Origin of the sequence: Dyella terrae, assembly GCF_004322705.1 — a bacterium.
Taxonomy (GTDB): Bacteria; Pseudomonadota; Gammaproteobacteria; order Xanthomonadales; family Rhodanobacteraceae; genus Dyella_D; species Dyella_D terrae.
Genome location: NZ_SIZZ01000003.1, coordinates 228,875 through 286,545, shown reverse-complemented (window position 1 = coordinate 286,545; position 57,671 = coordinate 228,875). Strand labels below are relative to the sequence as shown.

Annotated in this window: 43 protein-coding genes and 1 riboswitch (2 of these 44 running past the window's edge); of the genes, 28 read left to right on the top strand and 15 right to left on the bottom strand. The window is 64.4% G+C overall.

The genetic code is table 11. The features are described from left to right. Positions 1-101: the 3' end of an alpha/beta hydrolase gene (locus EYV96_RS16675; protein ID WP_131152698.1), read on the top strand. Its footprint begins 664 nt before the window's first position; 101 of the gene's 765 nt are visible here — the last part of the coding sequence; the start codon falls outside the window, past its left edge; the stop codon is at positions 99-101. A 5-nt stretch (positions 102-106) separates the two neighbouring features. On the opposite strand, the gene EYV96_RS16670 is transcribed toward EYV96_RS16675, so the two are convergent. After that, on the bottom strand, positions 107-772 hold the full coding sequence (locus EYV96_RS16670) for a hypothetical protein (protein ID WP_131152697.1): 666 nt from the start codon (positions 770-772) through the stop codon (positions 107-109). Between the two features lie 170 nt (positions 773-942). On the opposite strand from EYV96_RS16670, the gene EYV96_RS16665 reads away from it, so the two are divergent. From EYV96_RS16665 to EYV96_RS16650, 4 genes are read left to right on the top strand one after another with little or no spacing between them, the layout of a single operon-like run. After that, a complete protein-coding gene (locus EYV96_RS16665; protein WP_131152696.1) occupies positions 943-1,446 on the top strand; it encodes a nuclear transport factor 2 family protein in 504 nt (167 codons plus the stop codon). Positions 1,447-1,504: 58 nt separating this feature from the next. Continuing rightward, positions 1,505-2,590: a sensor histidine kinase gene (locus EYV96_RS16660; RefSeq protein WP_165488711.1), complete on the top strand. Its 1,086-nt coding sequence runs from the start codon at positions 1,505-1,507 to the stop codon at positions 2,588-2,590. Beyond that, positions 2,590-3,312, top strand: coding sequence for a LytR/AlgR family response regulator transcription factor (locus tag EYV96_RS16655; RefSeq protein WP_131152694.1), 723 nt, complete (start codon positions 2,590-2,592; stop codon positions 3,310-3,312). Before EYV96_RS16660 ends, EYV96_RS16655 begins: the two co-directional genes overlap by 1 nt. An 18-nt stretch (positions 3,313-3,330) precedes the next feature. Then, entirely contained in the window at positions 3,331-4,458 is a 1,128-nt protein-coding gene (locus tag EYV96_RS16650) for an acyltransferase family protein (RefSeq protein ID WP_131152693.1), read from the top strand. 13 nt (positions 4,459-4,471) lie between these two features. Here the strand turns inward: EYV96_RS16650 and EYV96_RS16645 are convergent, their stop codons facing one another. The 5 genes from EYV96_RS16645 to EYV96_RS16625 all read right to left on the bottom strand — a co-directional run bounded on the left by EYV96_RS16645 (position 4,472) and on the right by EYV96_RS16625 (position 11,967). Next, positions 4,472-4,867, bottom strand: a complete 396-nt coding sequence (locus EYV96_RS16645) for a VOC family protein (protein WP_131152692.1) — start codon at positions 4,865-4,867, stop codon at positions 4,472-4,474. Continuing rightward, positions 4,864-6,267, bottom strand: a complete 1,404-nt coding sequence (locus EYV96_RS16640; RefSeq protein WP_240732636.1) for a serine hydrolase domain-containing protein — start codon at positions 6,265-6,267, stop codon at positions 4,864-4,866. Before EYV96_RS16640 ends, EYV96_RS16645 begins: the two co-directional genes overlap by 4 nt. Before the next feature lie 96 nt (positions 6,268-6,363). Then, positions 6,364-7,206, bottom strand: a complete 843-nt coding sequence (locus tag EYV96_RS16635) for a ribonuclease H-like domain-containing protein (protein WP_131152691.1) — start codon at positions 7,204-7,206, stop codon at positions 6,364-6,366. Further along, the gene (locus EYV96_RS16630) at positions 7,203-9,620 is read right to left on the bottom strand and encodes a DEAD/DEAH box helicase (protein ID WP_131152690.1); all 2,418 of its coding nucleotides are present in this window, start codon (positions 9,618-9,620) and stop codon (positions 7,203-7,205) included. The genes EYV96_RS16635 and EYV96_RS16630 overlap by 4 nt, the downstream gene beginning before the upstream one ends. A gap of 121 nt (positions 9,621-9,741) precedes the next feature. After that, positions 9,742-11,967, bottom strand: a complete 2,226-nt coding sequence (locus EYV96_RS16625) for an NADP-dependent isocitrate dehydrogenase (protein ID WP_131152689.1) — start codon at positions 11,965-11,967, stop codon at positions 9,742-9,744. A gap of 294 nt (positions 11,968-12,261) precedes the next feature. On the opposite strand from EYV96_RS16625, the gene EYV96_RS16620 reads away from it, so the two are divergent. Beyond that, a complete protein-coding gene (locus tag EYV96_RS16620) occupies positions 12,262-12,684 on the top strand; it encodes a cupin domain-containing protein (protein ID WP_131152688.1) in 423 nt (140 codons plus the stop codon). Positions 12,685-12,878: 194 nt separating this feature from the next. Here EYV96_RS16620 and EYV96_RS16615 read toward each other — a convergent pair whose 3' ends face one another. The 5 genes from EYV96_RS16615 to EYV96_RS16595 all read right to left on the bottom strand — a co-directional run bounded on the left by EYV96_RS16615 (position 12,879) and on the right by EYV96_RS16595 (position 21,864). Further along, on the bottom strand, positions 12,879-13,361 hold the full coding sequence (locus EYV96_RS16615) for a hypothetical protein (protein ID WP_131152687.1): 483 nt from the start codon (positions 13,359-13,361) through the stop codon (positions 12,879-12,881). Positions 13,362-13,374: 13 nt separating this feature from the next. Then, positions 13,375-13,680, bottom strand: a complete 306-nt coding sequence (locus EYV96_RS16610) for a LysM peptidoglycan-binding domain-containing protein (protein WP_131152686.1) — start codon at positions 13,678-13,680, stop codon at positions 13,375-13,377. A 155-nt stretch (positions 13,681-13,835) separates the two neighbouring features. Then, positions 13,836-16,964, bottom strand: coding sequence for an efflux RND transporter permease subunit (locus tag EYV96_RS16605; protein ID WP_131152685.1), 3,129 nt, complete (start codon positions 16,962-16,964; stop codon positions 13,836-13,838). 198 nt (positions 16,965-17,162) lie between these two features. Beyond that, entirely contained in the window at positions 17,163-20,408 is a 3,246-nt protein-coding gene (locus tag EYV96_RS16600; RefSeq protein ID WP_131152684.1) for an efflux RND transporter permease subunit, read from the bottom strand. A gap of 190 nt (positions 20,409-20,598) precedes the next feature. Beyond that, complete coding sequence (locus EYV96_RS16595) at positions 20,599-21,864, bottom strand: efflux RND transporter periplasmic adaptor subunit (RefSeq protein WP_131152683.1); 1,266 nt, start codon at positions 21,862-21,864, stop codon at positions 20,599-20,601. A gap of 407 nt (positions 21,865-22,271) precedes the next feature. Here EYV96_RS16595 and EYV96_RS16590 point away from each other — a divergent pair, with 407 nt between their 5' ends. Then, positions 22,272-22,793, top strand: coding sequence for a c-type cytochrome (locus EYV96_RS16590; RefSeq protein ID WP_131152682.1), 522 nt, complete (start codon positions 22,272-22,274; stop codon positions 22,791-22,793). Positions 22,794-24,109: 1,316 nt separating this feature from the next. On the opposite strand, the gene EYV96_RS16585 is transcribed toward EYV96_RS16590, so the two are convergent. Beyond that, positions 24,110-24,703 (bottom strand): acyl carrier protein phosphodiesterase, encoded by a 594-nt coding sequence (locus EYV96_RS16585; protein ID WP_131152681.1) that lies wholly within the window; start codon positions 24,701-24,703, stop codon positions 24,110-24,112. Positions 24,704-24,760: 57 nt separating this feature from the next. On the opposite strand from EYV96_RS16585, the gene EYV96_RS16580 reads away from it, so the two are divergent. The 3 genes from EYV96_RS16580 to EYV96_RS16570 all read left to right on the top strand — a co-directional run bounded on the left by EYV96_RS16580 (position 24,761) and on the right by EYV96_RS16570 (position 27,039). Continuing rightward, entirely contained in the window at positions 24,761-25,447 is a 687-nt protein-coding gene (locus EYV96_RS16580) for an alpha/beta hydrolase (RefSeq protein ID WP_131152680.1), read from the top strand. 19 nt (positions 25,448-25,466) lie between these two features. After that, positions 25,467-26,585, top strand: a complete 1,119-nt coding sequence (zapE, locus tag EYV96_RS16575) for a cell division protein ZapE (protein ID WP_131152679.1) — start codon at positions 25,467-25,469, stop codon at positions 26,583-26,585. Positions 26,586-26,646: 61 nt separating this feature from the next. Then, positions 26,647-27,039, top strand: a complete 393-nt coding sequence (locus EYV96_RS16570; protein WP_240732635.1) for a peptidase C13 — start codon at positions 26,647-26,649, stop codon at positions 27,037-27,039. Between the two features lie 132 nt (positions 27,040-27,171). Here the strand turns inward: EYV96_RS16570 and EYV96_RS16565 are convergent, their stop codons facing one another. Further along, positions 27,172-28,842, bottom strand: coding sequence for an AMP-binding protein (locus EYV96_RS16565; protein ID WP_131152678.1), 1,671 nt, complete (start codon positions 28,840-28,842; stop codon positions 27,172-27,174). A gap of 267 nt (positions 28,843-29,109) precedes the next feature. Then, positions 29,110-29,324: riboswitch (cobalamin riboswitch) on the top strand. A gap of 280 nt (positions 29,325-29,604) precedes the next feature. On the opposite strand from EYV96_RS16565, the gene EYV96_RS16560 reads away from it, so the two are divergent. From EYV96_RS16560 to EYV96_RS18975, 7 genes are all read left to right on the top strand, one after another. Further along, positions 29,605-32,010 carry a ribonucleoside-diphosphate reductase subunit alpha gene (locus EYV96_RS16560; RefSeq protein ID WP_131152858.1) on the top strand — a complete coding sequence of 802 codons (2,406 nt, stop codon included), beginning with the start codon at positions 29,605-29,607 and terminating at the stop codon, positions 32,008-32,010. Positions 32,011-32,056: 46 nt separating this feature from the next. Then, the gene (locus tag EYV96_RS16555) at positions 32,057-32,248 is read left to right on the top strand and encodes a hypothetical protein (protein WP_240732634.1); all 192 of its coding nucleotides are present in this window, start codon (positions 32,057-32,059) and stop codon (positions 32,246-32,248) included. Between the two features lie 23 nt (positions 32,249-32,271). After that, complete coding sequence (locus tag EYV96_RS16550; protein WP_131152676.1) at positions 32,272-33,276, top strand: ribonucleotide-diphosphate reductase subunit beta; 1,005 nt, start codon at positions 32,272-32,274, stop codon at positions 33,274-33,276. A 165-nt stretch (positions 33,277-33,441) separates the two neighbouring features. After that, positions 33,442-35,448 (top strand): CocE/NonD family hydrolase, encoded by a 2,007-nt coding sequence (locus EYV96_RS16545; RefSeq protein WP_131152675.1) that lies wholly within the window; start codon positions 33,442-33,444, stop codon positions 35,446-35,448. A 512-nt stretch (positions 35,449-35,960) separates the two neighbouring features. Beyond that, on the top strand, positions 35,961-36,698 hold the full coding sequence (locus EYV96_RS16540; RefSeq protein WP_131152674.1) for a hypothetical protein: 738 nt from the start codon (positions 35,961-35,963) through the stop codon (positions 36,696-36,698). A 192-nt stretch (positions 36,699-36,890) separates the two neighbouring features. Beyond that, positions 36,891-37,277: a BlaI/MecI/CopY family transcriptional regulator gene (locus EYV96_RS16535; protein ID WP_131152673.1), complete on the top strand. Its 387-nt coding sequence runs from the start codon at positions 36,891-36,893 to the stop codon at positions 37,275-37,277. A gap of 1 nt (position 37,278) precedes the next feature. Next, positions 37,279-39,465 carry a M56 family metallopeptidase gene (locus EYV96_RS18975; RefSeq protein WP_240732633.1) on the top strand — a complete coding sequence of 729 codons (2,187 nt, stop codon included), beginning with the start codon at positions 37,279-37,281 and terminating at the stop codon, positions 39,463-39,465. Between the two features lie 131 nt (positions 39,466-39,596). Here EYV96_RS18975 and EYV96_RS16525 read toward each other — a convergent pair whose 3' ends face one another. Continuing rightward, positions 39,597-41,954, bottom strand: a complete 2,358-nt coding sequence (locus EYV96_RS16525; protein ID WP_131152672.1) for a S9 family peptidase — start codon at positions 41,952-41,954, stop codon at positions 39,597-39,599. 625 nt (positions 41,955-42,579) lie between these two features. Here EYV96_RS16525 and EYV96_RS16520 point away from each other — a divergent pair. The 11 genes from EYV96_RS16520 to EYV96_RS16470 all read left to right on the top strand — a co-directional run bounded on the left by EYV96_RS16520 (position 42,580) and on the right by EYV96_RS16470 (position 54,892). Next, positions 42,580-43,263, top strand: a complete 684-nt coding sequence (locus EYV96_RS16520; protein WP_131152671.1) for a response regulator — start codon at positions 42,580-42,582, stop codon at positions 43,261-43,263. After that, the gene (locus EYV96_RS16515; protein ID WP_131152670.1) at positions 43,263-44,672 is read left to right on the top strand and encodes a sensor histidine kinase; all 1,410 of its coding nucleotides are present in this window, start codon (positions 43,263-43,265) and stop codon (positions 44,670-44,672) included. Before EYV96_RS16520 ends, EYV96_RS16515 begins: the two co-directional genes overlap by 1 nt. Beyond that, positions 44,669-45,496 carry an NADPH-dependent 7-cyano-7-deazaguanine reductase QueF gene (queF, locus tag EYV96_RS16510; RefSeq protein WP_131152669.1) on the top strand — a complete coding sequence of 276 codons (828 nt, stop codon included), beginning with the start codon at positions 44,669-44,671 and terminating at the stop codon, positions 45,494-45,496. The genes EYV96_RS16515 and queF overlap by 4 nt, the downstream gene beginning before the upstream one ends. Before the next feature lie 146 nt (positions 45,497-45,642). After that, on the top strand, positions 45,643-46,236 hold the full coding sequence (locus tag EYV96_RS16505) for a hypothetical protein (protein WP_131152668.1): 594 nt from the start codon (positions 45,643-45,645) through the stop codon (positions 46,234-46,236). A 233-nt stretch (positions 46,237-46,469) separates the two neighbouring features. Further along, the gene (gene tviB / locus EYV96_RS16500; protein WP_131152667.1) at positions 46,470-47,747 is read left to right on the top strand and encodes a Vi polysaccharide biosynthesis UDP-N-acetylglucosamine C-6 dehydrogenase TviB; all 1,278 of its coding nucleotides are present in this window, start codon (positions 46,470-46,472) and stop codon (positions 47,745-47,747) included. Positions 47,748-47,757: 10 nt separating this feature from the next. Beyond that, positions 47,758-48,768, top strand: a complete 1,011-nt coding sequence (locus tag EYV96_RS16495) for an NAD-dependent epimerase (protein WP_131152666.1) — start codon at positions 47,758-47,760, stop codon at positions 48,766-48,768. Between the two features lie 88 nt (positions 48,769-48,856). Then, positions 48,857-50,533 carry a GMC oxidoreductase gene (locus EYV96_RS16490; RefSeq protein ID WP_131152665.1) on the top strand — a complete coding sequence of 559 codons (1,677 nt, stop codon included), beginning with the start codon at positions 48,857-48,859 and terminating at the stop codon, positions 50,531-50,533. A gap of 8 nt (positions 50,534-50,541) precedes the next feature. Next, positions 50,542-51,360 (top strand): 4'-phosphopantetheinyl transferase family protein, encoded by an 819-nt coding sequence (locus EYV96_RS16485; protein WP_131152664.1) that lies wholly within the window; start codon positions 50,542-50,544, stop codon positions 51,358-51,360. Positions 51,361-51,532: 172 nt separating this feature from the next. After that, entirely contained in the window at positions 51,533-52,921 is a 1,389-nt protein-coding gene (locus tag EYV96_RS16480) for a TIGR03013 family XrtA/PEP-CTERM system glycosyltransferase (protein WP_240732632.1), read from the top strand. Between the two features lie 250 nt (positions 52,922-53,171). Beyond that, complete coding sequence (locus EYV96_RS16475) at positions 53,172-53,915, top strand: hypothetical protein (RefSeq protein ID WP_131152662.1); 744 nt, start codon at positions 53,172-53,174, stop codon at positions 53,913-53,915. A gap of 38 nt (positions 53,916-53,953) precedes the next feature. Then, positions 53,954-54,892 (top strand): cupin-like domain-containing protein, encoded by a 939-nt coding sequence (locus EYV96_RS16470; RefSeq protein WP_131152661.1) that lies wholly within the window; start codon positions 53,954-53,956, stop codon positions 54,890-54,892. A gap of 83 nt (positions 54,893-54,975) precedes the next feature. On the opposite strand, the gene EYV96_RS16465 is transcribed toward EYV96_RS16470, so the two are convergent. Then, a protein-coding gene (locus EYV96_RS16465; RefSeq protein WP_131152660.1) for a hypothetical protein crosses the window boundary here: on the bottom strand, positions 54,976-57,671 show its 3' portion. It continues 760 nt past the right edge of the window; only the last 2,696 of its 3,456 coding nucleotides appear in the window; its start codon lies beyond the right edge, outside the window — the gene reads right to left on this strand; it ends in the stop codon at positions 54,976-54,978.

Sequence of the window (57,671 nt, the reverse complement as noted above, 5' to 3'; positions counted from 1 at the left end):
GTCTCCCGCAGGCCCAGGTGCAGGTCATTCCCGAAGCGGGGCACAACTCGGTGCAGGAGTTCAGCGAGTATCGGGTCGGGCTGAAGCGATTCCTGAACTAAAGGCCTCAGGCCTCGTGTTCATGATGGTCGCCGGCGGCGAGACCCGCGCCCATCCCTAAGCCGGCACCGCCGGCGCCTCCGCCCATGCCGCCACCACGGCCGCCCTTGCCCGCTTCCTCGCGATGACCACCTTCGCCCTTGCCGCGGCTTGCCGTCGTCCGGGCCGGGCCCTGGCGAGGAATCGGCAGTTGCGCCGGCACCGCCTCCAGATCCAGCACCTGGCGGATGAAGTTCCGCAGTGAAATCACCAGCTCATCCGTAGGCACGGGGCGGCCCTGCACCAGTTCCTGGGCAACGCGGGCGGCCAGCGCGACCTGCTCTTCGGTGCCGAGCAGGATGATGTCCGACAGCGCGGCCTCCACGGCGTCACGCATGCGACGGGAACGATCGGAACCGGGACTGGCTTCGGTGCTTTCGTCCTGGCGACGGCGCAGATCGCCCAGATGCGTGGGATCGACGCTCAGATTGCCGGTGAACGATCCGCCCAGGGTCTTGTACGCGGCGATCAGGGTGCGCAGTCGCTCGTTGATCTGGCGATTTTCGCGTTCCCGCCGCTGCTGCACCGTATGCATGGCGAACAAGCGCACGCCGACCATGATCAGCGTGATCAGGACCAAACCCATCACCGTCGACAGCAGAGCGTGCCAGGAACTGAAATCGAGACTGCGCATGCGGATCGTCACCCAAGGGCCCATGACGGGTGTAGCGCAGGGGCGCTGAACGAAATGTCTAGGGAGGCCTGCCGAACGGCTCGCCGCAAACCGTGCACGGCCAACCGCTTTTCGCTCGTATCAGCGCGCGAGGCGGGGCTAAATCGGGGCACTTCCCCACGGACCGTGCCATGACACTCCACCGCATCTTCCTTGCTATCGCCCTGTCCGCAGGCTTTACCGGTACTGCGAATGCTGCCGAGCCCCCGAAACAGCCGCGCGAAGAAATTCAGCAGGTCGTTGACCGTTTCAGGACCGCCATCATCCAGCGCGATGGCGAAACCATGCGCTCGCTGTTCATTCCGGGCAGTTCGTGGTTCCAGGCCATGGACGACGCCTCGCTGAAGGCGGTGCTTGCCAAGGAACCCAAGGCCAGGCGCTTCAGCTCCGGCGACTACGAGAAATTCTCCCAATTCGTCGGCAGCGCCAAGAAGCCCATCGAGGAAACCTTCGACCACATCCGCATCGAAACCGACGGCATTATCGGCACGGTCTGGTTCGACTACACCTTTCTCGAAGCGGGCAAGGCCACCAACCACGGCGTGGAGACCTGGCAGATGATCCGCACCGATGACGGCTGGAAGATCAGCGCGATGCTGTATTCCGTCGTGCTGGATGACACCGGCCGTCGATGACGTTAGGGTGCGCTGGCGACCGGCAAAGGGGCCGGCGCACCTCTCCGGCTCGTATCCCATGCAGGCTCTGACACGTTCCCAGACCCCGGGCATGATGCCCCTGTGGGTCCCTCTGGCCGCAGGCCTTCCCATCACCCTGTGCATGGGTGTCATGGCCTTGCCCGAGCTGGTGCATCAGTACGCCGGGCTCTTCCGTGTGCTCTACGCGGTGGGTTACCTCTTCTGGATCGTCCCGCTGAGCCTGCTTCAGCGTGCGATGTGGCGACGCAACCTGCGGTGGCGCGTGACCGTGCCGGTGCTGCTGATCGCCACGTACATCCCGTCAGTGATCAACAACGGTATCGGCCAGGCCGCCGCCGTGCACTGGGGGCTGGTGAAGGCCTATGAATTTCGCCGCATCTTCGCCGGTCTCGACGGCTGCTGGCTGGCACTGATCGCGTTTTGCGCCATCCATGCCATGGTGCTGCACTACGACGCGCTCCAGCAGTCGCGCCGCCGCGAAGCAGAGTCGGCCGCCCTGGCCAGCGAAGCGCAGCTGCGCGCCTTGCAGTATCAGCTGCATCCGCATTTCCTGTTCAACACGCTCAACAGCATTTCGGCCCTCGTCGCTGACGACCGTCGGCATGAGGCCACCCGCATGATTGCGCGGCTGGGCGATCTGCTGCGCGCCACGCTGGAGCGCAGCGACTCGCGCGAAGTCACGCTGGCCGAAGAGCTGTCGCTCACCGAGCATTATCTCGACGTCGAGAAGGCGCGCCTGGGTTCGCGGCTGCGCATGCAGACACGCGTCGGCCCCGGCGTCTTGCATGCCTTGGTGCCACCGCTGCTGCTGCAACCGCTGGTGGAAAACGCCATCCGCCACGGCATCGCCATGCGCCCATCCGGCGGTGCCCTTGGGTTGGACATCCAGGCCCATGACGGCATGCTTGCCATCGAGCTGTCCAACGACGGTGTCGCCAGCAGCGCAAACGGCGCGGAGGCAGGCGGAACCTCGATCGGACTGGCCAACGTTCGCCAGCGCCTGCAGACACTCTACGGCGACGCGCAGGACCTGAGCATGCGCCTGGCTGAAGACGGCGCCTGTGTCGTTTGCATCCGGCTGCCGCTGCGCCTCGTGGCACTTCCCGAGGAGGTGTCGGCCTGATGCGCATCCTCATCGTGGATGACGAGCCGCTGGCGCGCCGTGGCGTTCATGCGCGGCTGGCCGAGCACACAGACCTGGCTGTTGTTGGCCACGCTGACAACGGCGAGGACGCCATCGCGGCCATCCACGCAGAGCGACCCGACCTGGTATTCATGGACGTGCAGATGCCGGGGCTCAGTGGGATTGACGCCTTGCGCCGCGTCCCGGCCATGGAACGGCCGCTGGCCATCCTGCTGACGGCTTACGAGCAGTACGCCGTGAGCGCCTTCGACGTGCATGCACTGGACTATCTGCTCAAGCCCATCGACGACGAACGCTTCGCCGAATCACTGGATCGCGCACGCGCAACGTTCCGGCAACGAAGCGCAGGAGAACCTGCCGCGGCCACCTGGCCCAGCCGCTTCTCGGTACGCGTAGGCAACCGCACGGCCATCGTCGACAGCCAGGATATCGACTGGATCGAAGCCTGCGATGACTACGCCGGCCTCCACGTCGGCACGCGCACCTATCTGCTGCGCGAACCCCTGCACCAACTGGCGCACAAGCTCGACCCGGCCCGCTTCGTCCGCATCCACCGCTCGACCATCGTGCGCGTGGATCGCATCGCCGAACTCGAAGCCTTGCCCAATCGCGACTGCCTGCTCCGCCTCCACGACGGCACGCCGTTGCGCGCCAGCCGTACGTACGTCGATCGACTCCATGCCGCACTCGCGGCCCGCTGACCTTTCCACCGAGACATCATGCGACTTCCCGGCCTCGACCTCCTCCGCGCCATCGCCATCGTCTGGGTGATGTTGTTCCACTCGTACATCGTCGGCGGCATCGGCGACCACCTGGGCGGTGCCCAGTGGTATGGCTGGATGGGCGTGGACCTGTTCTTCGTCCTTAGCGGCTATCTGATCGGAACGCAGTTGCTGCGTCCGCTGGCGAGGGGTGAGGGCCTGCGCTTCGGCGAGTTCTATCGCCGCCGCGCCTACCGCATCCTGCCGGCCTTTATCGTTGTGCTCGCGCTTTATGCGCTATGGCCGGCATGGCGCGAAGTGCCGGGCATGCAGCCGCTGTGGCAGTTTCCCACCTTTACCTTCAATCTCCTGTTCGCCAACGGCGAGAATGTGGCCTTCTCGCATGTCTGGTCGCTGTGCGTGGAGGAGCATTTCTACCTGGTGTTCCCGCTGGCGGCGTGGCTGGTGATGCGCCGCCCCAGCACTGCGCGATTCGCGGTGTTGTGTTCGCTGATCGTGCTGGGTGGCATGGCGCTTCGCGCCTGGATCTGGGTCAACGTCTTCCACCCGGCCCAGCTCGCCGACGATGGCACCTCCGGGCTGGCCTTTCTGCGCTACATCTATTACCCAACGTACTCGCGCCTCGATGGTCTGCTCGCCGGCGTGGTGCTTGCCGCGTGCGCCGTGTTCCGACCGACGTGGATGGCGCGCATCCAGCGTCATGGGCACGCCGTTCTCGTGCTCGGCCTGGTGCTCTTTGGCGTATCCGTGGCGATCTTTGCCGAGCGCGCGGGCTTCGCGGCCACCGTCGTGGGCTACCCGCTGATGTCGCTGGCACTGATGTGCATGGTGGCTGCGGCCAGTGGCGGCAACTCGGTGCTTGCACGCGTCCGCGTGCCGGGCGCGGGCTGGCTCGCTGCGATTTCCTACAGTCTGTACCTGTGCCACAAGGGCGTGTTCCACCTTGTGCAGGTGCACGCGGCCGACACCTTCCATGGCTGGACCTTGTTCGGCATCTACGCTCTGGCCACACTGGCTGGCGGCGCGCTACTTCATTACGCGATCGAACGCCCCTTCCTGCGCTGGCGCGACAGTCGGCGGCGCCCCGTCTTGCAGCCCGCCACGGCGGTGGGCGAGGCCGCCTGAGGCAGCCGTCGACTCAGCGACTCAGATTCAGCTGCCAGGTCACGCCAAAGCGATCACCCACCCATCCGAAGGCCTCGCTGAACCCGTAATCGCCCACAGGCATGTACACCTGACCGCCTTCGGACAATTGCGCGAACAACCGCTCCAGTTCCGCGCGATCTTCGCATTCGACGAACAGCGAGATGGACGGCGTGAACGAGAAGCCATGGCTGATCGTCGAATCGCTGCAACGCAGATGGTGGCCGCGCAGGTGAAACGAGGCCAACTTGATCGTGCCCGCGTGGGGGCCGCCCTCCGGATGACGTTCGACGGTCAGCACGGCGCCATCATCGAATAGCGAGACGTAGAAGTTCATCGCCTCTTCGGCCCGGCCTTCGAACATCAGGAAGGTGGAAACGGATTGGGTCATGATGAAGTCTCCGTCGCCGGATCGCGGTGCACGGCCTCGATGATCCTGGCCACCACGTTGGCGATGTCGGTGGATGCATTGACGCTGATGCCCATGCGTACGACGACGAGCTTTTCGGACGGCACGATCATCACGTACTGACCCAGCGCGCCGCGCGCGAAGTACGTATCACGTGGCAGCTGCGGCATGCCCCAGGGCGTATCCCAGACCGGCACGTTGCCTTCCTGGCGCAGATTGGTCCAGAAGCCGGCGCCGTAGCCCGTATCGAGGGTCTGCGAATGGCTGTAGGCGACCCATCCTTCGGGCAGGATGCGCTGGCCGTCAATCACACCGTCATCGAGATACAGCTGGCCGAAGCGGGCGAAGTCGCGCGCGGTGCCGAACGTGTGGCTCGAGCCCACCAGCGTGCCGGCTTCATCGGCCTCGACCAGCGTATGGCTCATGCCCAGCGGACGGAACAGGCGATCGCGCAGGAATTGTTCGGCAGCCGGTGCGTCATGCACATCGGCGGCGTCCATCAGGGAGCGCGCCAGCAGCACATAGGCAAGATTGCTGTAGGCCCAGGTCGAGCCCGGTGGATGCGTCAGCGGCATGCCGGCAGCGTAAGCACGCATGTCGCGCTCGAGGAAGAACTGGCGCGTCATCGGGCTGACCGGGCCATCGGTCTCATCGAACGGCAGCCCCGTAGTCATGCGCAGGAGCTGATCGATGGTGATGGCATGGCGAGAATCGTTGGCACCCGACCATTCGGGCACACCCGCTGCCTGCTCCACCTTGAGCTTGCCGTCCTGCACAAGAATGCCGGCGAAGGCATTCATGACGGACTTGGTCAGCGAATGCGCCCAGATCGGTGTCTGCGGTGTGTAGCCATCGGCGTAGCGCTCGGCGACCAGCTTGCCGTCGTGCAGGATGACCACGGCCTTCGTATGACGCGGCGCGGCGGGATCGGGTTCGGAGAAGGCGAGATCGAGGGCTGTGCGCAGAGCGTCGGTGTCCGGCGCGTGCACGGCATCGGGAAACGGCGAGACAATGGGCGCATCGACCAGGCGTTGATCACGCACACTTTCGTCGCGACCATGGATCAGGGTGCAACCGAGGCCCTCACGATACATGGCGCGTGCACCGAAAGCACCCAACACGGTCGCGCGTGCTTCGTGCATCTTCGGCTCGACGCGGTAGCGAATCGCCCAGGCGATGGGCTGCATCGACGGCAGCTGCTCCTCGCGCAGAACCATCGATGGATCGACGTGCGAGACGAAGGCCGCCGTGCACATGGCGTGGGCTACGGAGTTCGTCGCCACAAGCAATTTGTCTTTGGACACCCAGATGAAACCGACCAGGGCGACAACCACAAATACCAGCAATCCGAGAATCGATTTACCTATCGTGCGTAGCTTCACTGCAAGCGCTCCGGCGGCATCCCGTGGGATCCATCGCCGCCGAGCTTGCGGGCGATGGCATCACATACGCAAGAGCACGTCAGCGTGGAGCGCGCGTTATGCCACCACAGGCTCGACCATGTGGCGGAGCACACCCGCGAGGCTGCGCAGGTCCTGCGCGTTATGCGTACCCACCCGCGAGAGCTTGTCACTTTTGCCCAGACGTAAATAGTCCAGCCACGCTTGCGGCGCTTCGGAACCCGGAAGATCGTCTTCACGTACCACACCAAGCAGCTCGCGCTCGACCGTCGCCAGGCGGCAATTGGCCCAGATGCCACGCCAGCGTCGACGAACGGGGTGAAGCAGGTCGATATGCGGCCGGTCAGCAAAGGGATTGGACTGCCGTGCGAGGCGATAGCGCGTCGCCAGCAGCGGTGCGTCATAACACTTGCCGTTGTAGCTGACGAGCACGTGCCCGGGTTGAAGCTGCGCCGCGACAGCCTCGAGCATCGTCGTTTCGGCCTGCAAGGTGGTGATGAGCCATTGGCGCACACGGAAACCGCCCTCGTGCCAGTCGGCCATGCCGATCATGAAAGCCCGCGTGCCCGTGCCGCCGGCCAGCCCCGTCGTCTCCGTATCGAAAAAGACCAGACGTGCGGGATCGATGTGTTGCGGCACCTTGGCGAAGCTTGCATCAAAGGGGGCCGGAGGCTCGGGCCAGGGCGTGTGCAGCGTCGTCAGGCGCAATCCGGGTGCGATCTCGTCTCCGCCCAGGGGCTCATGCTTCACCCCCGGTGGTGCGCGACGTGCGGAGGGTTGGCGCACGCGAAGCAGGCGGGCGAAATCCGTGCTGCGCGCAGGAGACACGCTGGGAACCGATGCCAGCGCAGATTTCGGCGCCGCGGGCACAACGCCCGCCTGCTGCCTGAGCGCGCGAAGCTTGCCTGCCAGACCGCTCATAGCGCGGCAACGAGGTCGAGCACGCGCGTCGCCAGCTCCTTGATGCTGGTGCCCGCCTGCTCGTCGATAGCGAGCACCGGGCCGACGCAAGCAGGACAGCCCACGTGGCAGTCGCAGCGATCGACCAGCGTGCGCGCCAGCCGGACCAGGTCCTCGCGTCGCTCGAACAAGGGGGCACTAAGACCCACGCCGCCGGGAAAGGCATCGTAGAGGTACAAGGTGGGCGTGAACGGCCCGGTCGCGACACTGGCATCTTCGCCCCAGCTCGAGCGCACCTGGGCGCGACCGCTTTGGTCCGGCGTGGCAAACCAGGCGCCGTCACCGCTGCCGACGGCTTTCTGCAAGTCGCGCGCTTCGGCCATCACCGCCACGGTAGCCACGATATGCAGGGCGTGCGCGGCGGCAAGGAAGCCATCCAGCGCCTCCTGCCGATGATCGAAGGCCTGCTCGAGGGCGTACTGCGGGATCTGCCACCACACGGCCGTGGTGTGCAGCTCCAGATCGGGAAGATTCACCGGCCCATAGCCGATGTTTTCATGCGTGTAGTAGCGGATCTTCTTGTACCCCGCCACGCGTCGCGCCACGTGCACTTCGCCGTGATGTGCGCTGCCGCGTCCGGCCGATGAATCGCCGAAAGGCTCCAGCACCTTGAGCTTGGTGTAGTCGATGGCGTCGGTGTAGTAATCGACATGCGTGCGCTCGACGTAGGCTTTGCGACCTGTCCAGTCCAGACGCTCCACCTGGTAGGGCACCGACTGGATCATGTGGATGGCGCCTTCGTACAGCGTGAGCGCGGCGGCGCTGTAATCGACTTCGGCGACGATGGTCTGGCGCCCGTCGGTGCGATCGACGACGACGAAGTTGCCATCGGCCACCGAACGCAGCGACACCGCATTGGCCGGATAACTGTCGGCGATCCATTCGAAACGCCCGCCTTCCTGATGCAACACGCCCTCCTCCGCCAGCACCTCCAGCCACGGCGTGGCGTCCTGCGTGCCGAAGGCATCGCCGGGCGCGAAGGGGAGCTCGAACGCCGCACAACGAATGTGATCGAGCAGGATCAGCGGTTGGTCCTGGGCGATGCGCGCATGCTCCGGCGGTGCGGACTGGAAGAACTCAGGATGCCGCACCAGGTATTGATCGAGCGGATCGCTGCTGGCGACCATCACGCCCAGCGACGCTTGCTGGCGGCGCCCCGCGCGGCCGAAACGCTGCCATGTCGCCGCCACGCTGCCGGGATAGCCATTGAGGATCACCACGTCCAGCGCGCCGATATCAACGCCAAGCTCCAGGGCTGACGTGCTGACGATGCCGTCCACGGAACCGGCGCGCATCTCGCGCTCCGCCGCGCGACGTTCGGTGGGCAGGTAACCACCCCGATAAGCACGAATGCGCGCCGGCTTGCGCGGGTCGTGGTCGAAGACATCCTTGAGGTACTTGGTCAGCACCTCAACCATCAGGCGCGACTGCGCGAATACCAGCGTCTTGAGTCCGCCACGGATGGCCGTTCGCGCAATGCGATTGGACTGCGAACGCGCCGACGCGCGCAATCCCAGCTCACGATTGACGACAGGCGGGTTCCACAGCAGCACATGCTTTTCGCCCGTGGGCGCACCACTGTCGAGGATCGGCGTCACCGGTTGTTCGATCAACGCGCTCGCATGTTCGGCGGGATTGCCGATCGTCGCCGAGCAGAGAATGAATTGCGGTGACACGCCATAGAACGCACACACGCGCCGCAGGCGACGAATGACATTGGCCACGTGCGAACCGAACACGCCGCGATACGTGTGCACTTCGTCGATCACCACGTAACGCAGGTTCTCGAAGAACTGCGCCCACTTCGTGTGATGCGGCAGGATCGCCTGGTGCAGCATGTCCGGATTGCTGACCACGATATCGCCATGCAGCCGGATGGCCTGGCGCGCGTCGCCAGGCGTATCGCCATCGAAGGTGAAGGCCTTCACGCCCAGGTCGCCGGCCTGGTTGAGCTCAAGCAGCTCAGCGACCTGATCCTGCGCCAGCGCCTTGGTGGGAAACAGATACAGCGCCTTGGCGCGATCGCGCACGGCTGCGGCGACCACCGGCAGCGTGTAGCACATCGACTTGCCCGAGGCCGTTGGCGTGGCGATGACCAGATGCTCGCCGCGCTGGGCGGCGTCCCAGGCCTGCGCCTGATGGTGATACAGCTGGTCGAGCCCGCGCGAGCGCAGCGCCTGCACGAGGCCTGTCGGCAAGTCCGCGGGAAACGGCGCATACCGTCCCTCCCGCGCCGGGATCACGAACGTGCCGGTGATCCGGTCGCGATAGCGCTTCGCCAGACGCCCGGCCAGTTCACCGCCACCATCCATCCGCTGAAGCCCGCCTCCCTCATCGTCGGATTGAGCTTCGATGACGGAAGGCAAGGCGTTCATGACAGGCACTCCTGGGCGGGGTGCCATTGGAGGGGTTTACCGTCTCACAGGCTGAGACGGACGCAGCTCACCAACGAAAACGGGGCCCGCAGGCCCCGTCGTCGTCTAACCCGTCACCGCCTTACAGCGCCGCCAGCGCCTCGTTGAACGTGGCGCTCGGACGCATCGCCTGGCTCACCAGGGCGAGATCCGGGTGGTAGTAACCATGGGTGTCGACCGGCTTGCCCTGGGCGCCGTTGAGCTCGCCCACGATCTTCGCCTCGTTTTCGCTCAGCACGGTGGCCAGCGGGATGAAGCGTGCCTTGAGGTCGGCGTCGTCATTCTGTCCGGCCAGGGCCTGGGCCCAGTACATGGCGAGGTAGAAATGGCTGCCGCGGTTGTCCAGCTCACCGACCTTGCGGGCCGGCGACTTGTTGTTGTCGAGGATCTTGCCGTTGGCCTGGTCCAGCGTCTTGGCCAGCACGGCGGCCTTGGCGTTGTTGTAGCGGTTGGCCAGATGCTCCAGCGAAGCGGCCAGCGCGAGGAACTCACCCAGCGAATCCCAGCGCAGGTAGTTCTCTTCCAGGAACTGCTGCACATGCTTGGGTGCCGAACCACCCGCGCCCGTCTCGAACAGGCCGCCACCGGCCATCAGCGGCACGATCGACAGCATCTTGGCGCTGGTACCCAGCTCCATGATCGGGAACAGGTCGGTGAGGTAGTCGCGCAGCACGTTGCCGGTCACCGAGATGGTGTCCTGGCCCTTGCGGATGCGGTCGAGCGACAGGTGCGTGGCTTCCACCGGCGACAGGATCTGGATGTCCAGGCCGCTGGTGTCGTGATCCTTCAGGTAGCGCTGCACCTTGGTGATCATCTGCGCATCGTGCGCGCGCTTGGGATCGAGCCAGAACACGGCCGGCGTGCTGCTCAGGCGTGCGCGCGAGACAGCAAGCTTGACCCAGTCCTGGATCGGCGCGTCCTTGGTCTGGCACATGCGCCAGATATCGCCGGCTTCGACGTTGTGCTCCATCAGCACGTTGCCGTTCGCGTCGGTGACGCGCACCACGCCGTCGGCGGCGATCTGGAAGGTCTTGTCGTGCGAGCCGTATTCCTCGGCCTTCTGCGCCATCAGGCCGACGTTCGGCACGCTGCCCATGGTGGCCGGGTCGAAGGCGCCATGCTGCTTGCAGTCTTCGATCACCGCCTGGTACACGCCGGCGTAGCAGCGATCGGGGATCAGGGCCTTGGTGTCCTGCAGCTTGCCCTCGGCGTTCCACATCTTGCCCGAGTCGCGGATCATCGCCGGCATCGAGGCGTCGACGATCACGTCGCTCGGCACGTGCAGGTTAGTGATGCCCTTGTCGGAGTTGACCATCGCCACGGCCGGACGCCTGGCGTATTCGGCCTGCACGTCGGCGACGATTTCCGCCTGCTTGTCGGCCGGCAGCGCGCCAATACGCGCGTAGAGATCGCCGATGCCGTTGTTGGCATCGAAGCCGATGCTCTTGAGCGTATCGGCGTGCTTGGCCAGCACGTCCTTGTAGAACTCATGCACCACCACACCGAACATGATGGGGTCGGACACCTTCATCATGGTGGCCTTCAGGTGCAGCGAGAACAGCACACCCTTCGACTGGGCATCGGCAATCTGCGCATCGACGAACGATGCCAGCGCCTTCTTGCTCATCACGGCCGCATCGATGAGTTCACCGGCCTGCAGGGCGGTCTTTTCCTTCAACACGCTGGTGCTGCCGTCCTTGCCGACCCATTCGATCTTGACGCTGCCTGGCTGCTCGATCAGCACGGACTTTTCGCTGCCGTAGAAGTCGCCGGCGTCCATGTGGGCCACGTGCGTCTTCGAATCCGAGGCCCACGCGCCCATGCGATGCGGATGCTTGCGTGCGTAGCTCTTCACCGAAGCCGGGGCGCGACGATCGGAGTTGCCTTCGCGCAGCACCGGGTTCACCGCGCTGCCCTTGGTGCGGTCGTAGCGCGCCTTGGCGTCCTTCTCCTGATCGTTCTTCGGCTCGTCCGGGTAATCCGGCAGCGCGTAACCCTGCGACTGCAGTTCCTTGATGGCGGCCTTCAGCTGCGGCACCGACGCGCTGACGTTCGGCAGCTTGATGATGTTGGCCTCCGGCGTCGTGGCCAGCTGGCCCAGTTCGGTCAGGTGGTCGCCGATTTTCTGGTCGTCCTTCAGCACGTCGGGGAACTGCGCAATGATGCGGCCCGCCAGCGAGATGTCGCGCGTTTCCATGGCAATGCCGGCGGTGGCGCTGAACGCCTCCACGATCGGCAGCAGCGACTGCGTCGCCAGGTAGGGGGCTTCATCCGTCAGCGTGTAGATGATCTTCGGCGTGTTGGACATGGGGACTGTGGCCTCTTGCTTGCGACTGCTTTGGATAGGTCGGCCGGCGGGAACATCGCCGGCGTACGTACGGCCCGATCACTGACCCGGGCTACCGCGGCGGCCAGTGCCGGAAACTCCTTATTGTGGCGTTTTGGCCATGGCGGGAAAAGCCACGTTCGGCGTACGCGGACGTATGGGCAAGGAGCGCAGCGTATCGGGCAAGCGCTTGCGTGGCGGTCACGCCAGGGCTGCTAACGTGGTTCCGACCACGGACGGGGACAGGGAAAACCCAATGGCATCAAGGAGAAACTCATGCCGCGCCTGATACCCACCTGCCTCCCGCTGCTGTTCCTCGGTGCGACGATGCCACTCCTGGCGGGCGAAGCCGTCTCCGAAACCCTGCTCAGGTCGTCAGCGGCATGGGACGGCACGGCCTATGCGAGCTATCCGTCCGGATCACCGCAGGTCAGCGTCCTGAAGATCACCCTTCCCCCGCACACCATCCTCCCCTGGCATCGCCATCCGGTGATCAACGTGGCCTATGTCACCGACGGCAGCCTGCACGTGGAACGCCGGGATAACGGGCAGACGCGAGTCGTTCGCGCGGGCGACGTGCTGCCTGAGCTGGTTGACGTCGTGCACCGCGGCTACACGAAAGAGCAGCCGACATCGCTGATTGTGTTCTACGCCGGCGCCGAGGGCTGGCCCATCGCCGTACCCGACGCGCCGCCATGACTTCATGAAAACATGGGCGGCAATGCCGCTACGGCCTCATGGAAAAAGGGCGGCAAAGCCGCTACGGCCTCATAGAAAAAGGGCGGCAAAGCCGCTACGGCCTCATAGAAAAAGGGCGGCAAAGCCGCTACGGCCTCACAGAAAAAGGGCGGCAAAGCCGCCCTTTACCCCTTCGCGATGCATGGCGCGCTCGCTCACTTCACTTCAAAGTCCTTCGAACCGGCAGGCTGTCCGTTGAGCGTGACGTCGACCTTGTACTTGCCGACCGGCCAGCCATCGGGCTTGCTGATTTCAAACGACGTTGTCGCCGGCCCCACGGGCGCGATCGACTTGCTGTCTTCCTTTACCGTCTGGCCATCCTGGAACGTCCACTTCGCGGCCACCGTCGCGGTACCGCTACCGGTCGTGGAGACGGCTGCATAGATCGCATCCTTCGGCGCAAACGTCGTCGTCGCGGTTGTCACCTTCTGGTCGCCACCGACCGCATTGCCCAGGTCGATGGATGCCACGGCGACCGGTTCATTGGCCGGAGGCGTGGCGGCCGGTTGCTCAGCGGCAGGCGGTGTGCTCGGTGCCGTCGATTCGACGCTGGATTCTTCTTTCTTGCCGCAGGCGCTGAGCGCCAGCGCGAACGAAAGGGCGAGTGCGGTCGCGGATATCAGGCGAATGGGATTCATGCTTGCGTCTCCTTCAGGATTTGGCGGGGATCTTCAACACTTGTCCGGGCTTGATCACATCCGGATTGCTGAGCTGGTCGCGATTGGCGTCGAAGATCGGGTGCCACGCATTGGCATTGCCATAGAAGTGTTTGGCAATCTTCGACAGGTTGTCACCGGACTGAACCGTATAGGTTTGTTCGGTCGACGGTGCGTCGGGCGCGGTGGACGCGACGTGGCTTTCGACGTTGCTGAAATCAGCTTTCGGTGCGTCCGCAGCGGTGGACTTCACGCTGCTTTGCACATTGGAGAAATCGGGCTTGCCCGTTTCATTACCCATTGAACGCTACTCCTTCCCGTGGGGGGAGCAGTGTTAGTGGTTAGGCGGTTAATGTGATGTGAGGAGGTGCGCGTCGCCATGTGAGCGCGCGGTGCAGGACATGCACATCGAGGCAGTCATCGACTGCCTCGCACCTCCGTTCGCAGATACGCGCGTTACTCGACGTTCGCCGGTGCGAGGCCGCTCACGCGACGCGCGCGACGGCGCGCTCGCCACGCCTTCCAGTGATCAGACAGGCAACTGAAGATCACATAAAGGGCAGGCGTACTAAGCAGGGTGAGACTCTGCGAAATGATCAGGCCACCGATCAGCGCGATGCCCAGCGGACGGCGCAACTCGGAACCTTCGCCCAGGCCGATGGCAATCGGCATGGCGGCCAGGATCGCCACCATCGTGGTCATCATGATCGGGCGGAAGCGCACGATACACGCTTCGCGCGCGGCCTCCAGCGGTGGCTTGCCATGCTCGCGCTGAGCGACCAGCGCGAAGTCGATCATCATGATCGCGTTCTTCTTCACGATACCGATCAATAGCACCAACGCAATCTGCGCAATCATCGACAAGTCGGTGTTGGTGACCCAGAGCGCCACCAGCGCGCCCACGCCAGCTGCCGGCAACGTCGAAAGAATCGTCACCGGATGGATCAGGCTTTCGTACAGCATGCCCAGCACGATGTAGACCGTGATCACCGCAGCCGCGAGCAACCACAGCATGCCGCTCTGCGACTGCTGGAAGCGACGGAAATCGCCGCCGACATTCAGCCGGATGTCGCCCGGCATGCGCATGTTCTTTGCCGTTGACTGCACGATCATCATCGCTTCGCCCATGCTGACATTCGGCGCCAGATTGAAGCTGAGATCCATCGTGGTGTACTGGTTCTCGTGCGCGATCTGCGACGGCGCCACGCCAGGCTCCTGCCGCGCCAGCGCGGTCAGGGGCACCATCTCGCCCTTGTTGGACGCCACATAGATGCGGTTGATCGCATCGGGCGTGGCCGTCTGCGCAGGCAGCGCGTTCAGTACCACCTTGTACTGATTGATATCCGAATAAATGGTCGACACCTGGCGCTGGCCAAAGGCGTTGTAGAGCGCGCCATCGATGGTGCCGATGCTCACGCCCAGGCGCGCGGCCTTGTCGCGGTCAATCACGATGTTCTGGCGCAAACCGGCATCGTCGATGTCCGAGCCGACGTCCTTGAGCTTGGGATTCTTCTTCAGCTCGGCGACCAGTTTCGGCAACCATGTCTGCAGTTCGTCGGAATTATTGCCCTGCAGGGAAATCTGGTACTGCGCGCCCTGCCCTTGTCCGCCACCGCCACTGGGCAGGTCCTGCAAGGGACGCAGGCGCACGTTGAGGTCGGGATACTGGTTGGCCTTGGCACTCAGGCGCGCCAGCACGTCAAAGGTGTTTTCCTTGCGGCCTTCCGCGCGCGTCTTCAGCTCAATGCTGAAGGAGCCGGCCGTGCCCTGTCGGCTCGTGCCCAGGCGTGAGCTCACCGACTTCACCGCCGGATCGGACAGCAACATGTTGGTGATGCGTTCCTGGCGCTTGATCGTCTCGCCGAACGACACCGTCGCGCTCGACGTGGAGCGCGCCCAGATCAGTCCCGTGTCCTGCGGCGGGAAGAAACCCTGCTTGACCACGCCGAAAAGGACGATCGTGAGGAAGATCAGCGCCAGCGGCGTCAGCGCGAAGGCCAGCGCGTGCTTGAGCGAGAAATTCAACGCGCGCGTGTACACCCCAAGCATGCGCTCGTGGAACCGCTCCAGCATGTCGCCAAAGCGCGACGGCTTGGCGTGGTGCGCATGACCGCTGAGGAACCGGCCGCACAGCGAAGGCGTCAGGGTGAGCGACACCAGCGCGGACATCGCGATGGCCGCCACCAGCGTCATGGTGAATTCGTGCATGAACAGACCGGTGATGCCACCGGCGAACAGCAGTGGAATGAACACGGCGATCAGCGAGGCCGTGATCGACACGATGGTGAACCCGATCTCCTTGGCACCGGCCAGCGTCGCCTCGAAGCGCGACATGCCCTGGTCGATGTGGCGAATGATGTTCTCGATCACCACGATCGCGTCATCCACGACGAAACCGATGGCGATCACGAGCGCCAGCAACGTCAGGTTGTTGAGCGTGTAACCAAGCAGGTGCATCACGATGAAGCCGCCGGCCAGCGAGAGCGGCACGGCAACGGCTGCAATCAGCGTGGGTGCGAGGCGACGCAGGAACAGCGCCATGGTCAGCACGACCATGGCCAGGCTGATCAACAACGTTGCCTGCACTTCATGCAACGACGCGCGAATGGTGGGCGTGCCGTCGAAGTACGGCGTCAGCACCGTGCCTGGCTGCAGGTACGAGCGCAGGGTCGGGATGAGGTCGCGGACCGAATCGACGGTGGCGATCACATTCGCGCCGGCCTTCTTGTACACGTACATCAGGATCGCGGGCTTACCCTGGAACCATGCAGCCTGGTAGGCGTCCTGCGTGCCGGCATAGACCCTGCCCACGTCCGACAGGCGCACCGGCGTGCCGTTTCGCATCGCGACCACGAGGTTGGCGAAGTCCTGCGCGGTCTTCAGCTGGTCGTTGGCGGTGATCGCCATCGTCGTCTTGCCGTCGGACAGGAAACCTACCGGCGACGTCACATTGGCGGCCACGAGTGCGTTGCGCAGCTGATCGGGCGAAAGCCCCATCGAGTTGAGCGCTCGCAGGTTAAGGTCCACGCGGATGGCCGGCGTGGCCGCACCGGCGATATCCACCGACGAAATGCCATCGAGCTGGCGCAGGCGTTGCGCGAGCAGCGAATCGGCGACGTTGTAGAGGTCCGCGGCGTCCTGGGTCTCGGAGGTCAGCGCAAACGCGATGATCGGATCGTCGTTCGGATTGGCCTTCTGATAGCTCGGCGAGCTGTTGAGTCCCGGCGGGAGGTCTGGCGCAGACGCATTGATGGCCGCCTGCACGTCACGCGCGGCAGCGTCGATGTCGACGCCGCTCTGGAGCATCAGGAACACCGACGTGCTGCCCTCGGAACTGCGCGAACGCATGGTGTCGATGCCCGGCACCTGCCCCAGATGCCGCTCCAGCGGCGCGGCCACCGTCGAGGCCATCGTGCTGGCATCGGCGCCGGCCTGGCTGGCCTGCACGAAGATCACCGGGAACTGCATGTTCGGCAGCGCCGCCACGCCAAGTAGCGAATAGCAGATCATGCCCAGCACGAACACGCCCATGGCGAGCAGCGAGGTGCCGATCGGTCGGCGGATGAACGGGCCGGAGATGTTCATGCGATCAGCTTAGTTCCGTTGTTTGCTTGCCGTCGCGCATGAGAACGTGAAGCGGCTCCTTCCGCCTTAACGCATCAGCGCGCCGTGGGTTGAATGGCGAGGAAATCATGGTCCCGTTCCACGCCGAAAGGGGCGAGACCTGTCGGCCCCGCCCCTCGTTTGTCCCGCCATGGACGATCCGGTTGTCGGCAGGTGGCGTCACGCCGCCGTGCCGGTACCCGGTGCCGCCCGTTCCAGCGCACGGCGCTCGCGGCGCACGCGCAACCAGTCGGAGAATCGCTCCATGTACAGATAGATCACCGGCGTGGTGTAAAGCGTCACAAGCTGCGAGAGCAGCAGGCCGCCGACGATCGACACGCCGAGCGGGCGACGCAGCTCCGAGCCGATGCCCGTGCCCAGTGCCAGCGGGAGTGCACCCAGCATGGCGGCGGCAGTGGTCATCATGATCGGGCGGAAGCGCAGCAAGCACGCGCGTCGGATCGCTTCCACCGCGTTCATGCCGGTGCGCTGCGCCTCGATCGCGAAGTCGATCATCATGATCGCGTTCTTCTTCACGATACCGATCAGCAGCACGATACCCACGATGCCATCCACCGACAGGCTCATGCCGCAGAGGATGAGCGCCAGCAGCGCGCCCACGCCTGCCGGCGGCAGCGTCGAAATGATGGTCAGCGGATGGATGTAGCTCTCGTAGAGCACGCCCAGCACGATGTAGATCACCACGATGGCGGCAAGCAGGAGCAGCACTTCATCGCCCAGCGAGGAGGAGAACTCCGCCGCCTTGCCGATGAACTGGCCGCGAACCTGCGGCGGCAGGTTGAGTTCGGCTTCCACTTTGTGGATCGCATCGACCGCATCGGACAGCGAATAGCCCTGGGCGACGTTGAAGGACAGCGTAACGGCCGGCAGCTGCTGCTGGTGGCTGACCACGAGCGGCGCGCTGGTGACTTCGGCGCTGGCCAGCGAAGCGATCGGAATCGTGCCGCCGCCGCCGACCTGGAAGCCGACGTTGCCCGTGCTGCCGATACCTGACGGCGTGGCGGAGTTGCTCGAGGTCACCTGGCCGAAGCTGGTGGCCGTGCTGCCCGTGAGTGCGCCGTTGCCATTGCCGCGCACCGTGAGCTTGTTCAGCAGGTCGCGGCTGGTGCGGAATTCCGGTGCCACTTCCAGCACCACGCGGTACTGGTTGAGCTGGGTGAAGATGGTCGAAATCTGGCGCTGGCCGAAGGCGTCGTACAGCGTGTCGTCGATCGTCTGCACCGGCACGCCCAGGCGGCTGGCCTTCTCGCGATCGATGGTCAGCTTGAGCGCGTTGCCGCTGTCGGCCAGATTGTTGTCGACGTCGGACAGCTCGGGACGCTTGCGCATCGCCTGCGTCATCTGCGTCGCGTACTGCGCCAGCTCCTTCGAGTTAACGGCCGACAGCGAGTACTGGTACTCGGTGGCGGCAACGCGCGTATCGAGCGTCACGTCCTGCACGGGCTTGAGGTACAGCGCCACGCCCGGGATCTGCGCCACGGCGTTCTGCAGGCGCGGCATGATCGTGTCCAGGCCCTCGCGATCGCCGCGGTCCTTCAGCACGATGCTGAGCTGGCCCTGGTTGAGCGTCGGGTTGATCGAGCCGGCGCCGATGAACGCGGCCACGCCACTGACGGCCGGATCCTGGCGCAAGGCATTGGCCACGGCCTGGGTACGCTGTTCCATCTGCGGGAAGGCGACGTTCTGGTCCGCCTGCACCACGCCCGTGATCAGGCCGGTGTCCTGCTCGGGGAGCAGGCCCTTGGGGATCACGATGTAGAGGAACACCGTGAACACCACCGTGATGGCGGCGACGGTCAACGTGAAACGCTGGTGGTCCAGCACCCAGCCCAGCGTGCTGTCGTACAGGTCCACCGTGCGCGACCACACCGTGCGCTTGCCGGCAGCAGCGTGACGCTCATGCGCATCGTCGCCTTCCGGCAGCGCATCGGGCTTGAGCAGGTAGGCGCACATCATCGGCGTCAGCGTCAGCGACACCAACATCGAGATGGCCACCGCGATCGTCAGCACCCAGGCGAACTCATGGAAGAGTCGGCCGGTGACGCCCGGCATCAGCAGCAGCGGCAGGAACACGGCGATCAGCGAGACCGTCAGCGACAGCACCGTGAAGCCGATTTCCTTCGCGCCGATTTCAGCCGCTTCCTTGCCGCTCTTGCCCTGCTCGATGTAGCGCACGATGTTTTCGATCATCACGATCGCATCGTCCACGACGAAGCCTGTCGCGACGGTCAGCGCCATCAGCGAGAGGTTGTCCAGCGACATGCCGGCGAAGGCCATCACGCCGAACGTGCCCATCAGCGACAGCGGCACCGCCACCGACGGAATGATCGTGGCCCACAGTCGGCGCAGGAAAGCGAAGATCACCGCCACCACGAGGCAGACGGTCAGGATCAGGGTGAACTGCACGTCTTCCACCGACGCGCGGATGGTGACGGTACGGTCAGCGAACACATCCAGGTGCACGTCGGCCGGCAGCACGCTGCGCAGCTCCGGCATGATCGAGCGGATGTGCTCGACGGTCTGCACGATGTTCGCACCCGGCTGGCGGCGGATGTCCAGCAGTACGGCCGGCTTGCCATTGGCCCACGCGGCAAGCTGGTCGTTTTCCACGCCATCGATCACGTTCGCCACGTCGGAGAGACGCACGGGCGAGTTGTTCTTGTACGCGATGATCGTGTTTTTGTATTCGGCAGCGTCGGCGAGCTGATCGTTGGTGCCGATGCTGTAGCTCTGGGTCTTGCCGTTGAGCGTGCCCTTGGGCGCGTTCACGTTGGCCTGGGTCAGCGCGGCGCGCACGTCTTCCAGGGTCAGGCCGAGGTTGGACAGCTGCGCCGGGTTCACCTGAATGCGCACGGCCGGACGCACGTTGCCGGCGATGGACACCAGGCCCACGCCCTGCACCTGCGAGAGCTTCTGCGCCAGGATCGAGTCGGCGATGTTGTTGATGTCACGCAGCGGCAGGCTGTCGGACGTCAGTTTGAGCGTGAGGATCGGCGCATCGGCCGGGTTCACGCGGTTGTACACCGGCGGATACGGCAGGTTGTTGGGCAGCGTGCCCTTGGCCTGGCTGATCGCCGCCTGCACGTCCTGCGCCGCGATGTCGATATCGCGATCCATCGAGAACTGCAGCACGATGGTCGACAGGCCCGCGGACGAATCCGAGGTCATCATCGACAGGCCGGAAATCTGGCCGAAGTTGCGCTCCAGCGGCGTGGTGATCAGCGCAGCCATCGTGGATGCGCTGGCACCCGGATACTGCGTGGTCACGACCAGGCTGGGCGCATCGATTTCCGGCAGCGCCGAGACCGGCAGCTGTCGGTAACCGAGGATGCCGAGCAACAGCACCGCCACCATCAACAGTGAGGTAGCGATCGGTCGGCGAATGAAGAGCGTCGAGAATCCCATGGATATGCCGTCAGTTATGACTTGCTAATGCGAGGCGTGCGATCCATTGCAGCACCGTGGGGTAAGGGGGTATCCGGCGGTCAGGAGCCGATCGCGGCTGCGCGGCTGGCAAGGGCTCCACCCTTGTTTGCCGGGCGCCACGCGATCGTTCGATCGCATGGCACCACTTGCTCCTGCCCGTCCTTCGGCATCAACCGCGACGGCGTCCGCCGCCCTGGCCGTTCTGCTTGGCCTTCTGCAGCTCTTCGGCCGTCGGCGCAGCGGGCACTTCACCCGGCTTGAGCGCCTTGACCTTGCTGCCCGGCTTCAGGCGGAACTGACCTTCGGTCACCACGGTGTCACCCGAGGCGAGACCGGAGCCGATCATCACGTGGCTGTCGCCCACTTCGCCGGCAACCTTCACCGGCTGCATCTTGACCGTGCTGTCGCCCTGCACCTGATAGACGTAATCGCCATCCGGGCCGCGCTGCACCGCCTGCGACGGGATCACCAGGCCGCCACTCACCGTGCGGACCTTCAGGCGCACGTTGACGAACTGGCCCGGCCACAGGTCGTTCTTTTCGTTGGTGAACTGCGAACGAAGACGGAACGTGCCGGTGGTGGTATCGATCTGGTTGTCGATCACGTTGAGCACGCCGCCTTCGGCGATCGGATGCGCATCGACGCGATCCAGTGCCGTCACCTGCAACGGTTCGGCACCGCGGGCTGCGCCACGCACCATCTCAAGGTTCTGCTCCGGCAGCGTGAACATCACGTAGATCGGATGGATCTGGGTGATGGTGACGATGTTGCTCGCCGTGGTGACCAGGTTGCCCGGGTCCACGCCGCGAATGCCGGTAACGCCGTCGATCGGCGACAGCACCTTGGTGAAGCCCAGCTGCACCTGCGCGTTGTTGATCGCGCCCACGTCGGCTTCCACAGAGGCCTTGTACTGCGCCACGGTGTTGCGCAGCGTGTCCAGGTCCTGCTTGGAGATGTAACCCTGCGGCGCCAGGTTCTGGCTGCGCTCGAGGTTCGAGCGCGCGGTGGCGAGCAAGGCCTCGTCCTGCTGCTTCTTGGCCAGGGCCTGGTCGTACTGGGCCTGGAACGTGCGCGGATCGATCTGCGCAAGCACGTCGCCCTTCTTCACTTCCTGGCCTTCCTTGAAGTTCAGGCTCAGCAGCTGGCCGGTGACCTGCGGATTGACCGTCACCGTGTTGAGCGCCTGCACGGTGCCCAGGGCGGTCAGGTAGACCGGCACGTCTTTCTTCACCACGGGCTCGACCGTGACCGGCACCGGTGCCTGGTCCTTGTCGTCACCCTGGCCCTGGCCACCGGGGCCACCCTGGCCACCACGGCCGCCTTGCTGGCCTGCCTGAGCACCAGCCGCTCCCGGCTTATGCATCAGGTGATATCCGACCCCCACCACCAGAACCACGGCGACGACGATCAGCGCGATCTTCCAAAAACGCGACATGAAAAAAGACTCCTGGATTAAAGGCGGGCCACCCGACCCCACCGTGCGCAGCTTGAGCGCCAGATTTGTACGACGGGTGAAAGGATAGGGGCAGAACAACGAAATGGAACAATGCCAGTTGACACGGGTACGGCATGACCGATGGCAGGGACGTGGCCGTTGTCGGCCCATAGCCTGATGGCTTTAGATGACAAGGAATGTCGAAGGTTTCAGGGGCGGGGCGCCGGGCTCCGTCGGGGCGCGTCGAGGCCCCCGTGGAACGCCCTGCCGGCTGGCCCTGCGGCAAAATGGGCATGGACAGCCTGAAAACTCTCCTTTCCTTCGTCTATAATCCCCCGTCTTGTTGCCCGGACCGGCCCCTCCCGGGGTGGTTCCCACTGAACTGGAGTACTTGCGTGAGCGGTTCCATGACCAAATCCGACCAGAGCTTCATGCGCAGCTTTTCCTTGCTGATCGCGGGCCTGGGTGTGCTGACCCTGCTGTTGATCGGCGGCGCCTGGATGATCTACGACGCCGCTCCCAAGGAGACCAACCCGGAAGCGTCGAAGCGAGTCGCCGAGCGCATTGCCCCGGCGGGTGCCGTGTACGCTGGCGATACCGGCCGTGCCGCCATGCAGGAAGCCGCCGACGCCGCCGCCAAGGCCGCTGCCTCGCAGGTCGCCTACGGCGGCTCGACCGACGGCAAGACCATCTACGACAACCTGTGCCATAGCTGCCACACCGCCGGCGTTGCCGGTGCGCCGAAGCTGGGCGACAAGGGTGCCTGGAGCGCCCGCATCGCCGAGGGCCTGGACACGCTGGTCAAGCACGCGATCGAAGGCTACAAGGGTCCGGACGGCAACTTCATGCCGGCCAAGGGCGGCAACCCGGCCCTGACCGACGAGCAGGTCAAGAACGCCGTGCACTGGATCGTCGACCAGGCGAAGTGATTCGCTTTGCCGGTTGAGTGAAAAAGCCGCCTCCGGGCGGCTTTTTTGTTGTGCCGGGCCGGCGACACTCCTCTCCCTACCGCCATTCACCTACTCCCGACGTGCCGTCATTCCGGCGCAGGCACGTAGACCGGAGCCCTAGCTGACAGGTGTGCCATGACATGGTTTACGCCGCAACCGCAGCGAGGAGACCTGGTGGGGTAGCGCACCGACAAGCCTCGCGGCCCCTGGATGCCGGCTTTCGCCGGCATGACGACGTGAGAGGGTGAGGTGGCAACCGTGTGTGTTCGTCACTGGGTGCCTGCCTGCGCAGGCATGACGGTGTTTTTTGGATGTGCGGTGCAAACCGTGCGTGGTCGCCCCTGGATTATTCGCTGCCCCCCCCCCCTTCCGGGCCGACCGCCGATCGTTCTGCGCCCCGCTTTCAGCGGTGGGGCGGATAGCCAACGGTCGGACGTTAGTTGGCCTCACCGGTGATGACTTGAGCCTGCGTGTCCCGTGAGACACGTCTCTAACGTGAGCGCGCACCCCGCTCTCAGGCCATTTTCTTTGGGTTACTTTTATTTTGGGCCAGCAAAAGAAAAGTGACTCGGCCGACGGCAGTCGGTCGAAACGCCCGCTGCGTAAGCGGCCCGGTCGCGATATCGCACAGATGAGCCTGATCGCCCCTGGATGCCGGCTTTCGCCGGCATGACGACGTGAGAGGGTGAGGCGACAACCGCGTGTGGTCGCCACTGGGTGCCTGCCTGCGCAGGCATGACGGTGTGCTTGGGGCGTGCGGTTAAAACCGGACGTGGTCGCGTGTGGATGGCGGCTTTCGCCGCCATGACGACCTTGGGGGAATGTGGCGACAACTACGCCTGGTCGCACATGGATTATTCGCCGCGCCCACCCCTTCCGGGCCGACCGCCGATCATTCCGCGCACCGCTTTCAGCGGTGGGGCGGATCGCCAACGGTCGGACGTTAGTTGGCCTCACCGGTGATCACTTGAGCCTGCGCGTCCCGTGAGACACGTCGCTAACGCAAGCGCACCCCGGCTCTCATGCCATTTTCTTTGGGTTACTTTTCTTTTGGGCAAGCAAAAGAAAAGTGACTCGGCCGACGGCAGTCGGTCGAAACGCCCCCGCGGCGTAAGCGGCCAGGTTGCGGTTACGCACAGATGAGCCATGTCGCCCCTGGATGCCGGCTTTCGCCGGCATGACGACGTGAGAGGGTGAGGCGACAACCGCGTGCGGTCGTCACTGGGTGCCTGCCTGCGCAGGCATGGCGGCCATGAAAGTCAGCATCCCGGAACCAGCGACGCCCCGTCCTCACGTCACCGACCCACATTCCCCCGCCACTCCTCCGCAAATCCCATCAGCTGCGGAAAAAACGCCTCGAATCGCTCCCTGAGGCCGGCATCCCGCTCCGCCAGCACCGGCATCGCCGTCCCCACCGGATTGGCGCGGGTCAACCGATGCGACACGCCACGGAACGCCCGGTCCAGCTCCACCGGATCGGCATAGCCCGCTGGCAGGTCGTGGGCATCCATGTAATCCCGGAACCGGCGCATGGCATCCGGCAGCAGGTCGTCATGCCGATGCAGCAGATCGTGGATACGGCGTGAATAGTCAGCCAGCGGAACATCGCTCCAGCGCGCAAAGTCCCGCGCCAGGTCATGGTCGAACCACATGTCCAGCAGGATGCCGCCATAGCGGCGATAGGGGGTCGGCAGCATCGCCTTGGCGGCAACGACTTCCGGGTGGGCATCGGTATAGACATCGATGGCGCGATGCAGGCGAATGCCGTCGAGCACGCGCGCCGGCAGCATGTCGTCCTCCAGGCGACCGTGGACGAAATCGCCCATCAGGCCGCCGAGCACCAGGCCTTCGTCGTCACCGGCCAGCAGGGCATGCGCCAGGTGGTTCATGGCGCGCGGCCCGGGCGCAACGGACGTTGAACGTGTCCGGCGGTTATCATCTTGCGCATGGATCCCATTGCCCTGCCCACTCAACCCGATACGTTTCCCGACCAGGCGGCCAGCTTCGCGCTGGACGGCCCGGCCGGCAAGCTCGAATGCATTAGCGATGTCGCCGAGCGCACCGAAGCGCGCCGCGGCACCGCCGTGATCTGCCATCCGCACCCGCTTCAGGGCGGCACGATGCACAACAAAGTGGTGACCATGGTCGAGCGCGCCCTGCGCGAATCCGGCCTGGACACGGTGCGTTTCAATTTTCGCGGCACCGGTGCCTCCGAGGGCGTCTTCGACAATGGCAACGGCGAAGGCGACGACCTTGCCGCCGTGGTCGCATGGGTGCGCCAGCAACGACCCGACGACGCCTTGTGGCTGGCCGGCTTTTCCTTTGGCAGCTACGTATCGATACGCAACACCGTGCGCCTGGGCGCGAACGCGCTGATCAGCATCGCCCCGCCGGCCGGACGCTGGGATTTCGCCCATCTCGATCCGCCGCAGTGTCCCTGGCTGGTGGTTCAGGGCGAGGAAGACGAGATCGTCGACCCGCAGGCTGTCTACGACTGGATCGACAGCCTGGCGAAAAAGCCGGAGCTCGTGCGCATGCCCGAAACTAGCCATTTCTTCCATCGCCGCCTGATGGACCTGCGCGGTGCCATCAAGCACGCCGTCCACGAGTGGCTGCCGCCGCTGCGCGGCTGACCATAGCCATCCCGTTCTCATGAGTGAAGCACCCACGATCGCGCCCAGCGCGCGCTACCAGGAAGGCGTCGCCGCGCATCGTTGGGAGTCCGATCCCGCGCAGCTGGCCGTCCTCCCGGAATTCGACCGCATGCACGCCGCGCTCTGCGCCGCGCCACCGGCCAACAGCGGCTTGTTCGGCAAGCTGCGCTCGCTGTTGGGCAACGAAGAGCGCGAGGCCGTGCCCGGCCTTTACCTCTGGGGCAGCGTCGGTCGCGGCAAGACGTTCCTGATGGACCTGTTCGTCGCCAGCCTGCCGCACGGCGTCGCCCTGCGCCGCCACTACCACCGCTTCATGGGCGAGGTGCACGAGCAGCTGCGCGACCTGGGCGAGCGCCAGGATCCCCTGCTGGAAGTGGCCAACGGCATCGCCGCACGTTGCCGCGTGCTTTGCCTGGACGAATTCCTCGTCAATGACATCGGCGACGCGATGATCCTGGGCACCTTGCTCGACGCGCTGTTCGCGCGCGGCGTCAGCCTGGTCACCACGTCCAATACGCAGCCGGCGAATCTCTACAAGGACGGCCTGCAGCGCGCGCGCTTTCTCCCGGCCATCGCGCTCATCCAGAAACAGTGCCACGTCGTGGAAATGATCTCCTCGCGCGACTGGCGCCTGCGCCAGCTGTCGCAGGCGCCGGTGTACTTCACGCCGCCAAGCGCCGAAGCCGAGCGCGCGCTGTCACGCATCTTCACCACGCAGGCCACGGGCGATATCCAGGAAGGCGGCGACCTCATCGTCAACGACCGCCCCATTCCGATACGCAAGCGCGCCGAGAACATCCTCTGGTTCGAGTTCGATGCCCTTTGCGAAGGCCCGCGCGCCGTCGCCGATTACATCGCCATCGCCAAGGCCGGCCCGGCGGTGATCGTGTCCAATGTGCCGCAGTTCAGCGTCTACACCGACGATGCCGCGCGACGCTTCGTGCTGCTGGTGGACGAGTTCTACGATCGCCACGTCAAATTGATTCTCTCCGCCGCCACGCCCATTACCGACCTGTATGACGGTGACCGCCTGCGCGCCGAATTCGGTCGCACGGAATCGCGATTGATCGAAATGGGCAGCGAGGAATACCTGGCCTCGGCGCACCGGGCGGACTGATCGATATCGAGGCAGGGGTTTAACTGCTAACGTGTGGCGCCCGCTGACTTCGGAAACCGCCATGCGCCATCTTCTCCTTGCCGCCCTGCTCGTATGGAGCGCCGCTGCCACGGCCGCGCCGGACGACGAGTTCACCACGCGCGTCACCCAGGCCAAGTTGAATGAAGGAAGCCTTACCGGCCCCGATTACCAGAAGAAGCTCTGGGCGAAGATCGGCAACCCGACCACCGACGCGCTGAAGGCGTGCATCGCGAGCATTCCGAACGCAAACAAGGCGCCGTTCACGCTGGTGGCCGATGTGCAAAAAAATGGATCGCTGACGCGGGTCGAAGTGCGGCCGACGACGGATGTGGCGACCTGCCTGATGGGCAAGTTTGCGACGTGGACGGTGCCACCACCGCCGGAGAGCCCGGTGCCGTATCCGATTGAAGTGGACTTTACGATTACGCCGTAATTGCACGGCACTTCTACGCCATCTTTCATGGACGTCATTCCGGCGCAGGCCGGAACCCAGTCACGTCATTTTTCACTGGATTCCGGCTTTCGCCGGAATGACGGCCATAGGGAGGTAAAGGTGGTGATGACATCACCCCAACTCCCGCGCCATCGCCTCCCGCATCAGGAACTTCTGCACCTTCCCCGTCACCGTCATCGGAAACGACGTCACGAAGCGCACGTAATGCGGCACCTTGTAATACGCCAGGTGCCGGCGGCAGAAATCCTGGATCTCCGCCTCGGTTGCCGTAGCCCCTTCACGCAGATGGACCCACGCACACACCTGCTCGCCGAACTTCGCATCGGGCACGCCGAAGACCTGCACTTCCTGCACCTTCGGATGCGTGTACAGGAATTCCTCGATTTCGCGCGGATACACGTTTTCGCCGCCGCGGATAATCATGTCCTTCAGGCGGCCGACGATCGTGCAGTAGCCCTCGTCGTCGATCACCGCCAGATCACCCGTATGCATCCATCCCGCTGGATCGACGGCTTCGGTCGTCCTGGCCGGATCTTCCCAGTAACCGAGCATCACCGAGTAGCCGCGCGTGCATAGTTCCCCGGTTTCACCGCAAGGAACGATTTCGCCCTGCTCGTTGACCAGCTTCACTTCGACATGGGGATGCACGCGCCCCACCGAAGCGACGCGCCGCTCCAGCGGATCCTCCGGCACCGTCTGAAAGCTCACCGGACTGGTTTCGGTCATGCCGTAAGCGATGGTCACCTCGCTCATGTGCATCTCGTTGACCACGCGCCGCATCACTTCGATCGGACACGGCGAGCCGGCCATGATGCCGGTGCGCAGGCTGCTCAGGTCAAACTCACGAAACTGCGGATGATCGAGTTCGGCGATGAACATCGTCGGCACGCCATGCAGCCCGGTGCAGCGCTCCGCGGCCACTGTCTCCAACGTGGTCAGCGCATCGAAGCCCTCGCCCGGAATCACCATGCAGGCCCCATGCGTCACGCAGGCAAGGTTGCCCAGCACCATGCCGAAGCAGTGATAGAACGGCACCGGGATGCACAGGCGATCCTGCTCGGTCAGGCGCATCGACTCGCCGACGAAATACCCGTTGTTGACGATGTTGTGGTGGGTGAGCGTGGCGCCCTTGGGGGCCCCGGTCGTGCCCGAAGTGAACTGGATGTTGGCCGGGTCATCGAAGGCCAGGCTCGCCGCCTGTTCGCGCATCCGGGACAGGGCGTCGGCGGAAGCCAGCGCAGCCAGCTCGCTCCAGCGCCGTGTACCGGGCGCGGGCTCGTCGTCGAGCAGGATCACCTCACGCAGGGAAGGCACCCGAACCGAGGCCAGCGCGCCGGGCGCCGCCAGGGCCAGCTCGGGGGCAAGCTCCAGCAGCATCTCCAGGTAGCGGGACGTCTTGAATCGCCGCGGCAGTACGAGGGCCCGGCACGCGACCTTGTTGAGGGCGAACTCCAGCTCGTGCAGGCGATAGGCCGGATTGATGTTGACCAACACCAGGCCCGCCATCGGCGCGGCAAACTGCAGTACCACCCATTCGGCCCGGTTGGGCGCCCAGATGCCAATACGTTCGCCCCGGGCCAGCCCCAGCGCCAGCAGCGCCGCCGCCACCCGCTCCACTTCGGCATGGAACTGGCCGTACGTCCGCCGCACCGACTGCCCGCGCACCACCAGGGCGGGGCGGTCCGGGTGGGTGGCGGCGATGCGATCGAGCAGCTGCCCCACCGTCTCGCCCAGGAGGGGTTTGTCGCTGGCTCCGTGGACATAGCTGGGACTGGGGCGCATCGATGGGTTTCCGGACAAGGGAAAGGCAGCTTACGTCGGCGCAGGAAGGATCGGACCCCCGACCTTGGGCGGAGCCGGCGCCTCCCGGGCCCGGCCGACGACGATTGCACCCGGATGCATGGCATCCCTCCAAAATTCCTAGCGCCGCGAGCCAATTATTTTGCCGCCGGCGCCACCCCTTGCCCCGCCTCGTCCCAACCCACTTATCCACCGTTTTCTACACAGCTTTTGCACAATCTGTTGGGTTGACCGAACCGGTTCTCCCCGATATGTTGTGCCCCGTCGGTGACCACCCCCGGAATTGTCCTAAGGGGTGGAGAAGAGGGAATCCGGTGAAAGTCCGGGACTGCCCCGCAGCGGTAAGCGGTAACGAACGCCACCTCACGGCACTGGTCGCACCCGACTGGGAAGCCATGGCGATTCGGCGGGCCGCAAGGCCCATAGCCGCAAGTCCGAAAACCTGCCGACACACGCGGGCCTGAGTGCCTGCGTGGGTAAGTGGTGGCGGCTTCCGCGGGGAGGCGCGTCGATTCGCAGGGCGCCATGCCTTGCCGACCGACCGTCCGCGACATCCGCCCCCAAGTCTCAGCCCCTGCGCGCGGGAGCAGGTAGTTGATGAACGTTATTCCTGGCCTGGAGCGATGCCGCATGCACCCTATTGATACCGACTCGCGCGAGCGCACTGACGACCGCGCAGACGCATCCGCTTTCTCCGCTGACGCCTCGGCGACGGCGGCCCCTGCCACCTCGACTGCCGCGACGATGGAAGCGATCACGGAAACCCCGTTTGCCCTGACTCCCCCGCACAACCCGGGCCAGATGCGCGTCAAGAAGCGCAATGGCGGCCAGGAAGTGGTGGATGTGAACAAGATCGTCCGCGCGGTCACCCGCTGCGGCGAAGGCCTGCACGCGGTCGATCCGCTGCGCGTGGCCCTGAAGACGATCGGCGGCCTGTACGACGGCGCCACCACGCGCGAGCTGGACGAACTGTCGATCCGCACCGCCGCGGCGCTGACGGCCGAAGAACCCGAATACGGCCAGCTGGCGGCACGCCTGCTCAGCGCCTATGTCGACAAGGAAGTAAGCAACCAGGAAATTCAGAGCTTCTCGCAGTCGATCGCGCGCGGCGCCGAACTGGGCATCCTCAACGACCGCCTGCGCGACTTCGTGTCCACCAATGCGCGCAAGCTCAACGACGCCATCGATCCGCTGGCCAGCCGTCGCTTTGAATACTTCGGCCTGCGCACGGTGTACGACCGCTACCTGCTGCGTCACCCGCAACAGCGCAAGGTCATCGAGACCCCGCAGTACTTCTTCATGCGCATCGCCTGCGCCCTGGGCGGCAACGAGATCGGCGAAACGCTGGAGCTGTATCGCCTGCTCTCCTCGCTGGAGTACATCGCCAGCTCGCCGACCCTGTTCAATGCCGGCACCGCGCATGAGCAGCTCAGCTCCTGCTTCCTGCTCGACTCGCCCACCGATTCGCTCGAATCCATCTACGAGAAGTACGGCGACGTCGCCAAGCTCAGCAAGTTCGCCGGCGGCATCGGTCTGGCCTACTCGCGCGTGCGTTCGCGCGGCTCGCTGATCAAGGGCACCAACGGTCACTCCAACGGCCTGGTGCCGTGGCTGAAGACGCTCGACGCGTCGGTCGCCGCGGTGAACCAGGGCGGCAAGCGCAAGGGCGCTGCCTGCGTGTACCTGGAGCCGTGGCACGCGGACATCGAGGAATTCCTCGAGCTGCGCGACAACACCGGTGACGAAGCCCGCCGCACGCACAACCTCAACCTGGCCAACTGGATCCCCGACGAATTCATGCGTCGCGTGGAATCGGATGGCGACTGGTCGCTGTTCGATCCCAAGATCGTGCCGCACTTCGTCGACAGCTGGGGCGAGACCTTCGAGCGCGCCTATCACGAGGCGGAAGCCGCCGGCCTGGCCTCCAAGAAGGTCAAGGCGCGCGAACTCTACGCCCGCATGCTGCGCACGCTGGCGCAGACCGGCAACGGCTGGATGACGTTCAAGGATCGCTCCAACGCCACCAGCAACCAGACGGCCAAGCCGGAAAACGTCATCCACCTGTCGAACCTGTGCACCGAAATCCTGGAAGTCACCAATGCCGACGAGACGGCGGTGTGCAACCTGGGCTCCGTGAACCTTTCGCGCCACGTGGTCGACGGTGCCTTCGATTTCGAGAAGCTCGCCGCCACCGTGCGTACGGCCGTGCGCCAGCTCGATCGCGTGATCGACCTGAACTTCTATCCGATCGACACCGCCAAGACCGCCAACAGCAAGTGGCGTCCGGTCGGCCTCGGCGTGATGGGCCTGCAGGACGTGTTCTTCAAGCTGCGCCTGCCGTTCGACTCGGCCGAAGCCCTGGCCTTGTCCACGCGCATCGCCGAAGAGATCTACTTCAATGCGCTGACCATGTCGTGCGAGCTGGCCGAACAACAGGGTGCGCACCCGGGCTTTGCCGAGAGCCGCGCGGCCAACGGTGAGCTGCAGTTCGACTACTGGAAGCAGGCCACGCCGCACGACCAGGCCCGTTGGGACGCGCTGCGCGAGCAGATCAAGACCCACGGCCTGCGCAACTCGCTGCTGATCGCCATCGCACCGACGGCCACCATCGCGTCGATCGCCGGCTGCTACGAGTGCATCGAGCCGATGGTCAGCAACCTGTTCAAGCGTGAAACGCTGTCGGGTGACTTCCTGGTGGTGAACCGCTACCTGGTCGAAGAGCTCAAGACGCTCGGCCTGTGGACCCCGGAAGTGCGCGACGCCATCAAGCTGGCCGAAGGTTCGATTCAGGGCATCGCCTCCGTGCCGGAGCGCCTGCGCACGATCTACCGCACGGTGTGGGAACTGCCGCAGAAGGCGCTGATCGACCTGGGCGCCGCGCGCGGTGCGTACATCGACCAGAGCCAGTCGCTGAACCTGTTCATGGAAAACCCGAACATCGGTCAGTTGAGCTCCATGTACATGTACGCGTGGAAGTCGGGCATCAAGACGACGTACTACCTGCGCTCGCGTCCGGCGACCAAGATCGCCAAGACCACGGTGTCGGCAGCGCCTGTCACCAAGGCCGCCCCGGTCGAAGAGCAGGAACAGGCCAACGCCGCGGTGTTCTGCTCGCTGGAAAACCCGGAGTACTGCGAGGCCTGCCAGTAAGGCCAGGGTGATGAAGCCCTACCGGAATCTCAGCGGGAGATCCGGCGTGGCCAGTTACGAATCTGGTGAGGGCTTCATCCGCGTCCGCTTCATGAAAGACGGACTGTACGAGTACACCGACGCAACACCCGGGCGCCTGCATGTGAGGAACATGCGGGCGCTCGCCGAGGCAGGCATCGGCCTGTCCACCTATATCAGCCGCTTCGTGCGCGATCGCTACGCGCGCAAGCTCGATTGAGCAGTACGCTCGAAGGAACGTTCATGGCACATATTCTTGATCCCGGTTTCGAACTCACCCTGCGCCCGATGCGCTACCCCGAGTTCTACGAGATGTATCGCAACGCGATCAAGAACACCTGGACGGTGGAAGAAGTCGATTTCTCGCTGGACGTGACCGACCTCAAGTCGAAGATGTCCGAAGCCGACCGCCACCTGATCCATCGCCTCGTGGCCTTCTTCGCCACCGGCGACACCATCGTGGCCAACAACCTGGTGCTCAACCTGTACCAGCACATCAATGCGCCCGAAGCGCGCATGTACCTCTCGCGCCAGTTGTTCGAGGAAGCGCTGCATGTGCAGTTCTACCTCACCCTGCTCGACACCTACATCCCCGATCCGAGCGAGCGCAACAAGGCGTTCTCGGCGATCGAGAACATCCCGTCGATCCGTCAGAAGGGCGAGTTCTGCTTCAAGTGGATCGACTCGGTGCAGAACCTGCATCGCCTGGAAACGCGCGAACAGCGTCGCCAGTTCCTGCTCAACCTGATCTGTTTCGCTGCGTGCATTGAGGGCCTGTTCTTCTTCGCCGCGTTCGCCTACGTGTACTTCCTGCGTTCGCGCGGCCTGCTGCACGGCCTGGCCTCGGGCACCAACTGGGTGTTCCGCGACGAGAGCTGCCACATGGCCTTCGCTTTCGACGTGGTGCGCACCGTGCGCGCGGAAGAGCCGGATCTGTTCGACGAGGAGATGCGCGCACAGATCGAGGAGATGCTCGAGGACGCCATCGCCTGCGAAACCCAGTTCGCCGAGGACGTGCTGTCCGGCGGCGTCGCTGGCCTGTCGGTGAAGGACATGCGCCAGTACCTGGAGTACTGCGCCGACCAGCGTCTGGTCCAGCTCGACTTGCCCAAGAAGTACGGCTCGAAGAACCCCTTCGACTTCATGGACCTGCAGGACGTCCAGGAAGTGACCAACTTCTTTGAACGCCGCGTGTCGGCCTACCAGGTGGGCGTGGAAGGCGACGTCGCCTTCGACATGGCGTTCTAAGCGCCCTCCCGGGCAAAACCCTCCAGGGCGCGCAGCTTCGGCTTCGCGCCCTTTTTCATGCCCGGTGGCAAGAACCTGCGCGCCGTCACGCCATGACTTCTGTCACGGTTCCCCCAGCGGCCCGCCTGCCCGACACTCGAAGGACAACTCTCGGGGGAGATACCTATGCGTTTACATCCGCTGGCCAACGGCTTCAGTGCCGCCCTGGCCTGTTTTGGCCTTTCATTGCTCGTTGCCAACCCGATCGCCGCCCAACAGCGCGATCCGCAGGCCGAGATGATTGCCAAGCGCAATGCCATCGAGAAGGAACTCGAGCAGATCGCGGTCGTCGACCGCAAAGTCATGGTCAAGATGCGCGACGGCAAGCGCATGGCCACCGACATCTATCGCCCGAAGGGCTCGGCGAAGGTGCCGGTGATCTTTTCGCGCACGCCTTACAACTTCAATTACTGGGATGTGAAGCTCGGCGCGCCGCGCGACATGTCCCGCGCGCTGGATGCGGTGAAGCACGGCTACGCCTACGTTGAAATGCAGGAGCGCGGCCATTTCTTCTCTGAAGGCAACTACGACATCCTCGGCATGCCGCTGAGCGATGGCAGCGATGCGCTGAAGTGGCTGTCCACGCAGCCGTGGTCGAATGGCAAGGTCGGTACTACCGGCTGCTCCTCGACCGCCGAATGGCAGCTCGCCGTCGCCGCGCAGGACGATCCGGGCCTGACCACCTTCAACGTGCAGGGCTTTGGCGCCGGCGTTGGCCGCGTGGGCCCGTACTTCGAACAGGGCAACTGGTACCGCGGCGGCGCCGTGCAGATGCTCTTCATCTCCTGGATCTACGACTACGGCATCCAGAACCAGGTGCGTCCGCTCATCGCCAACGCGACGCAGGAAGAACTGATCAATGCCTCGCGCTTCTACGATCTCAACCCTCAGATGCCGCCGGTCGACTGGAACAAGCAGTTCTGGCATTTGCCGCTGAAGGACATGATCCGTTCCGTCGGTGGCCCGCCGGGCATCTTCGATACCAAGATGCCGGTCGCCTCGGGCGGCAACATGGTCGCGCGCGCGCCCAATGATCCGGCCTGGTACAAGGGCGGCCTGTGGCACGACAACATGAAGATCAGCAAGCCGGGTCTTTGGTACATGAGCTGGTTCGATGTGTCGGTCTCGCCGAACCTCGCTGCGTACAACGAAGTGCGTCGCACGGCGCCGAAGGCCATTGCCGACCAGCAGTACGCCGTCATTGCACCGGCCTTGCATTGCGCTTACACACGCGCCAGCGAGCACACCATGATCGGTGATCTCGACATGGGCGACGCACGCTTCGATGCAAGCGCACTCCAGTACGGCTGGTTCGATCACTACCTGAAGGGCGAAGACAGCCCCGTGCTGAAGAAGCAGCCCAAGGTGATGTACTACGTGATGGGCGCGAACCGCTGGAAGCAGTCCGAGACGTGGCCGCCGGTCGGCGCCGTCACGCGCGAGCTGTTCTTTACCAGTGACGGCCAGGCCAACACCCTGTACGGCAACGGCAAGCTGGTCGCCTCGGCGCCGGATGCGGACAAGGCCGACCAGTACGTGTATGACCCGATGAACCCGGTCACCACGCTTGGCGGTGGCGGTTGCTGCATGGGTTCGGCGGTGAAGTTCGGCTCCTACGACCAGCGTCCGCAGGAAACGCGCAACGACATCCTGGTTTACGACTCCGAGCCGTTCAAGGAAGGCGTGGAAGTCAGCGGCCCGATCACCGTGTCGTTGTACGTTTCGTCGAGCGCGAAGGACACCGACTTCACCTTCAAGGTGATCGACGTCTATCCGGACGGCACCGCCTACAACATCACCGAAAACATCCAGCGCATGCGTTACCGCAACGGCTACGACAAGCCGCTGGCGTGGATGAAGCCCGGTGAAGTCACCAAGGTGACGTTCCAGCCGATCGACACGAGCTACTACTTCAAGCCCGGCCACAAGCTGCGCATTGACGTGTCGAGCAGCAACTTCCCGCGCTTCGACCGCAACCTCAACACCGGCGGCAACAACTACGACGAAGACAAGGGCGTGATCGCGCACAACGCGGTGCATCACGGCAGCCAGTATCCGTCGAAGGTGACCTACACGGTGGTGCCCGGAACGGAGCCGGTAGCGGACGACAAGGGCACGAACCCGTCCAACTGACCGCAACGCGGGACGATGACGAAGGCGGGGCCGGCAGTCGGCCCCGCTTTTTTTGCGTGATGCCTTGACAGCTTCCAGGGCCTCCCCTAGAAGTGTCGGCACCGCGCGCAAGGCGCGGCATGTCCGGGGGGACACCATGGATTGCAAGTCGCAGGGACGCGGTACGAGCGCGGGTTCGATGGCACGTGCGCGGCGCAAGGCGCCGTCACCCGGTACGCATTGATGTCGCGCGAAAGCACTTCGCATGCACGTGCTTGAACCGGCGCGGTTCTCATCATGGCCGGCGGGACATTCACCTCATCGGCTGCCTGGATAGCGATATCAACGGCAAGCGCCTTTTCACCCGCACCCTGGCTCCCTTCAAGTCGCACGACGACGAAGATTCGCTGACCTGCGCGGTGCAGCGCGCCATCACCGATCACCCTGGGCGATGCAACGCGGCCGTCCGACGCACACGATTGCCGCCCGATCCAATCAGTAACGAAGCTTTTTTCCAAACGAAGGGGGATTCAATGAAGCAACATCTTGTGGCGCTGCTGGCGCTGGCTTGTGCAGGCTGTAGTCCGGTGGTCACCAGGGTCAACGTGCCCGACATGGACAAATCCGCATCACTCCATGTGAGTGACATGCGTGTACCGACGGAAAAGCAGGACAAGATCTTCAGCCTGCTCATCACCAGCAAGGAATACGGCGTCATGCGCGTTGGCGATGCGCGCCTTTCGCCGTCGGCGGTGCGTTTGCTGCAGCACGAAGCGTTCAAAAAGCTGGGCGCGGACGGCAAGCCGCACGACGTGACGGTTTATCACTTCGTCATCTACCAGAACATGCGTGCCCAGTTGCGTGCCGGTGCGATCGGGGCGGGTTTCGGTGGCGTCATCGGCGCCTCCGTGGCCAACGCCATGGCCAACCACGATGCAACGGCCCAGACGCACATCGTCGACGAGATGGCGTTCAACAGTGTCACCGACGAGTATCTGCGCGGCACGTACAGCCCCGCGGAAAATCCCGACAAAGGATCGGTATTCATCGTCTACGTCGATACGGAAATCGACGGCAAGAAGGTGTTCACGCGAACGCTGACCACCATGAAGGCACAGCCCAATCACGACGCCCTGACGGACGCTGTCGAACTGGCCATTGCCAATCACCTGAGCCAGTACGGCGTGGCGAAAGACGCCAGCACATCAATGCAGGGGCATGATGGGTCGCAGTCGCCGTCTGCGGATCGCATGGCGGGCGCCAGTCCCTGACAGGGGGGCGCACGAGCATCCGCCCTCTCCGTTTTCCGGGAGGGGGCGGACCGGCACCCAGGCTCACGGCAGGCAACATCGCGCGCGCCGAACTGGCCGCGTGACTTCCGACACCCCCGCCCTCCCGGCCTATTGACTACATCTGTAGTCAGGTCTACCGTGCCTACAACTGTAGTCACGGAGTGACCCGTCATGTCCAAGCCGTCCATTGGCGACCAGGAGCTCGCGCTCCTCAACTACCTGGCCGAGCACGAGCCTGCCTCCGTAGGCGAAGTCGCCGCGGGCTTTGGCGAGTCGCGCGGGTTGGCCCGTTCGACCGTGCTCACCATGATGGAGCGCCTGCGCAGCAAGGGTTACCTCAAGCGCAAGCAGGCCGATGGCCTCTTCCGCTACAGCACTTCGGCCGGCCCAGGCGAGGTGATGCGCCAGGCGGTCGGCCAGTTCGTCGAGAAGACCCTCTCCGGGTCGGTATCGCCCTTCGTGGCATGGATGTCGGAGAAGGCCGAGGTCAGCGACAACGAGCTGGCCCAGCTCGAAGCCCTCGTCAGCCAGCTGCAGTCGCGCCGCAAGGAGGGCTGACATGGACAGCTTCCAGGAATTTGCCCAGCTGTTGCTGATGCGCCTGGTGTGGACGTCCATCCAGGCGGCCCTGTTAATCGGTGTCCTGTGGCTTGCCTGCCGCCTGCTGCCCCGGCTCGCACCGGCGGTGCGATGCATGATGTGGTGGCTGGTGGCGGCGCAGTTGCTGGTGGGACTCACTTTCGGCACGGCGATCGAGTTACCGCTGCTTGCGCCGGTTGAAACGCCGGTCGCACCAAACACGTCGTATATGTCCGCGGCGCCGGCGAGCTTCGACGTAACCACCGCCACGCCAAGCGCCCCCGTCTCGGCGATGCCGCTGGCCTCGACCACCCACGTGGCCATCGTCGCCGATGACAACACGCCCTGGCCGTGGCCGAGCTACCTGGTGCTGGCGTGGTCGCTGGTGATCCTCTGGCAAGCCCTGCTCGCCCTGCGCGAGTGGCGCGAAACACGTGACGTCGTGCGCCACGCCACACCCATGCAGGACACCGGGCTACGCACGCTGTGCGAAACGCAGTCCCGCGACCTGGGTTTGCGCCGTTGCCCGGAACTGCGCGTCTCCGACGCCATCGTCTCGCCGCAAGTCACCGGCCTGCTTCGTCCCATCGTGCTGATGCCGACCGAACACACCCTCGCGCACGACGACGCGGCGATGGCACTGGCGCACGAACTGGCCCACGTACGTCGCGGCGACTTGTGGCTGGGCTGGATTCCCGCTCTGGCGCAGCGCGCGTTTTTCTTCCATCCGATGGTGCGCTGGGCGATGCATGAATACGCCTTCCACCGTGAAGCAGCCTGCGATGCGCAAGTGATGCGCCAGCCGCAGGCACATCCCCAGGAATATGGACGACTGCTGCTACGCCTCGGCGTGGCCTTCCCGGTACCGACCGGACTGGCAGGCGCGTCGCCCACCTTCGACAATCTCAAAAGGCGCCTGATCATGTTGCAGCAGTCCGTGAACGAAACCACGCCGCGTGCGTGGAGCTGGGGCCTGGTCGCGCTGATCGCGCTGCTCGGCGTGCTGCCTTACCGCGTCACGGCACGCGGCATGGATATGAACACCAGCAATGCGCAGACGCAGGAACAGGCGAGCGGTCAGTCGCAGGACGAATCCGGTGCACAGAGTACGGCGAATGATCAGGCGTCGACGCCACGTCCGGCCGTCGCGGCAACGAACGCGAAAACAGCCGCCGCGCCAACGACGGCCGTCAAGGCCTCCACGGCCATCAACGCCAGGACAATGACTGACGCCAAGGCTGCGGCCCCGGTGGCCTCGCCCCGCGCCGCGTCGATGGCGTCGATGGCCACGCCGGCGCCGATGGCGTCCCCGACACCCATGCCCACGCCGGCACCGATGGCTACCCCGGCCCCGACGCGCTCCCGCCTCGTCTCCATGGTGGGCCTGCCGTCACCGCCGCCCGCCCCACCGGCCCCGCCCGCTCCGCCGGCACCGCCGACACCGCCACCCCACGCTGATGCCGTGTTGCCGGCGCCACCCGCACCGCCGCCGGCACCCGCCGCGCCACCTGCGCCGCCGTCGTTCAAGTTCGGCCGCACCCGCCACGTCCACTCCGATGTTCACTCCGACGCGGAAACCGGCTTCGCGCTGATGAATGGCGACACCATGATCTTCAACGGCACCGAACGCGATCTGCGCGCCGCGTCGAAGCTGCAGGACGCCGATCGCCATCCGCTGCTGTGGTTCCGCGATGGGGACAAGGCCTACGTCATTCGCGACCGTGCCCTGATCGAACGCGCCAACACGATCTATGCCCCCGTCAATCAGCTGGCCAACCAGCAGGGTGAACTCGCAGGTCGCCAGGGTGAACTGGCCGGCGAACAGGGTGGATTGGCCGCGCAGGCAGGCTCGCTGGCTGGCCGCTCGGCTTCGCTGGCCGGTCGCAAGGCCTCGATGGCGGCACGCCGCATGAGCGATAGCGACAGCGAACAGGCCCGCACGGACGCCGCACGCAAGGCCATCGACATGGAGCAGGCCCAGATCGACAAGGCGATGTCCGAGATCGATCGCCAGCAGGCGGTGCTGAGCAAGCGACAGGCCTTGCTGTCGAGCCAGCAAGCCGATATGTCGAGCCAGCAGTCGATCCTCGGCAAGAAGGTCGAGACCGAAATGACGGCGCTGCTGAACGACGCCATCGCCAAGGGCCAGGCGACGCCGACGAACTGAACGGGTCGTCAGTCCATGATGCCAGCGCGGCCCACCATGGGCCGCGCTTTTTTTATGCGTTTGGATGGCCAAAAAAAAACCCCGCCGTTTCCGGCGGGGCCATGCCATGCGAAGCGACAGGCATTCGCCCATCAGTCCTTCGGCATCTTCAACTCGTATTCCTTCGGCGGCGTGCCACCCATCAGGTTCGTCACGAAGTAATCCCAGCGCTTGCGCGTCATGTACAAGCTGGCAGCGCCGTAGCCGTGGCGGGCATTGGGGATCAGCAGCAGATCGAAGTCCTTGTTGGCCTTGATCAGCGCGTCGACCACCAGCAGCGTCTGGTACGGCGGGACGTTGTCATCCATGGTGCCGTGCGCCAGCAGCAGGTGACCCTTGAGCTTGTCCGCGAACTTCTGGTTGGCCTGGTCTTCGTAGTTGCTCTTGCCGTCCTTGTCCTTGACCTCCAGGCCCATCCACTTCTCGGCCCAGTCGTCTTCGTAGTTGCGGTTGTCGTGGTTACCGCTTTCGGCGATGCCGACCTTGAAGAAGTCCGGATACTGGAACAGCGCACCCACGGTGGCGTTGCCGCCGCCCGAATGGCCCCAGATGCCGACGCGATCCAGATCGATGAAGCTGTGCTTCTGGCCCAGCTCCTTCAGACCGGCGACCTGGTCAGGCAGCGTGTTATCGATGATGTTGCCGAAGTACGCATCGTGGAACGCCTTCGAGCGCCACGGCGTGCCCATGCCGTCGATGGCGACGACGATGAAGCCCAGCTCAGCCAGTGCCTGGTGATCGCCACGTGCCGGGGTGAAGCTGCGCGTGCCGACGGAACCGGTCTGCGGACCCGGGTACACGTAGTCGACGATCGGATACTTCTTCTTCGGATCGAAGTTGGTCGGCTTGAACATCAGGCCGTACAAATCCGTCTTGCCATCGCGGCCCTTCACCGTGAACGGCTCCGGTGCCTTCCAGCCGGTGGCGACGAGGCGCGAAATATCGGCCTTGGCGATCTGCGCAACCGTCTTGCCGTCGTCGCTGGAGCGCAGCACCGTGGTCGACGGCTGCGTCGGCGTCGAATACGCGTCGACGAAGTGCTTGCCATCGGGCGACATCGAGATCGTGTGATCGGCCGCTTCGGGCGTCAGCAGGGTCGGCGCACCGCCGTCGAGGCTGACCTTCCAGTACTGCTGGTAATACGGATTGACGCCATCGGTACGACCCACGCCGCGGAACCACAGCGTGCGCGCCTTGGTATCGACGTTGAGCACTTCGGTGACATTGCCGTCGCCGGTGGTGATGGCGTGCTTCAACTTGCCGGTGGTCAGGTCGTAGAGGTACAGGTTGCCCCAGTTGTTGCGCTCGCTGAACCAGATCGCCTCGTTGGTTTCCGGCAGATAGCTCCAGTTGACCTTGCCATTGCCACTTTCGTAGTACGTGGCGACCTTTTCGTCGAACACGGTGCGCACCGCGCCGGTCTTGGCATCGGCGATGCGGAACCAGGCCTGCTTGTGGTCGCGCGACGACGACACGAAAGCCAGCGTCTTGCCGTCGTTGGCCCACTGCACGTCGTCCCAGCCGCCGTTGCGGCCGCAGCTGACGTCATCGCACAACGTGGAACGGTGCTGGTCCGGCTCCATCTTCAGGCGCACGACCTTCTTCGACGGCACGTCGATGATGACGCGCTCGATCATGGTGACGTTCTCGTCGCCCACCAGCGGATACTTCCACTTCTCGAGCTTGGGATGGCCGACGTTGGTGGAGACCAGGTACATCTCGCCGGTCTTGCGCTGGTCCTGCTGGAACGTGGCGATCTGCTTCGAATCGGGCGACCACACCAGGATGGCGCTGTCAGTGTGCTTCCAGCCGGCGTTGTCGGTGGCGTAACCGAAATCCTCGATGCCGTCGGTGGTCAGCTGTGCTTCCTTGCCGGTGGCCACGTCGCGCGTCCACAGGTTCCAGTTGCGGATGAAGGCTTCGGTCTTCTTGTCCGGCGACAGCACGCCCGGCTCGTCGCCGCCCTTGGCGTTGGGATCCTTCGCCTTGGCGCCCTTGCCGGCGACGCACACGCCGTCGGCCTTCAGGTCGCACAGGTAGTGCTTGCCGCGCAGGTTGATGTCCAGACCGCCATCAGCGGTGCGGCTGAAATCCATCAGACCCAGCTTCATGGCGTCTACAGGCTTGCCGACCACCTTGGTCAGCGCAGCGGCAAGCTTCGTCTGGTCGAAGGCCGGCTCGACCTTGCCGCTGGCGTCCATCACCTTGTAGTGATCGCCCTGCGCATCGTGGTCGCGATACCAGAAATGGGTGTCGTCCAGCCAGGTCACCGCACCGACCGCATGGTCAACCAGCGGCACCGTGCTGTAGCTGATCATTTTTTCGGCACGGGCGTAGTCCGCCGTGGTCAGTGTCTTCGTCGTCGAGGCCGGCGCCGCGACCACACCGGCCGAAAGACCGCTCAATACCAGCGCGCCCCACAGGCGCGACCTGTCCATCTTCAAACCCATATTCTTGATTCCCCTCGGAAAAGGCGACACCGTGAGTGGCCCGCCATGGCCTTGCTTATCCAAACCCCCTGATCGTAGTCCGGAGGTCATGCCCCGACCCCTGCCAGAAGTCCTTGTCGTGACAGATGCCCCCGCACCCCGGGAAAAGCAGGCGCGCGAGGCACCGGCCATGACGCATTGCGAAAAATCCTCGGCGCCGACCTTTCTCCCTGGTGGCGGCCGGGTATGAAACTGACTCCGGCGACTTCAACAGAACCGAGAAGCGCATGGGACGTGTCTGATTGTTAGCGGCGTCTACTCCGGTGACTTCGCATTTCACTAGGACGCTTGCACGGCATCGACGAGCCGCGCGAACGAATGACGCCGCGCTCCGTGCGCGCCTGTCACGGCACCCCTTGCGATGCAAGACCTTGCATGACGGGCATGCTTCGCGTTCACGCGCGCGAAGCCAGTCGCGCGGACACCCGGATGAGCGTGTTCCATGCACAAGCGCGATGCATCGTGAGTCCGGTCGATCATCACCTTTCCACCGATGAAAAGTTCATGAAACATCAGGAGCAACGCGACGTACAGGCGGGATACTTCCGGCAACGCAAACGCGCGTATCGCTTATCGAGACAGCTCCATGAAGACGCTTCTGATCGAAGACGACCTGCAATTTGGCAATGGCATACGCATCGCGCTCACCGACCAGGGCGTGGATGTCATCTGGGTTAGGCGGCTCGAAGAAGCCATCCACATGCTCGAGACGGAGTACTGCGATGTCGTCCTCCTGGATCTCGGCCTCCCTGACGGCGATGGCATGTCGTTGCTTGAGCGACTCAGGCGCGAGCGCGAACAGCGCCTGCCCGTCCTGATCCTCAGCGCGCGCGATGGCCTCAACGATCGCCTGCGCGGATTCGATCATGGCGCCGACGACTACCTCGTGAAGCCCTTCGCCCTGGCGGAACTGGTGTCGCGTGTCCGCGCCATTGTCCGGCGCAGTTACGGCTCTGACGGTGACCATCTGGTGCTGCGCGAACTCACCCTGCATGAGCCAAGCCGGCGCGTCAGCGTCAAGGGAAGGCCCGTGGCGTTGTCGCGCTGCGAGTTCGACCTGCTTGCCTTGCTGCTCAAGCGCGCCGACCGCGTGATGACACGGCGACAGCTCGAGCAGCACGCACTCCCCGGTGGGATTTCAGGCGACAGCAACGCACTGGACGTGCATATCGCCAAGCTGCGCCGGAAGATCGGCGGCGGATACATCCGCACCGTGCGCGGCGTGGGCTTCGTGATCGACCGGGCCGCGTGGGCCGACCGTCCCTCCTGATGCGATGGCCCTCGCTTTTTCGTCGCTGGCTCGCACCGTCACTGGTACGACGCATGCTGGTGGCACAGGCGCTCGTGGTGAGCCTGATGCTGGCGGCGGTCGCGTCGACCATTGCCATCACGTCGACCGACGACAGCGACTATTTGCGTGACGAAGGTCGTTACCGCGCGATCATGCAGGCGGTCGAAAACCTGGCGGCTGATCGCCACCCGTACGAAGTGCTGAGCGCCATCGATCGCGCCTTCGTCTCGCTGCCCCCACTCGTGGCCGACGGCCCCATCGCCGAAGGCTTCATCGTGCGCCGGCGCGGGACGCTGTTGTACAGCTCGACCCGCATTCCCGATGGCATCAGCAACTCCGCGCCGGATACCGTCCAGGCGATCACCATCGCCGACGGCGCGACTTATCACGCACTGACCCGCCAGAGCGAGCGCTCGGACCTCGAAGTGACCTATGTAGTGCGCTATCACCGCATGTTTTGGCTGATCATGCTGTACGAGCTTGGCGTAGTGCCCTTGCTGGTCTTCCTGCCGCTGCTGGTGCTCGCCGGGTGGCTCTCCGTGCACCTGGCGTTTCGTCCGTGGCGACGGATTTCGCGTGAGATCGCCCAACGCAATTTCTCCCATCTCGCGCCACTGCCGCTGTCACCCAGGCACCGTGAACTTCGCCCGATGCTGAAGGCCGTAAATGCACTGCTGGCGCGCATGGCCGCCACGTTCGAGCGCGAGCGCAGCTTTATTGCCGATGCCGCGCACGAGTTGCGCACGCCCCTGGCCGCGTTGCGCGTGAACATCGAGGCGATGGATTCCTGCCGCCAGGGGCCACGGCGGGATGACCTGATGCAGAACCTGCTGCTGGGGATGCATCGCATCCAGCGGCTGGTGGACCAGTTGCTCAAGCTCATGCGCAGCGAATCGCACGTCAATGGCCATGTCACGCAACCCATCGACGTCCATGAACTGCTGCAGGAGCGCCTCGCGATGCTCGATGCGCTGGCCAGCGTAAGCCAGGTGGATCTGATCCTCGACGGCGAAGGTAACCAGGTGATCGACGGCGAACGTGAAAGCCTGGTCTCGATGTTCGACAACCTGATCGAGAACGCCATCAAATACAGTCCGGTCGGGGGCGCCATCGCGGTGACGGTGGCTGACGATGCCGGTGAAGTCTGCATTCGCATCGTGGATCAGGGACCGGGCATCGCCGACGAGGTGCGCGAGCGCGTGTTCGACCGTTTCTTTCGCGCCCCGGACCAGTCGCAGACCGGCAGCGGCCTGGGCCTCTCCATCGTACGCTCAGCCGTCGAGCGACACGGTGGCAGCATCGGACTGGCCAACGCCCTGCCGCACGGACTGGCCGTCACCCTGCGTTTCACGCGCGCTCGCCCCGGCTCGATTAAAATGGAGGGATGAGCACTCCTGAACACTCCCCGCTCGGCAAGACCACGGTCTACGCCGATCGCTACGACCCCTCCCTGCTGTTCCCGATTCCCCGCACGGCCAAGCGCGAAGAAATCGGCGTGGGCGACAACCTGCCCTTCCACGGCGTTGATGTCTGGAACGCCTACGAGCTGTCGTGGCTCGATGCACGCGGCAAGCCGCGCGTGGCGCTGGCGGAATTCCGCGTCCCGGCGACCTCGCCCAACATCATCGAATCGAAGTCGTTCAAGCTGTATCTCAATGGCTTTTCGCAGGAGCGCATCGCTGACGAGCGCACGCTGGCCGATACGCTGACGCGCGACCTTTCGGCTGCCGCCGGTGCACCGATCGAGGTCGTCCTGAGCGGCCCGGATGCCGACGGACGCGTGTTCACCGATCTGGCAGGCGAATCGATCGACGGACTCGACGTGGCGATTGATGACTACGGCCCACCCAAGGCATCGCACCTTGCCCTGGCAGCGGAGGCCGACGTCGTGGACGAGGCACTCGTGTCTAACTTGCTGCGCTCCAACTGCCCGGTGACGGGCCAGCCGGACTGGGGTTCGGTACAGATCCGCTATCGCGGACCGCGCATGGATCGCGCCGGCTTGTTGCGCTACCTGGTGTCGTTCCGCAATCACAATGAATTTCACGAGCAGTGCGCAGAGCGCATTTTCGTCGATGTCATGGCGCAATGCGCGCCGGTTTACCTGAGCGTTTATGCGCGTTACACGCGTCGGGGCGGCCTGGATATCAACCCGTTCCGCAGCACGGACGCGACCGATGCGCCCGGCAATCCCCGCGGCACGCGTCAGTAGCCATCACGATGGCGCGTGCCTGGATGTGAAGCGCGCGTATGGGCCGGGCGGTAACCGGAGCTTCATGCGCACGGGACTAGGCTGCTCTGCCTGTGGGCCGCACCACGGGGGTGCAGGCCCCTCGGTTTTCGCCCAAGGAGGCCACCATGAAGCCCTCGAAGCTCCACATCGTCCTGTGCAGCGCCACGTTCGCAGGCGTCATCGTGCTCAGCGCCTGCGGCAAGCAGCAAGACCAGTCGCAAGAAGCCACGCCGCCCGCGGCCAGCACGGCACCCGTCGCGCCGGCAGCCGCGCCGCCAGCGCCGGCACCAGCCAGCACGTCCGCAACCATGCCGCCGCCGGCGAGCACGACCAGCATGCCGGCCCACTCAGGCACGACGTCGTCACTTAAACCCGAATCGCTGAAAGTCACCGACGTGAAACTCGGCAACAAAGTCGCCGGCGAAGACGGCGTCAGCGAAGCACGCAACCACTTCGCTCCGAACGATCCTACGATCTACGCCAGCGTAACCACGCACGGCCAGACCGAAGGCGCCACGCTCAGTGCCGCCTGGAGCTACCTGGAAGGCAAGTCGCAGCAGATCACCCAGACCGACCAGCAGTTCAGGGCCAGTGGCCCGGCCGTCACCACGTTCGAGGTCCGCAACCCCAACCTGTGGCCCGCGGGCAAATACCAGGTCGTGATCTCGCTCAATGGCAAACCGGTATCCACGCAACCGTTCGAAGTATCCAAAAGCTGAGCCCTGACTCGCCGCATAAGAGCGCCGTCGCAGCCATGCGGCGGCGTTTTTTTATGCGCGGCCTACCTCCATCGGCCATACGACCACCTGCCGCACGGTCTAGGGGCAAGCTGGCCTCGCTTTGCTAGCCTTTCGCGGCCGATGCGAAGGACCGCCAACCGCCTGTGCGGTAACGCCTTCGGCCTTCCGGGACCGCCCAGCCCCGGACGTTTCATGCCAGGACAGGGGGCCCTATGCGGCAACTGGAAGACACCAAGCTCGCCATCATCGGCCTCGGCTACGTAGGTCTTCCTTTGGCCGTGGAGTTTGGCAAGCGCTATGACACGGTCGGCTTCGACATCAATGCCACCCGCATCGCGGAACTGCGCGAAGGGCGCGATAACACGCTGGAAGTCAGCGCCGGCGAGCTTGCCGACGCCGCGCAACTGCGCTTCAGTGCCATGCTTGATGACCTGCGCGACCGCAACGTTTTCATCGTCACGGTTCCCACGCCGATCGATTCAGCCAAGCGCCCTGACCTGACGCCGCTCGTGCGCGCCAGCGAAACCCTGGCCAAGGTGCTCAAGCGTGGCGACATCGTGGTGTACGAATCCACGGTGTATCCCGGCTGCACCGAAGAAGTCTGCGTGCCGATCCTCGAGCGCGGCTCGGGCCTGGTGTTCAATCGCGACTTCCATGCCGGCTACAGCCCCGAGCGCATCAATCCGGGCGACAAGCAGCACCGCGTCACCAGCATTCTCAAGGTGACCTCGGGCTCGACGCCGGAGACGGCAGAATTCATCGATCGGCTTTATGGCTCGATCATCATCGCGGGCACGCACAAGGCGAGCTCCATCAAGGTCGCCGAAGCAGCCAAGGTCATCGAGAACACGCAGCGCGATCTCAACATCGCCCTGGTCAATGATCTGGCCATCCTGTTCAACAAGCTCGGCATCGACACGCTCGAAGTCCTCCAGGCGGCGGGCACCAAGTGGAATTTCCTGCCGTTTCGTCCCGGACTGGTCGGCGGCCACTGCATCAGCGTCGACCCGTACTACCTCACGCACAAGGCGCAGGAGGTCGGCCATCATCCCGACGTCATCCTCGCCGGCCGTCGCACCAATGACGGCATGGGGCCGTACATCGCCAGCGAAGTCATCCGGCTCATGGTGCGCAAGGGCATCAATCCGGTGCACGCGAAGGTATTGCTGCTTGGCCTCGCCTTCAAAGAGAACTGCCCGGACCTGCGCAATACGCGCGTCGTCGACATTCTCCACGCGCTGCGTAGCTACAACGCCGAAGTCGACATCCACGACCCCTGGGTCAACGCCGACGAAGCGCACCACGAGTATGGCATTCACCCGGTCGCCCAGCCGCAGGGAGGCGCCTACGACGCGGTGATCGTGGCGGTCGGCCATCATCAGTTCGTCGCGCTGGGCGCCGCGGGAATTCGCGCGTTTGGCAAACCGGAAGCCGTGGTCTACGACGTGAAATATGTCCTGCCGCGCGCCGACGTGGACGGGCGACTCTGAGAGCCTATCGATGGACGTCCTCGTCACAGGCACCGCCGGCTTCATCGGTTCGCATGTCGCCCTTGCCCTGCTCGACAAAGGCGTGCGCGTCATTGGCCTGGACAACCTCAACGACTACTACGACGTCACCCTGAAGAAGGCGCGTCTCGCGCGCTTCATCGATCACCCGAACTACACGCACGTCCACGCGGATCTTGCCGATCGCGACAGGATGGAAGCACTGTTCGTGCGCCATCGACCGCAGCGCGTCGTGCACCTGGCCGCCCAGGCCGGCGTGCGTTACGCGGCGGAGAACCCGCACGTCTACGTCAGCAGTAATGTCACCGGCTTCCTGCATGTACTCGAAGGTTGCCGCCAGCATGGCGTCGAGCACCTTGTGTTCGCATCGACCAGCTCGGTTTACGGCGCCAATACCGACATGCCGTTCTCCGAGCACCGTCCCGCCGAACACCCGCTTACGCTGTACGCCGCCACCAAGAAAGCCAACGAGCAGATGGCGCACAGTTACGCGCATCTCTACGGCTTTCCCTGCACGGGCCTGCGCTTTTTCACGGTCTACGGACCATGGGGCCGGCCGGACATGGCGCTGTTCCTGTTCACCCGCGCCATCCTTGCCGGCGAGCCGTTGAAAGTGTTCAACCATGGCCAGCACAAGCGCAGCTTCACCTATGTCGACGACATCGTCGAAGGGGTGGTGCGCACGCTCGACCATGTGCCGGGCAAGGACCCGCAGTGGCACAGCGCCTCGCCCGATCCGTCCAGCAGCGGCGTGGCGCCGTTTCGGCTTTACAACATCGGCAACGAGCAGCCCGTGGCGTTGCTTCGTTATATCGAAGTGCTCGAACAATGCCTCGGTCGCAAGGCCAGGCTGGAGATGCTGCCGCTTCAGGCCGGCGATGTCCCGGATACGGAAGCGGATGTATCGAGCCTGATACAGGCCGTTGGCTATAGGCCTCATGTAGCGGTGGAAACCGGCGTGGCGAGCTTCGTACGCTGGTACCGCGATTACTACGGCGTGTAGGCACACCCATGCTCTGCACACGCCGCCCGTCGGGTCCCGCCGTTTCCTCGCGGCGCTACCTCAAAAATGAAAAAAACAGGGGGACGGCGTGATCATCGACAACCTCAGCGGTCTTGATCCCACGGATGTGGAGGCGGACTTGTGCGTGATCGGGGCCGGTGCGGCCGGCCTGGCGATTGCGCGCTCGTTCCTTGGTACGTCCCTGCGCGTTTGCGTCGTGGAAAGCGGCGGCCTGTCCGGCGAACACGCCAGCCAGTCGCTTTATGAAGGCGACTCGGTGGGCGAGGTGCCGTTCGATGCCGCCTCGTCGCGCATGCGTGTGTTCGGCGGCAGCTGCAACCTGTGGGGCGGCGGCTGCATTCCCTTCGGTCGCCACGACCTCGGCCAGCGTGACTGGGTGCCGGAGAGTGGCTGGCCCATCGGTTTCGAGGAACTGCAGCCATGGTACGAACGCGCCCGTGCGTTCTGCCAGATCGGCGATCAGGAGCTGGCCGACGGTTCGTTCCGCAGCGAAGTGCCGCGCACGCCGCTGCCCCTGGACGAGAGCAAGCTCACCAACCATATCTTCGCGCGCAGCCCCATCCTGTTCGGTTCGGCGTATCGCGGCGAAATCGAGCGCGCGACCAACATCCTCATCCTCCTGCACACGAACCTGATCGAACTGGACGCCGACGCCAGTGGCCAGCGCATCCTGCGCGCGCGCATCGGCACCCTGGATGGCAAGCGCGGCAGCATCCGCGCACGCCACTACGTGCTGGCCTGCGGCGGCATTGAAAATGCGCGACTGATGCTCCTGTCCAACTCGGTCATACCCGAAGGGCTCGGCAATGCGCACGATCTGGTTGGCCGCTACTTCATGGATCATCCCAGCGGTCGCCTGGGCACGGTGCATACCGATCAACCGCATCGCCTGACCCGTCCTTACGACCGTGACCTGGGCAAAGGCAGCGCACCGGCCTTCCCGGAGATCGGCTTGTCCACGCACGTGCAGAGCGAGCGCCAGATGCTCAATGGACGCGTACACCCCTTTGCCGTGGAAGGCCCGATTCCCAATGGCATCCGCGCCCTGCGCGAGTTTCGCGCCGCCCTCCGCGCCGCACCCAAGCCCGACGAAGGCACCTTGCTTGAAGCCCAGTTGTGCGCGGCGATGAGGAACGGTCCCTCGGCCAGCGATGCCACCGTGATGACCAGCGACAACCTCGGCACGCTGATGCTTCGCGTCGGGCTTGGCATGGGCGATATCGCGCGCGCCGTCATGCACAAGCTCACCGACAAACCCACGGTGCGCAGCAGCCACGTCGAGCTGGTGGGCTATTTCGAGCAGGCGCCCAATCGCCACAGTCGCGTCACGCTGGGCGACGAGCTCGATGCGATGGGCCAGCGCAAGGTGCGGGTCGACTGGCAACTGACGCCGCTGGATCGCTACACCTATCGTCACGCCGCCATGCTTTTCGGTGAAGAGCTCGCACAAGCGTGCAACGGACGTTTCGAACCCGAAGCCTGGGTCGTCGACGGCTCCACGCCCCAGGTGCACGGCACCGCCCACCACCTCGGCACGACGCGCATGTCCGATGACCCCACGACGGGCGTGGTCGACCGCCATTGCCGCGTACACGGCATGGATAACCTGCATATCGCAGGCAGTTCGGTGTTCCCCACCGGCGGCTGGGCCTTCCCCACCTTCACCATCGTCGCCTTGAGCATGCGCCTGGCCGAACACCTGCGTGGCTTGCTGACCGATGCCGCGAGCACGGGCATGCTTTGAGCGCGATCATGCACAACTTGCGACTGCCGTCCGAACGTCCCGCCCCGATGGCTACGCCAGCGGCAGGGTCCGATCGGCCGGCCCACGCCTTGCGCTGGCGTTTTGAAGTCGCCGCCGACCGCGCCTTCGACCGGCTGGCCTGGGAGCGTCCCCGCGAGCATCAGGTACGCGTGCTGGTTTTCGACACCATGGGCTGGCGGCAGCACGCCACCGCGGCGGAAGACTGGCTCGACTGCCGCGAGCGCATGCGGGCCGCACGTTTCCGCCAGAGCCATGACCGGGTCATTCACGTGCTCGCCCATGCGCTGTGGCGCAAGGCGATCGGCCGTTGCATGAACCTCGAACCGCTCGACGTACCGCTGGGTTTCACGCCACTGGGCCAACCGGTGCTCCCGGGAACAGGACTGGCGACTAGCCTCAGCCACAGCGGTCGCTGGGTCGCCATTGCCATTGGCGCCACGCCCATCGTGGGCGTCGATATCGAGCGATTGCCGTGCGACCTGGCGCTAGACGACATGCTTGGCACCATCTGCCACGAAGACGAAGTCGGCGCCGTCGCGGCGCTTCCTCCGGGTGAACGTGAATCCGCCATCCTGCAACTGTGGACGCGCAAGGAAGCCTTGCTCAAGGCCTTTGGCGTGGGCCTTACGGCAACGCCGGCATCGATCCGGCTGACGCCTGATGCGCCGATGGAACCTCCGACCTGCGCGCGCGGGCAACCGGCGTGCCTGATACGCGACATCCATCTTCCACCCGGGCTGGTCGGCGCACTGGCGGCGCCCGGCGACGTCACGTGCGTCGCCATGCACGCGCTCGACCACGCCTGACGCTGTATCACCCCGGCTACATGCCACTCGGCCGACCCGTTTTGGCCTACCCCAACTCTTACCTAGGTGACATCGACACTGCGCGATGCCGGGCCGTAGCCTGATGTTCCAGCGGGCGGGGCATGGTAGCCGCGCCCGGGAACGTGATGGGGGCAGTGGAATGTTCGACTTCATGCGAAGGCAGTCGGCGCGATGGCTCGTGATGCTGGGCCTGTGCGAATTGTTCATCCTCGCCGGCTCCCTCAACCTGGCCATGCACTTGCGCTACTTCGGCAAGCCGGACGAGCTGGCCGAGTTCTCCGCGCACATGCCCGAGCGCTCGCTGGTGTTCGCCATCATCCTGATCGTCGCCATGGTGGCCCTCGGCCAGTACCAGTCGCATATCCGCATGACGCGCTTTGGCATGGTCGCCCATCAGGCCGTGGCTTTTGTGCTGGGCGGCTTCGGCATCGTGGTGGCGTACTACGTCGTGCCGCAGGCGTATGTCGGCCGCGGCGTGCTCGCGCTGGCACTGCTCATCGCATTCCTCGCCCTGCTGACGTTCCGCACGCTGTTCATGCGCCTGGTGGAAATGGAAGCACTCAAGCGTCGCGTGCTGTTCCTCGGCGCCGGCGTACGCGCGTCGCAGTTTCACAACCTGATGCGCCGCCGCTCCGATCGTCGTGGCTTCAACGTGGTCGGCTACCTGCCACGCGCGGGCGAACCGATCGTGGTGCCCGACGAACGCGTCATGGGTCCGGACATCACCTTGCGCCAGATCGTCGAGGACGAGCGCATCGATGAAGTGGTCGTCGGCGTGGACGACCGTCGCGGCCACCTGCCGATGGACGATCTGCTCGAATGCCGCCAGCTTGGCATTACCGTGACCGAACTGACGACCTTTTTCGAACGCGAGTCCGGCCGCGTGCAGCTCGCCCTGCTCGACCCCTCGTGGCTGGTGTTCTCCGGTGGCTTCAACGCCACACCCTTGCGCCGCCTGAGCAAGCGCAGTTTCGACCTGATCATGGCCAGCGTGATGATGCTGCTGTGCTGGCCGCTGATGCTGGCGACGGCCCTGGCGATTCGTATGGAGTCCGGCGCGGGCCAGCCGATTCTCTATCGCCAGGAGCGCGTCGGCGAACGTGGCCGCACATTCTGGTTGCTCAAGTTCCGCAGCATGCGCACCGATGCGGAAATCGACGGCAAGGCTCGCTGGGCTACCGCCAATGACGATCGCGTCACCCGCGTAGGCAAGATCTGCCGCAAGCTTCGCCTGGATGAACTTCCGCAATTGTGGAATGTCTTCAAGGGCGAGATGAGCATCGTCGGCCCGCGTCCGGAACGCCCGCAGCTTGTCGCCGACCTCATGAACCAGATCCGCTATTACAGCGTGCGTCACTGCCTCAAGCCCGGCCTGGCCGGCTGGGCGCAGATCAGCTACCCCTACGGCGCGACCGTCGAGGAAGCGGCAGAGAAACTGAAGTACGACCTGTTCTATGTGAAGAACCACAACTTGCTTTTCGACTTGCTCATTCTGATCCAGACGGTTGAGGTGGTTTTGTTTGGTCGAGGGGCTCGTTGAGTGGAGAGCAGTGAACAGTGAACGGTGAACAGTAAAAGCGGGGTGCGATGCCCTTCAGCCTACCTGCTCTTACCGTTCACCGTTTACCGTTCTTCCGCCCCAAAAGGGCCCATAGGCGAGTAACGGGGGCGCAAGCCCGGACGTACCGGCAACAGGGGTACGCACCGCAGTGCTTGTTGGCAATCCAGCCGTGTAACGTTCCGGTGCCCTCGCTACTCACCCATGGGCCTTTGCCGCGGGAAGACACTGCATGCGCAAGTCGAACGAGATGCCGGGGCGCACGCGCCTGTTTGCCACGTTGCTGTTCTCGGCAGGGGCGGCCGCGTCGCACGCGCAGTCGGTCACCGAACTCGGTGCCCATACGCTGATCACGCACTCCGAAGGCATGGGCGTCAGCCCGGCCGTAAGCGACCCCATCGACACCGCGGCGAGCGGCAGTGCATTCATCACCTTCAATGCCGGCTATGCCAGCAACAGCACGCGTCCCCAGGACAGTTTCGGCAATCGGTGGAAAGCCGTCGGCGGTCCCGTGACGTACCGCGACTATGGCGACACCTTCAGCGTGCAAGCCTATGTTGCGATGAACGCGAAGGGCGGCGCGAAGCACACGCTGCGCTTCGACAAGCCGGGTGATCCTGTCGGTGAGCTGACGGCACCCTTCATCGAAGTCCGCAACGCCGGCGTGCTGCAAGATGTTGCGCAGAACTACCCTCAACCCGGCCTCGTGCTGACCAGCGGCAAAGTCACCACGACCGGCCCTGCAACGCTGGTTGCCGTGTGGTGGGGCGATGGCGGCGTCAAGCGCATGACGACGCAACCATCGGAAGGTTTTACGATGATCGATAGTTACCTGATGCTTCCTGACAACAGCGGCGTGCAGGCGGCGGTAGCCGTACGACAGGTCGACCAGGCCGGCACCTATAACGTCAGTTGGATTGGATCGCCCATCCAGGGGGCCATACTGTGGCTGTTCGCGTTTCAAGCGAACAAGTAACTCGTGCCTGTGTGGTTTCTTCCGTTGAGGGGAGCGACATGCTGGGCCAGATGATTTCGCACGATCACTATGCGCGGATGCTCGCGCGTGGACGCAAGGAGACATCGCGCATGCTTGGCTTCGATGCCGGCACGATGCGCGAGCTCTACAACCGCAAGCCTTTTCAGATTGAACACCACATGGCGAATCACCCGGCGTTTTCGCTGGAGTCGCTGTTCACGCTCTGCCGCCGTCGACCGCCTCAGGACATTCTGTTCCGCATGGGCAACATCCCTGGCGACGAGCCCCTTGAGACGTCGTACGACCATTACAAGAAGGACCTGACGCTCAGCGACGTGCTCGATCATTTCGAGGAAAGCCAGGCCTACATCTGCATCAACAATCCCGAACGCGATCCGGAGTACCAGCCCATCATCGAAGGGCTGATCGGCGAGATCGCCGCGCAAACCCACGGCATGGATCCATGGATCACGTGGTACTCCACGTACGTCTTTATCTCGACGCGCCATGCCGTGACGCCCTATCACATGGATCGCGAGATGAATTTCCTGCTGCAGTTGCGCGGCACCAAGCAGGTGTTTCTCTGGGACCAGGACGACGATGACATCATGTCGTCCGAACAGAAGGATCTGTTGCTGTCGCGCGTCGGCAACCGTCCGCGCTACCTGCCTTCGTTCGAAGCCAAGGCCATGGCCTATACGCTGGAGCCCGGCGTCGGCGTACACCACCCCTTCATTGCGCCACACCGCGTGCATACGGCTGGCGAGCTCTCTGTTTCGCTCGCACTCACCTTCCGCACGCGCCAGTCGGACATGTGGACGGACGCTTATCGCTTCAATGCACGATTACGGCAGTTTGGCCTGCACCCAAGCCCCATTGGCAGGAACGCGTGGCTTGATCGTGCCAAATGCGGGTTTGCACGTGCTGGCCAGCGCGTGAATCGCCTGCTGCATGGCGCGGAAGCAGAGCCGACCTGAGCGTCGGCCTGCCGCAGAAAAAGCGATGCGTGTACGGCCTGGGGAAGCCGGGTGCTAACGCTGGACGTCGTCTGCCATGGGGCTTAAGTCGGCGAGGGACCGCCTCGCAGGGCACGGTGCCGACGCTCTATTTCGCGCGCCTCCCGGACCCCTTGCTGCATCCAGTATGCCGCCAACCGGGCAGAGCGCATTTCCATGTCCTTTGCACTTTCGCCTGGCTCATGCGCATTCAACCTCCTTAGGTCATTGAATCGACGCTCCAGGTCCTCCGGCGATATCTGCGCCATGGCCCCAGGCGGCGCCGGCATATGCCTGGACGCCAAGGTCGAGGTCGATATCGGCAGCCTGCCCTCACTCGCGCATCCCAGTGGGGGGACCCGCGTTCCTCGATTCGACACCTTGCCTGGCGCACGCATCAAAGCGGACCTGGCTGAGTCACGTTTCGCATCATTCATCGCGGTCGTCTTCGCATGGCTGGCGTGCCCCGCGATTCGCTGCTGCTCGGCTTGCGCAACGCGACCGGACCGATAGCTGGCCATGCGCTGGTGGTACGCCTGCGACAGGCGCGCCTGTCGCTCTTCCTCGTCGATCTTTCCACGCGCCAGGGACCGTTGGTACGCGCCGGCTTCGGCAGCGATCGAGTCGCGCAGGTTTGCCTTGAATTCAGCTTTCCTACGCTCATGCTTCGCTCTGCTTTCGCTGGCAATCCGGGCCCGGTTGCTGGCGAGAATCAGAGCGCTCTCGGAGGGCACTTCAGGATCGATCTCGGTCAATCGCCGTGCGTGCTGGACCGCCACCGCCAGAGGTGTCGAAGGGGTCAACTTCTCCAGGGCCGCGCGAACGTCCCTGGGGGATGGTTTGCCTGCCGGCGATGCGCCGGGGCGAATGATGCGGCGCACGCGATCGATCAGATGATCGGAGATGACCTTTTCCGGAGCGCCCTGCGTGGAAATTCCGTAGACGTCCTCCTTGAAACGGTCCCTGACCGACATCTTGTCCGACCATGGCGCGACCGCACGTTCCCCATTCCCTTTCAGACGCTTTGCCACCTCGCGGTGTTTCCCGGGATCGAGATGCGAAACCGCCCGTTCCAGCAACTCGACGAACTGGATCGCCACACCTGACCCATGGAGCGACCGATGCATGCCCGCGATCAGGCTCGCCGCGGACAAGCCTTTACTTCCGGCCGCCTGCGAAGGCGATGAGGCCATGGTCGAGTCCTTGTCTTTGCCTTTGTCTTTGACCTTCTCGGCAGGAATAAGCCGATCGAGAATATCGAGCGCCAGCCCCGGCTTATCCTGGCCAGCGGACGTCGCCAGATGCAACGACAGCACCTTCAAAGCGTGCGACATCGGGACGATCGCCAGAGGCTCCGAATTTCTTGGGTAGGCCCACATCAGTTCCGCAAAGGTGGGAAGCACGGCAGGCTCCATGAACAGTTCCGCCTGGTGTGCCATCGGCCAGCCCTCAACCTGGCTCAGTTCGCTCAGGATGTGCCCCAGCTTCCGGGGCAGGCCTGGCGTCCGGTAGTCGCCGAGCGCCACGAGTTTTGCGCCCATGCGCCTGATCCTTTCGCGCGACTCGCCCATCAATGACCCGGCGTGCCGATCGGCTGCCGACGGCGAAACCGCTGCGCGCAGGGACAATGCGTCGCGCGCCCTTTCCATCGGATCGCTGAGGTGCTGCTCCATCCGAACGTCGGCCGCAGGGTCCTTTGCGCGCGTTGCGACGGTCTGTGGCATGCGTGGCGCGACGGCACGGGCGTCGATGGATCGATGCAGTTTCTGGTGCGACCGCGAGCGTTCCGCCACGCGTGAAGCGGGGGGAAGCTCTTTTGGTTTGGCGACGACTGGCGCATCAAGTCGATAAGAAATCTGCACCTCTTCGATGGAACCGTTGGCGTGAATTTCCAGCATGGCAAGCTCGCCGGTCAGATAAGTCACTTTCACCTCATCCGATTCGGCCACCCGGCGCAACAGTTCCGGGCGCATTTCTCGGGCGATGGCAATCATGTATTCGGGCACGTGGTCCCCCGTCATTGGCAGCACATGCAGCCCCTCGTTCAGACGCTCCAGGCAGCGATGGATGCGCTCATCCATCATCTCGCCCTTGCCGCTACCCTGGGATACTTCCGAAGGACTGGGTGACTGGGCGCCCGTCCTGCCGGCCGACGGCATGGACACGCCGATTGCTTTCACGCCAAGGTAGGTGTCGGCCACGTCGGCCCAGTTGGATTTTTGTTGTTGCCTGTGCGTGCCGACCTCCTGTAAGGGCGGGTACCAGTTCGGCATCGTGCCGGCATATGCATCCACTTCCATCCCACTGGTGAGCGCCACGAACGTCGCCATGACATCGGGTATGTAGAAGTGGAACGCGGCGGCAGCCAGTTCATTCTCCTCCATCGCATGACCCATCGACGGGCGGTTCTGGTCCGCATTGCGTGGAAAGAGCTGGCCGGTTGCCCGGAAGACGGCGTTGGCCATCCGCTGCCATCTCTTGCGGTCCTTGCGATTTTCCTCAGGCAGTCCACTCATGGAATCCTTTCGGTAACCACTCTCCCTCAGGAGGGAGCGTCGACGCGAAGGTGAGTTCACCAGTTCACGCCGGACTTTGGCAAAGTGCGCCGGGATTTCGGGGAGCGGCGCACCAGGCACCATGTCATCGGTGAGATACGTGAGGTAACTGAGGTCGCCGAGGCCAAAGATCTTGTGGATCTCTTCGTGAATGAACGTCCGGGCCATGTCGATGCGCATGACTCTCACCAACTGGGCGCGGTATT

Excerpts from the sequence above, each read along its gene's own strand:
- EYV96_RS16670 (WP_131152697.1), bottom strand. The coding sequence starts at position 772 with ATGCGCAGTCTCGATTTCAGTTCCTGGCACGCTCTGCTGTCGACGGTG.
- EYV96_RS16665 (WP_131152696.1), top strand. The coding sequence starts at position 943 with ATGACACTCCACCGCATCTTCCTTGCTATCGCCCTGTCCGCAGGCTTT.
- EYV96_RS16660 (WP_165488711.1), top strand. The coding sequence starts at position 1,505 with ATGCAGGCTCTGACACGTTCCCAGACCCCGGGCATGATGCCCCTGTGG.
- EYV96_RS16655 (WP_131152694.1), top strand. The coding sequence starts at position 2,590 with ATGCGCATCCTCATCGTGGATGACGAGCCGCTGGCGCGCCGTGGCGTT.
- EYV96_RS16650 (WP_131152693.1), top strand. The coding sequence starts at position 3,331 with ATGCGACTTCCCGGCCTCGACCTCCTCCGCGCCATCGCCATCGTCTGG.
- EYV96_RS16645 (WP_131152692.1), bottom strand. The coding sequence starts at position 4,867 with ATGACCCAATCCGTTTCCACCTTCCTGATGTTCGAAGGCCGGGCCGAA.
- EYV96_RS16635 (WP_131152691.1), bottom strand. The coding sequence starts at position 7,206 with ATGAGCGGTCTGGCAGGCAAGCTTCGCGCGCTCAGGCAGCAGGCGGGC.
- EYV96_RS16630 (WP_131152690.1), bottom strand. The coding sequence starts at position 9,620 with ATGAACGCCTTGCCTTCCGTCATCGAAGCTCAATCCGACGATGAGGGA.
- EYV96_RS16625 (WP_131152689.1), bottom strand. The coding sequence starts at position 11,967 with ATGTCCAACACGCCGAAGATCATCTACACGCTGACGGATGAAGCCCCC.
- EYV96_RS16620 (WP_131152688.1), top strand. The coding sequence starts at position 12,262 with ATGCCGCGCCTGATACCCACCTGCCTCCCGCTGCTGTTCCTCGGTGCG.
- EYV96_RS16615 (WP_131152687.1), bottom strand. The coding sequence starts at position 13,361 with ATGAATCCCATTCGCCTGATATCCGCGACCGCACTCGCCCTTTCGTTC.
- EYV96_RS16610 (WP_131152686.1), bottom strand. The coding sequence starts at position 13,680 with ATGGGTAATGAAACGGGCAAGCCCGATTTCTCCAATGTGCAAAGCAGC.
- EYV96_RS16605 (WP_131152685.1), bottom strand. The coding sequence starts at position 16,964 with ATGAACATCTCCGGCCCGTTCATCCGCCGACCGATCGGCACCTCGCTG.
- EYV96_RS16600 (WP_131152684.1), bottom strand. The coding sequence starts at position 20,408 with ATGGGATTCTCGACGCTCTTCATTCGCCGACCGATCGCTACCTCACTG.
- EYV96_RS16595 (WP_131152683.1), bottom strand. The coding sequence starts at position 21,864 with ATGTCGCGTTTTTGGAAGATCGCGCTGATCGTCGTCGCCGTGGTTCTG.
- EYV96_RS16590 (WP_131152682.1), top strand. The coding sequence starts at position 22,272 with ATGACCAAATCCGACCAGAGCTTCATGCGCAGCTTTTCCTTGCTGATC.
- EYV96_RS16585 (WP_131152681.1), bottom strand. The coding sequence starts at position 24,703 with ATGAACCACCTGGCGCATGCCCTGCTGGCCGGTGACGACGAAGGCCTG.
- EYV96_RS16580 (WP_131152680.1), top strand. The coding sequence starts at position 24,761 with ATGGATCCCATTGCCCTGCCCACTCAACCCGATACGTTTCCCGACCAG.
- zapE (WP_131152679.1), top strand. The coding sequence starts at position 25,467 with ATGAGTGAAGCACCCACGATCGCGCCCAGCGCGCGCTACCAGGAAGGC.
- EYV96_RS16570 (WP_240732635.1), top strand. The coding sequence starts at position 26,647 with ATGCGCCATCTTCTCCTTGCCGCCCTGCTCGTATGGAGCGCCGCTGCC.
- EYV96_RS16565 (WP_131152678.1), bottom strand. The coding sequence starts at position 28,842 with ATGCGCCCCAGTCCCAGCTATGTCCACGGAGCCAGCGACAAACCCCTC.
- EYV96_RS16560 (WP_131152858.1), top strand. The coding sequence starts at position 29,605 with ATGGAAGCGATCACGGAAACCCCGTTTGCCCTGACTCCCCCGCACAAC.
- EYV96_RS16550 (WP_131152676.1), top strand. The coding sequence starts at position 32,272 with ATGGCACATATTCTTGATCCCGGTTTCGAACTCACCCTGCGCCCGATG.
- EYV96_RS16545 (WP_131152675.1), top strand. The coding sequence starts at position 33,442 with ATGCGTTTACATCCGCTGGCCAACGGCTTCAGTGCCGCCCTGGCCTGT.
- EYV96_RS16540 (WP_131152674.1), top strand. The coding sequence starts at position 35,961 with ATGAAGCAACATCTTGTGGCGCTGCTGGCGCTGGCTTGTGCAGGCTGT.
- EYV96_RS16535 (WP_131152673.1), top strand. The coding sequence starts at position 36,891 with ATGTCCAAGCCGTCCATTGGCGACCAGGAGCTCGCGCTCCTCAACTAC.
- EYV96_RS18975 (WP_240732633.1), top strand. The coding sequence starts at position 37,279 with ATGGACAGCTTCCAGGAATTTGCCCAGCTGTTGCTGATGCGCCTGGTG.
- EYV96_RS16525 (WP_131152672.1), bottom strand. The coding sequence starts at position 41,954 with ATGGGTTTGAAGATGGACAGGTCGCGCCTGTGGGGCGCGCTGGTATTG.
- EYV96_RS16520 (WP_131152671.1), top strand. The coding sequence starts at position 42,580 with ATGAAGACGCTTCTGATCGAAGACGACCTGCAATTTGGCAATGGCATA.
- EYV96_RS16515 (WP_131152670.1), top strand. The coding sequence starts at position 43,263 with ATGCGATGGCCCTCGCTTTTTCGTCGCTGGCTCGCACCGTCACTGGTA.
- queF (WP_131152669.1), top strand. The coding sequence starts at position 44,669 with ATGAGCACTCCTGAACACTCCCCGCTCGGCAAGACCACGGTCTACGCC.
- EYV96_RS16505 (WP_131152668.1), top strand. The coding sequence starts at position 45,643 with ATGAAGCCCTCGAAGCTCCACATCGTCCTGTGCAGCGCCACGTTCGCA.
- tviB (WP_131152667.1), top strand. The coding sequence starts at position 46,470 with ATGCGGCAACTGGAAGACACCAAGCTCGCCATCATCGGCCTCGGCTAC.
- EYV96_RS16495 (WP_131152666.1), top strand. The coding sequence starts at position 47,758 with ATGGACGTCCTCGTCACAGGCACCGCCGGCTTCATCGGTTCGCATGTC.
- EYV96_RS16485 (WP_131152664.1), top strand. The coding sequence starts at position 50,542 with ATGCACAACTTGCGACTGCCGTCCGAACGTCCCGCCCCGATGGCTACG.
- EYV96_RS16480 (WP_240732632.1), top strand. The coding sequence starts at position 51,533 with ATGCGAAGGCAGTCGGCGCGATGGCTCGTGATGCTGGGCCTGTGCGAA.
- EYV96_RS16475 (WP_131152662.1), top strand. The coding sequence starts at position 53,172 with ATGCGCAAGTCGAACGAGATGCCGGGGCGCACGCGCCTGTTTGCCACG.
- EYV96_RS16470 (WP_131152661.1), top strand. The coding sequence starts at position 53,954 with ATGCTGGGCCAGATGATTTCGCACGATCACTATGCGCGGATGCTCGCG.